Origin of the sequence: Flavobacterium seoulense (genome assembly GCF_000695795.1) — a bacterium.
In the GTDB taxonomy this organism is placed as follows: Bacteria; Bacteroidota; Bacteroidia; order Flavobacteriales; family Flavobacteriaceae; genus Flavobacterium; species Flavobacterium seoulense.
The window spans coordinates 1-57671 of sequence record NZ_JNCA01000003.1 but is presented as its reverse complement, the minus strand read 5'-3'; the positions used below and the strand labels follow the sequence as shown (position 1 = coordinate 57671).

Below are 57671 nucleotides of genomic sequence, written 5' to 3'. Positions count from 1 at the left end.
ATTAAGTGAAGCGCAGCAAAAAGCTTTTGATGAAATTCAAATTAGTTTTCAAGAGAAAGAAGTTTGTCTTTTGCACGGCGTTACTTCGAGTGGAAAAACCGAAATCTACATCAAACTTATTGAAGATTACTTAAAAACAGGAAAACAAGTTTTGTATTTATTGCCTGAAATTGCTTTGACAACGCAATTGGTTACGAGATTACAGGCGCATTTTGGTAATAAAGTTGCTGTTTTTCATTCGAAATATAATAATAATGAACGTGTAGAAGTTTGGAATCAGGTGCTGCAAAATTCAGAGAAAGCGCAAATAGTAATAGGAGCGAGGTCGGCTTTGTTTTTACCGTTTTCCAATTTAGGTTTTATCATTGTTGACGAAGAGCATGAGCAAACTTTTAAGCAGGTAGATCCGGCACCAAGATATCATGCGCGTGATGCTTCAATTGTTTTGGCTAGTTTTTTTCAGGCAAAAGTTTTGTTGGGTTCGGCTACGCCAAGTTTAGAATCTTATTATAATGCTACAACTGCCAAATATGGTTTGGTTGAAATTAAAGCACGTTACGGAAACGTAAAAATGCCTGAAATTGTCCTGGTCGATTTGAAAGACAAATATTTCCGAAAAAGGATGACCGGACATTTTAGTGATGTTTTGGTTGACGAAATTACCACAGCTTTGTCATTAGGAGAACAGGTAATTTTGTTTCAAAACAGAAGAGGTTACTCGCCATTATTAGAATGTATGACTTGCGGTCATGTGCCACAATGCCAGCAATGTGATGTGAGTTTGACGTATCACAAGCATAAAAATCAGTTGCGATGTCATTATTGCGGATATTCAATTGCAAAACCTACTAATTGTCATAGTTGTTCCAGTATTGATTTGTTGACCAAAGGTTTTGGAACAGAACAAATTCAGCAGGAATTAGTACAATTATTTCCCGAAGCAAAAATTGGTCGAATGGATCAGGATACCACGCGTGGGAAATTTGGTTTCGAAAAAATTATAGATAGTTTCAAAAATCGGGAAATCGATATAATGGTAGGAACACAAATGCTAGCCAAAGGACTGGATTTTGATAATGTGAGTCTGGTAGGAATCATGAATGCCGATAATATGCTGTATCATCCTGATTTTAGAGCTTTCGAAAGAAGTTTTCAAACCATGACCCAGGTAGCTGGACGTTCGGGACGATCAGAAAAACAAGGAAAAGTAATTATTCAAACCTATAACCCGGATCATAATACCATTCAGCAAGTAACTAATAATGATTATGCAGGAATGTATAAAGAACAACTGTATGATCGCCAGATTTATAAATACCCTCCTTACTTTAGAATTATAAAACTGACGTTAAAGCATCGTGATTTTGAAAAGCTTAAAGAAGGTTCTTTGTGGCTGTATCAGGTTTTGAGTCAGCATTTAGGTGTTCCGGTTCTTGGTCCGGAAGAGCCTGCGATTAACAGAATCAGAAATGAGTACATTAGAACTATAATGATTAAGAATCCGCAAAATGTGTCTATTATGGGTACAAAAAAAACTATCCAAAAAATATTGAATAGTTTTGATAATGTGGTGCAGTATAGAACGATAAAAGTTGCTCTAAATGTCGATTTTTATTAATTGTTAAGCGTAAGATAAGGCTTTGATTAAGTCTTCTTTTTTGTTTCTGCTCAAAGGGATTTTAGTAGTACCAATTTCAGCAAATTTGCTATTGAAACGTTCTACCTTATCTATATTAATAATATAGGACTTGTGTACACGTACAAATTTCTTTTTCGATAAATCGTTTTCAAAAGATTTCATTGTAGAAAGTACCAGATTGCTGTCGTCTTCAGTCACTACTCTTACATAGTCTCCAAAGGCTTCAATCCATTTGATTTTTGAAGTATACACTTTTAATTTTTTCAAATTACTTTTGATAAAAATGTGTTCTCCTTCTTCTTCTTTGGTGTCTTGTCTTAATAAATGTAAATCAATAGCTCTTTTTACTGATGCACTAAAACGATCTACAGCTATAGGTTTTTGCAGATAATCAGTGGCATCATAATCAAAAGCTTTTAAGGCATATTCGGCTTTAGAAGTAATGAATATAATTTGAGGTTTTGTCTTTAATCCGTCAAGGAAGTCAAAACCGCTAATCACTGGCATTTCAATATCAAGGAATATTAAATCTACGGTATTGACAGACATGCAACTTTTTGCTTCAATTGCATTGGAAAAATCACCTATTAAATGTAGATTAGGGTGATTATTTACTAACTTTGCGATGATCATTCGTTGTATCGAACTATCATCTACTACGACACAATTAAGTTTCATAATTTTGGAATTTTAAGATTTGGCTAAGTAAAAGTATTGTAAATTATTTATAAACCCTAATGTTTATCGGTTTTTTTAGTATTACAACGAATAAAGTTTGTTTTTGTTTTTTTATTCGGATAAAAAGATTACTTTTGCAGCCAATTTAACAAATAAATATTATTGTTTATGAATCATTATGAAACTGTTTTCATTTTAAATCCCGTTTTATCTGACGTTCAGGTAAAGGAAACAGTAAGCAAATTTGAAGATTTTCTTACTAGTAGAGGAGCAGAGATCGTAGCTAAAGAAGACTGGGGTCTTAAAAAAATGGCTTACGAAATCCAAAACAAAAAATCTGGTTTTTACCACTTGTTCGAATTTAAAGTATCAGGAGAAGTTTTACTTGCTTTTGAAACTGAATTCAGACGTGACGAAAGAGTTATGCGTTTCTTAACTGTAAGTCTTGACAAACATGCTATCTCTTGGGCTGAAAGAAGAAGAGCAAAACTTAAATCTCAAAAAGCTTAATTATCATGGCAACATTACAACAATCTGCTTCAGGAAAAAAAGACGGAGATATCAGATATCTTACTCCTTTAAATATCGAAACTAACAAAACTAAAAAGTATTGTCGTTTCAAAAAATCAGGGATCAAATACATCGATTATAAAGATGCTGATTTCTTATTGAAATTTGTTAACGAGCAAGGAAAAATTCTTCCTCGTCGTTTAACAGGTACTTCATTGAAATACCAAAGAAAAGTGTCTGTAGCTGTAAAAAGAGCTCGTCACTTAGCTTTAATGCCATACGTGGCCGATTTATTAAAATAATTAAAAAAACTCTAGTCGCTGGTTTCTGCTAAAACAGAACCTAACTTCTATAACAAAAGGACAACAACATGGAATTGATTTTAAAAAAAGACGTTCAAAATTTAGGTTTTAAAGACGATGTAGTAACTGTAAAAAACGGATACGGTCGTAATTACTTAATCCCACAAGGATTTGCTCAATTAGCTACTTCTTCTGCAAAGAAAGTATTAGCTGAAAACTTAAAGCAAAGAGCGCACAAAGAGGCTAAAGTTGTTGCAGATGCAAAAGCATTAGCAGAAACTTTAAAAGGTCTTGAAATTAAAATCTCTGCAAAAGCAGGTGGTGAAAAATTATTTGGTTCAATCACAAATATTGATATCGTTGAAGCTTTAGAAAAAGCGGGTCAATCAATCGATAGAAAATTTATCACTTCTGGAATCGTTAAACGTACTGGAAAATATTCAGCTACTGTAAGATTGCACAGAGATGTTATAGTTGATTTACCATACGAAATCGTTGCTGAAAAAGCATAATTTCAAAAAACTATAAATTTTAGAATCCCGATGAAAATCGGGATTTTTTTTTTAATCTGAATTTAGTTCAGATTCTTTTTTAATTAGGTACATCTTAAATAAATTCAGTGTAATGAAATATACAAGATTAACAAAAGAACAGTTTGAAGAATTGCATCCGGAATTTACTAACTTTCTGGCAACGCAATCTATTGATAAAGCAGAATGGGATAAAATTAAAGTAGAAAAACCGGAAGTTGCCGAACAGGAATTAGATGTTTTTTCTGATTTGATCTGGGAAGGTGTTTTGTCTAAGGCTGAATATTTAGAACATTTTTCAAAAAATCATATTTTCCTTTTTCAGGTATTTGATGCTCATGTAGAATCGATTGTTTTGAAATCATTAGTAGCTGATGTTGATTTTTTGACTAAAGAAGGATTACAATGGTTGAGTGATAATATGTTTACAGATACTATCGAAATGAAAACCGGAAAAAAGGTATTTACCGAAGAAAAAAATACCTCTGTTTTTCAGTTGATTCAGCAAGGTGCTTTTTTAAGCGACGGGCAATTATTTAAACAAATAAATTCGATTATAGCATCGTAATTTTTAATGATATTTCTTTTTAATTGGTTATTTTAGTAGGCTGTTTACAGAAACTAAAATGACCAATTTTTTATATATGGATGTTCTAAATACGATTCAAAATTTAAGAGAAGAACTCAATCTTCATAATTATAATTACTATGTGTTGGATAATGCTACCATATCTGATTATGAGTTTGATGTGAAATTAAAACAGCTTCAGGATTTAGAAAATGCTAATCCGGAATTTTTTGACGCTAACTCTCCAACACAAAGAGTAGGTGGAGCGGTTACTAAAAATTTTCAAACAGTAGCGCATACACATCGTATGTATTCTTTAGATAATTCTTATTCTAAAGAAGATTTGCTGGATTGGGAAAATCGTATTCAAAAAGTTTTAGGTAATGTTGATTTGCAATATACCTGCGAATTAAAATATGATGGAGCATCAATTAGTATTACCTATGAAAAAGGAAAATTAGTTCGCGCGGTCACTCGTGGTGATGGTTTTCAGGGAGATGATGTGACTACTAATGTTAAAACAATTCGTTCTATTCCTCTACATTTGAAAGGAGATAATTATCCTGAAAAATTTGATATTCGTGGAGAAATCATTTTGCCGTTTGCCGGTTTCGAAAAAATGAATCAGGAATTGATTGAAATAGGAGAAACGCCTTATTCTAATCCTAGAAATACGGCTTCGGGAAGTTTGAAATTACAGGATAGTGCTCTTGTTGCTAAACGACCTTTAGAATGCTTACTGTATTTTGTTACTGGAGAAAAATTACCTTTTACCTCTCAATTTGATGGTTTAATTGCTGCCAGAAATTGGGGTTTTAAAGTGCCAAATGAGGCAAAAGTTGCTAATAATTTACAAGAGGTTTTTGATTTCATAGATTTTTGGGATACACATCGTCATGATTTACCTTATGAAACCGATGGTGTTGTGGTAAAAGTGAATAATTTACATTACCAAGAAGAGTTAGGATATACGGCTAAATCACCACGTTGGGCAATGGCCTATAAGTTCAAGTCGGAGCAGGTTGCTACTGAGTTAGAATCTATTACTTATCAGGTAGGAAGAACTGGTTCTATAACTCCGGTGGCTAATTTAAAAGCAGTTCAGCTGGCGGGAACGATTGTAAAACGTGCTTCATTACATAATGCTGATCAGATTAAAAAATTAGATATTCGTGTTGGAGATACTGTTTTTGTTGAGAAAGGCGGCGAAATTATTCCTAAGATTATTGCGGTTGATTTAACAAAACGTCCTGAAAATTCTGTCCCAACGGAATATATTACGCATTGTCCTGAATGTCAAACGGAATTGATTCGAAATGAAGGCGAAGCCAATCATTATTGTCCTAATTTTTATGGCTGTCCTCCGCAGATTATTGGAAGAATTCAGCATTATATTTCGCGTAAAGCAATGGATATTGAAGGTTTAGGCGGAGAAACCGTAGCTTTACTTTATAATAACGGATTAGTTCATAATTATGCTGATTTGTATGAACTGAAAGTTGAAGATATCTTGCCTTTAGAACGAATGGCGCAAAAATCAGCGGAGAATTTGGTTAATGGTGTTGGAAATTCGAAAAAGATTCCTTTCGAAAGTGTATTGTTTGCACTTGGAATCCGATTTGTTGGAGAAACTGTGGCTAAAAAATTGGCGAAGCATTATAAAAATATTGATGCTTTGAGTCAGGCTAGTTTGATGGATTTGGTTTTAGTGGATGAAATTGGAGAACGAATTGCCAAAAGTGTAATTGATTTTTTCGAAAATGCCGAAAATAGAATTATTATTGAACGATTAAAGCAATATGGAGTTCAATTTGAAGTTATTGAAAAAGTAAACCTGAATGCGACAACAATATTGTCAGGAAAAACTTTTGTAGTTTCTGGTGTTTTTACACAATTTTCACGTGATGAATTAAAAAAAGCAATTGAAGATAATGGTGGAAAAGTAGGAAGTTCGATATCGGCTAAAACAGATTATGTAGTTGCCGGTGATAATATGGGACCAGCTAAACTTGAAAAAGCAAGTAAATTGAATATTCCTATTATTTCTGAAATTGATTTTATGGCTATGTTAAATCCAAATTAAGTTTTGTTTATTTGCTTCTATAATTTTTGCTTAAAAATAAGTGTTAAGAATTTAACAAAAAGTTTCAAATCATCGTTATACTTTTTTAGATTTGCCAGCTTTAGTGTGACTTAATTAATTAATTTTGTTTGTTTATAAGGATAACTTATGTTTTTAAATTACTTAAAAGGATTTTGGGTAAAGAAAATGCTAAAAAACAGCTTACTTAATGTAAAGAGTGGTTCGTTAGATGGTATTGTAAAAACAATTGGGATTGTTGTAGACGAAAGTCATTTTGCTGCTACTCAGTTATTAATTAATGAGTTTATAGCAAATGGAATTGCAAAAGAAGACATTGAGTTGTTAATTTATAAGAGCAAATCAAGCTTAGATTCTGGACTAAAAGTGATAAAATTAGAGTCGGGTCATTTGAACTGGAAAGCTCAAATTACAAATGAAGAAGTAAATAATTTTATTGCTAAAGATTTCAATTTATTGGTAAACTATTATGATATAGAAAAAGCAATTTTGCTTACAGTTACTAATGAGTCTAAGGCAAAGTTTAAGGTTGGTTTTTCAACAATAAACAAACGCTTAAATAATTTGATAATTACTACTGGTTTAGAAAACCATGCGGTATTTGTTGAAGAATTATTTAAATATTTAAAAATATTAAACAAAATATAAACTAAAAACATGCAATCATTAATAGGAACTGGTGTTGCTCTAGTGACTCCTTTCAAAGAAGATTTTTCAATTGACACTGAAGCATTAAAAAGAATTGTAAATTTTTCTGTGGATGGTGGAGTGGAATATCTGGTTATTTTAGGGACAACTGCAGAAAATGCAACGCTTACCAGTGACGAAAAAGAAGTAGTTATTCAAACGGTTATTGAGGCTAATAATGGTCGCTTGCCATTAGTGTTAGGTGTAGGTGGTAATAACACTTTGAAAGTGGTAGAGGAGTTGAAATCAAGAGATATGTCTCCTTATGCTGCCATTCTTTCCGTTTCTCCTTATTATAATAAACCATCACAAGAAGGAATTTATCAGCATTTTAAAGCAATTGCCGAGGCTTCTCCAGTGCCAGTAATTGTGTATAATGTTCCAGGCAGAACATCTAGTAATATGTTGCCTAAAACAGTGTTGCGTTTAGCTAATGATTTCGAAAATATTGTTGCAATTAAAGAAGCAGCAGGCGATATTGTTCAGGCAATGCAATTATTGAAAGACAAACCAAAAGATTTTCATGTGATTTCTGGTGATGATATGACGGCGCTAGCAACAGTATTAGCTGGAGGTTCTGGAGTGATTTCTGTTATTGCTCAGGGGTTTCCAAAAGAATTTTCAGAAATGATTCGTTTAGGATTGAACCGTAAAGTTGATGAAGCTTTCAAATCACAATATTTATTGTCAGATTGTATCGATATGATTTTCGAACAAGGAAATCCAGCGGGAATTAAACATGTATTTCAGGTTTTAGGAATTGCAGATAATACGGTACGTTTACCATTAGTAAGTGTTGATGAAGATTTGCAAAACAGAATCCACGAATTTGTACAAAAAATAGATAAATAGAGGCTTTTTGCAAGTATTTTTTTAAGCTAAGAAATATTTTGTAGTCGCTAAATTAATAACTAAATTTGCCACCGAAACTTCGGTATGATTTTTTATAGGCTGCTGTTAGTCTGTATTTAGAAAAATAAACAAAAAATGAAAAAAATTGTATCCTTATTGCTTCTAGTTGTTCTTTTTAGTTCATGTAATGAATATCAAAAAGCATTGAAAAGTGAAGATGTTTCGGTAAAATTTGCTATGGCAGATACTTTGTATGCACAGGCTAAATATTCTAAGGCACTTCGTCTTTTTGAACAAATAGCTCCGGAATTCAGAGGAAAACCACAGGCAGAAAAATTGTTTTACATGTATGCACAGTCATATTATAAAACAAAACAATATTATTTAGCAGCGTATCAATTTGAAAGTTTTGTATCTGGATATCCAAGAAGTGTGAAAATTCAGGAAGCTTCATTTTTAGGAGCTAAAAGTTATGCTATTTTGTCGCCAACATACAGTTTGGATCAGGCAGATACTTATAAAGCAATTGAAAAATTGCAGGCTTTTATTGATAGATTTCCAAATTCTGATTATTTAGCGGAAGCAAATAGTTTAACGAAGTCATTATCTGAAAAAATTGAATTAAAAGTATTCGAAAATGCTAAAAGTTACAATACAATCTCTGATTTCAAATCAGCGATAGTAGCTTTTGATAATTTTATAATTGATTATCCGGGAACTAAATTCAAGGAAGATGCCTTGTTTTATAAATTTGATTCAGCTTATAAATTAGGGATTAACAGTGTTCCTGATAAAATGCAGGATCGTTTGAATGTAGCTAAAACTTCGTATCAAAATTTGATTAAATTCAAATCAGATACAAAATATAAAGAAAAAGTAGACGAGATGTATGCTCGTGTTGAACAAGAATTACAAAAATATACTAAATAAAAAAGTCATGGATTTAAAAAAGACGAATGCTCCAGTAAATACAATAACGTATAATAAAACGCTTATTGAACAACCTACTGGAAATGTGTATGAAGCAATTACCATTATGGCTAAAAGAGCAAACCAAATCAATTCTGAAATCAAAAAAGAATTGACTGAAAAATTAGAAGAGTTTGCTACATATAATGATAGTCTTGAAGAAGTTTTCGAAAACAAAGAACAAATCGAGGTTTCTAAATTCTATGAAAAATTACCAAAACCACATGCATTAGCAGTTCAGGAATGGTTAGACGGTAAAATCTATCACAGAGAATCAAACAAATAAGATACTATGTCAGTTTTAAGCGGGAAAAAGATTTTGCTAGGTGTTTCTGGCGGAATTGCCGCCTATAAAACAGCGTCTTTAGTACGACTTTTTATAAAAGCAGGTGCACATGTCCAAGTGATAATGACACCTGCTTCTAAGGATTTTGTAACCCCACTTACATTATCTACCTTATCTAAAAATCCGGTTTATTCAACATTCTTCAATCAGGACGAAGAAGATGAAAAATGGAATAATCACGTAGAATTAGGTCTTTGGGCTGATTTAATGATTGTTGCGCCGGCAACTGCAAATACCTTGTCTAAAATGGCAAATGGTAGTTGCGATAATTTGCTTATTGCAACTTATTTATCAGCAAAATGCCCTGTTTATTTTGCACCTGCAATGGATTTAGATATGTACAAGCATCCTTCTACAATTGCTAGTTTTACTTCTTTAGAACAATTTGGAAATATTATTATTCCTGCCGAAAGCGGAGAATTAGCCAGCGGTTTGTCTGGTGAAGGAAGAATGGCTGAACCTGAAAATATTATTGCTTTTCTGGAAGCCGATTTAGAAAGTAAATTACCTTTAAAAGGCAAAAAAATCTTAATTACAGCTGGTCCAACTTATGAAGCTATCGATCCGGTGCGTTTTGTGGGGAATCATTCTTCAGGGAAAATGGGGTTTGATATCGCTCATAGCGCGGCTAATTTAGGAGCTTCGGTAATTTTGGTTTCAGGACCTACGCATTGCGTTGCTAATCATTCTTTAATACAACTTGTCAAAGTTATTTCGGCACAGGAAATGTATGATGTCTGTCATCAATATTATGCTGATATGGATGTTGTAGTTGCAGCAGCTGCCGTTGCCGATTATAAACCTAAAAATGTTGCTGAACAAAAAATAAAAAAATCAGATGATCAGTTTGTTATCGAATTAGAAAAAACAAAAGATATTCTGTTTTCGTTAGGAGCAGCAAAAAAACAACAATTTTTAATTGGTTTTGCTTTAGAAACTGAGAACGAAATTGAAAATGCTAAGGCTAAAATTCAGAAAAAAAACTTAGATTTGATTGTTTTAAATTCTTTACAGGATGAAGGTGCCGGTTTTCAAAAAACAACCAACAAAGTTACTTTTATCAATAAAGATTTTACAATCGAGCCGATGGAATTAAAATCTAAGGAAGCGGTTGCCGATGATATTTTAAATAAAGTAATAGCACATTTTTATGAATAAAATAGTTGTTTTCTTTTTGTTTTTAAGCTTTGGTTTTGTTCAGGCGCAGCAACTGAATTGTACCGTTACGGTAAATGCTCAAAAAATGGGTAATCCTAATCAGCAGATTTATAAAACATTAGAAACCTCTTTGAATGAATTTGTAAACAGAACCGACTGGACGGAACAAACTTACAAGCAACAGGAAAAAATTAACTGTTCGATGTATATTACTTTGATGTCACATAGTTCAGATCAATTTACAGCTACCATACAAGTGCAATCATCGCGTCCTGTTTTTAATTCATCTTACGAAACACCTGTTTTGAATATTAACGACAAGGATTTTAGTTTTACCTATACAGAGTTTGAAAATTTAGTTTTTAATGTCAATTCGTTTCAGTCTAATTTAATTTCTGTTATTTCCTTTTACACTTACATGATTATTGGAATGGATAAAGATACATTCGAATTCAAATCAGGTGATGCTAATTTTCAAATTGCGCAAATGATTGGAACAGTAGCGCAACAAAGTAACAATAAAGGCTGGAGCCAGCTTGACGGAAACCAGAATCGCTTTTTTTTAATTAACGATATGTTGTCGCCAACGTATACTGAAATTAGAAAAACAGTTTTTGATTATCATCAGGGTTTGGATTTAATGACTGAAAATTCAAAAGCAGCAAAAGAAAAAATAAAAACGTCTTTAATTTCTTTAAACAAATTATACAATTCAAAACCAAATGCGTATTTAACACGCGTGTTTTTTGATGCAAAATCAGATGAAGTTACATCTATATTCTCTGGAGGACCAAGTATAACAATCACAGATTTAGTAGAAAATCTAAATAAAATTTCGCCTATCAATTCAGGAAAATGGGCAATGTTGAAATATTAGTTATCTTTGATTTCTAAAATTGACTTCTCACAAACTACATAAATAATACGATTAATGATTACGGCACTATCTATAAAAAACTATGCTTTAATAGAAAAACTGACAATTGATTTTTCTAAAGGATTTTCGATTATTACAGGAGAAACCGGTGCGGGAAAATCAATTATTTTAGGAGCTTTAGGACTGGTTTTAGGAAAACGTGCCGATTTAACTTCGCTTAAAAATAAAGAAGAAAAATGTATTATCGAAGCCCAGTTTGATATTTCCAAATACAATTTAAAGGCTTTTTTTGAAGCCAATGATTTAGATTATGAAGAAGATACTATCATTAGAAGAGAAATTCTTCCGTCGGGAAAATCACGTGCTTTTATTAATGATAGTCCGGTAAATTTGCAGGAATTACAGGATTTAGGAGAGTTTTTGATTGATATTCATTCGCAGCAGCAAACCAGAGAACTTACAGATGAAAATGTACAGTTTGATATTATTGATGCGATTGCTGTAAATTCCGAAATTATTCTTAATTATCAGTCACTTCTTAAAAGTTATAAATCAGATAAAGCACAGTTAAATTCGCTTATAAAAAAACAAAGCGAATCTAATAAAGAACAGGAATACCATACTTTTTTATTGAACGAACTACTCACTGCACAATTAAAACAAGGAGAGCAGGAGGAGTTAGAAAGTGTTTTTGAGCAATTGAATAATGTTGAAATTATCAAAGAAGCTATTGATAAATCTTTGGCTATTGCCAATGAAGAGCAATTTGGTGTTTTAAATAATTTAAAAGAAATTAAAACTGCCATACAAAAAATTGCTCCTTTTGCTACAGAATACAATGAGTTGCTGGAACGAATTAATAGTTTAGCTATTGAATTTGATGATATTTCAGCAGAAATGAATCGTCATGCCGAAAAAATAACGCATGACCCAGAACAGTTAGAGCAAATTAGTCAAAAGTTACAGCTGATTTATAATTTGCAAAAAAAGCATCAGGTTAGCACTGTGGATGATTTGCTGGCAATTCAGGCTAAACTTGAAAACGAGGTTGTCGAATTAGGAAATATTGAAGAAGAAATTGCTATTTTGAATGTGAGAATTCAGGAAAAAGTAGCAGAATTAGATGTTTTAGCAACTACAATTCATGATAACAGAATTCAGTCAATTCCTGTTTTGTCTGAAAAAATGATAGCTATATTAGCGACTTTGGGAATGCCAAATACGCGTTTTAATATCGAAGTTACTCAAGGCGAAAGTTATTTTGCTAATGGAAAAGATGAATTACAGTTTTTGTTTTCGGCTAATAAAGGAACTGATTTTGGATTGCTTAAAAAAGTAGCTTCAGGAGGAGAAATGTCCCGAATTATGCTGGCTGTAAAAGCTATTTTGGCACAATATTCAAAATTACCAACTTTGATTTTTGATGAGATTGATACAGGAGTTTCGGGAGAAATTGCTATCAAAATGGGAGAAATTATGAAGGAAATGAGTAAGACCATGCAAATATTTGCTATTACACATTTACCACAAATTGCTGCTAAAGGAGATGCTCATTTTAAAGTATTTAAATCAACAGTTGCTGATGATACGCAATCAGAATTAAAGTTGTTATCTGATGAAGAACGTGTTGTAGAAATAGCCCAAATGTTATCAGGAACTATTGTTTCTGATTCGGCTCTAAATCATGCAAAAGCCTTGTTGAACTAAAAAAATCAGCTATATTTGCCATCCAAAATAATGGCTTTTTCTTGATAAAGTTGTTGTTAATAATAAAAAATAAAGTAAGAAATATAAAAGATATATTATGATCATTGAACCTAGAATGAGAGGATTTATTTGCTTGACAGCACACCCGGCTGGATGTGAGCAAAGTGTTAAAAATCAAATTGAGTATGTTAAATCAAAAGGAGCTATTGATGGTGCTAAAAAAGTATTGGTAATCGGTGCTTCTACAGGTTTTGGTTTGGCTTCAAGAATTTCAAGTGCTTTTGGTTCTGATGCAGCAACAATTGGAGTATTTTTTGAAAAACCACCATTGGCTGGAAAAACAGCTTCACCGGGTTGGTACAATTCTGCAGCTTTTGAAAAAGAAGCGCATAAAGCAGGTTTGTATGCAAAAAGTATCAATGGAGATGCTTTTTCGAATGAAGTAAAAAGAGAAACTCTGGATTTAATTAAAGCCGATTTAGGTCAGGTTGATTTAGTAATCTATAGTTTGGCTTCTCCTGTTCGTACAAATCCTAATACAGGTGTTACACACCGTTCTGTTTTAAAACCTATCGGAAATACTTTTACAAATAAAACTGTGGATTTCCACACAGGAAAAGTTTCTGAAGTTTCTATTGAGCCATGTTCTGGTGACGATATCGAAAATACAATTGCTGTAATGGGTGGTGAAGACTGGGCTATGTGGATTGATGCTTTAAAAGCTGAGAATTTATTGGCTCCGGGAGCAAATACAGTTGCTTATTCTTATATAGGGCCATCAGTTACTGAAGCGGTTTATAGAAAAGGAACTATTGGTCGTGCAAAAGATCATTTGGAAGCTACTGCTTTCGAAATTTCAGACAGTTTAGCTGATATTAACGGAAAAGCTTATGTTTCAGTAAATAAGGCTTTAGTTACTCAGGCAAGTTCTGCAATTCCGGTAATTCCATTGTATATTTCTTTATTGTACAAAATAATGAAAGCTGAAGGAATTCACGAAGGTTGTATTGAGCAAATCCAACGTTTATACCAACAAAGATTGTTTACAGGAGGAGAAGTTCCTGTGGATGAAAAAGGAAGAATCCGTATTGATGACTGGGAAATGCGTGATGATGTTCAGGCTCAGGTTGCTCAATTATGGGAGCAGGCTACTACTGAAAATTTAGCTGAAATAGGAGATTTAGAAGGATACAGAAAAGATTTCTACAATTTATTCGGTTTTGATTTAGCAGGAGTTGATTATAATGCTGAAGCTGACGAAATGGTTCAGGTAGAAAGTATCTCTTAATTTTATTTCGAAAAAAAAAGAATAATTTTATTGTAATGCGTCTTAATTTAAATGTATAAAAGCATTTAAAATTAAGGCGCATTATTGTTTAAAGGTTATCTTTGTTAAAATATTACATTTATATTGTATAATTAATACCGCTTTTAAGAATATGTATTTTTCTTTGATTATTCCCGTTTATAATCGTCCGGACGAAGTTGATGAACTTTTAGAGAGTTTATCAAAATTAGATTATAAAGAAGATTTTGAAATTGTAATTGTAGAAGATGGTTCTGCAATTAAATGCGAAGATGTTGTCAATCAGTATAAAAACAGATTATCAATTTCTTATTATTACAAAGAAAATTCAGGTCCTGGTGATTCCCGAAATTATGGAATGAAAGTGGCAAAAGGTGACTATTTTATCATTTTTGATTCTGATTGTATTATTCCAACTCAATATTTATCGGAAGTAGATAAGGCTTTAAAGGAGAATTATGTAGACTGTTTTGGTGGTCCTGATAAAGCTTTAGATAGTTTTTCGAATATTCAAAAAGCAATCAATTTTGCTATGACTTCTTTCTTAACTACTGGCGGAATTAGAGGTGGTTCGGAAAAAATAGATAAATTCCAGCCCAGAAGCTTTAATATGGGAATTTCCCGAAAAGCTTTTGAAGCTTCAAAAGGATTTGGGAATATTCATCCGGGGGAAGATCCTGATTTGTCCATTCGATTATGGAATTTAGGTTTTGAAACCAGACTTTTTTCTAAAGCCTATGTGTATCATAAAAGAAGAATTGACTGGGATAAATTTTCAATTCAGGTAAATAAATTTGGTAAAGCACGACCTATTTTGAATAGCTGGTATCCTAAATACAATAAGCTAACCTTCTTTTTTCCAACGTTTTTTGTTATTGGGTTAGCGCTTTCAGTTGCTCTGTTGATTTTTACGTATGATTTTTTAGCTAAATTGTACTGTGTTTACTTTTTTGTGATTTTTGTGGTTTCCAGTTACCAAAATAAAAGTATAAAAATAGGTTATCTTTCGGTAACAGCGGTTTGGAAACAGTTTTTAGGTTATGGTTTGGGCTTTTTAGAATCGTATATTAAAGTGATTATTTTGAAACAAAAGCCGCAGGAAGCTTTTCCGTACTTATTTTTTAAAGTGTAAATATGGCTAAAATTATAGGATTGACTGGCGGAATAGGAAGCGGTAAAACTACCATTGCTAATTATTTAGCCTCATTAAAAATTCCTGTTTATATTGCTGATGATGCGGGTAAAAAAGTCATGCAAAAACCTGAAATTATCGATGCTATTCGGGAGAAATTTGGAGATGGTATTATTGAAGAAAATCAATTAAACAGAGCCAAATTAGCCGAAATAGTTTTTAAAGATCCTGAGCAGCTTAAAATTCTTAATAGCATTGTGCACCCGGCGGTCAAAGAAGATTTTAAGGATTGGTTAAATAAACATCGTGATGCTGATTATGTTGTTTATGAATCGGCAATTTTATTTGAAAGTGGTAATTATAAAAACTTTGATGTAATTATGACTGTAACCGCGCCTTTAGAAACTAGAATTGCCAGGGTTTTACAAAGGGACAATACTAGCAGGGAACAAGTGTTAAACAGAATCAATTCACAATGGACAGATGAACAGCGTGTTGCAAAAAGTGATTTTGTTATTGAAAATATCGAAATTGGTTTGGCTAAGCAAAAAATCGACGAAATTCTTAAAATTTTATCGATAAATCAATAAGGATAGTAGGTGTTAATGTTTGGTTAATACATTATCAACTATAATGTTAAAATGTTAATTTTGTTTTGATGAATAAATTGTTTTTTAGATTTCTTGTTTTATTGATGAGTTTATCCTTAATAGGGATTATACTCGTTCAGGTGTATTGGTTCAATACTTCATTTAATAATAATGATGAACAATTTAAATATCATGTTACTCAGGTAATTGATAATGTTGCTGAAAAATTAGAAAAACAAGAAGAGTACAGTTTTTATGAAAAAATAAATCAGATAAAAGACAGTACGGGGAAACTTCCTCAAAAAGAAGATTTGTTAGAAATTTTATTTGTTCAAAGAAATACAAAAACAAATAAAACCATAATTTATAAAAATAGTATTAGCTCTGAAAAATACGATTTTAACGGATCGTTATTGGATAAAAAATTTAATTCAGATGGATTTAGAAGCTTTAGTTCTAAAAGACAAACTGAAGTATATAATAATAACAATGCTATAGATAATTCAACATTAAACAAGAGTTTAATACCAGATCAATCTTTTAAGAAGGAAGGAACTCTTGATGCTTTGAATAAATTTCAATTGCAAATTTCATACAAGGATTATGCATCGACATTATCTATAGAAGAAAGGATTTCGAAAGAAAAATTGCGAAGCCTTTTGAAGAAAGAATTAGAAGAGCATGGTGTTAAAACAAAATTTGAGTTTGCAATTCAAAATAATGGAACTGATACAAAAGTAAAATCAGATAATTATAATTTCGATAAGGAATCAACATATTCGGTCCCAATTCTTGCTGATAATGAAGGAAATGAAAAATATAGATTGTCAGTTGATTTTCCGAACAAGAAGAGATTTCTTTTCTCAGAATTAATAAGTATTACAATCTTATCGATAGTATTTACGTTGATTATTGTAATTGCTTACACAAGTGCATTAAGTCAGTTAATTCGTCAGCGTCAAATTTCGGAGATTAAGACTGATTTTATTAATAATATGACGCATGAGTTTAAAACGCCTATTGCAACAATAAATTTAGCGTTGGACGCCATAAAAAACCCTAAGATTATCGAAGATAAAGAAAAGGTTTTCAGGTATTTGCAGATGATTCGTGACGAAAACAAGCGAATGCATGCTCAGGTAGAAAATGTATTGCGAATTTCTAAACTAGAGAAAAAAGAATTAGACATAGAAAAAGGTTCAAGCAACGTTGAAGAAGTGATTTATGATGCTATCGAACATGTGAATTTAATTTTGCAGGATAGAGGAGGAGAAATCAACAATCATTTTGATGCAGCAAGAACTACTGTTTTAATCAACGAAGTGCATTTTACAAATGTTATTGTAAACATTTTAGAAAATGCAATTAAATATTCGCCAGAAGCGCCTAAGATTGATATTTATACTGAGAACATTAAAGATATGATTCTTATAAAAGTAAAAGATCAGGGATTAGGAATGAGTAAAGTGGCTCAAAAAAGAGTTTTTGAGAAATTTTATCGAGAGCACACCGGAGACTTACATAATGTAAAAGGACATGGTTTGGGTCTGGCTTATGTAAAGCGAATTGTTGAAGATCATAACGGTCAAGTTTATGTTGAAAGCGAAAAAGGAAAAGGAAGTACCTTCATTATAAAATTACCTCTAATAAATTAGTATATGGAAAATATAAATAAAAAAATTCTCTTAGTAGAAGACGACTTAAATTTTGGAGCTGTTCTTAAAGATTATTTAATGCTAAACGACTTTGATGTTACCTTAGCAAAAAATGGAATGGAAGGGTTTGAGAAATTTAAAAAAGATTCTTACGATTTATGTATTTTGGACGTTATGATGCCATATAAAGATGGTTATACATTAGCAAAAGAAATAAGAGAAAAAAATGCCGAAGTGCCAATTATCTTTCTTACTGCAAAGTCAATGAAGGAAGATGTATTAAAAGGATATAAGGCCGGAGCTGATGATTATTTGAATAAACCTTTTGATTCAGAAGTTTTACTAATGAAAATCAAAGCTATTATTCAAAGAAAAGCTTCTGATGTAAAAGCAGAGCAGGTTCCTTTCGAATTCACAATTGGTAAATTTCATTTGAATTCTAAATTACGTTTCTTAAGTTTTGCAGGTGAAGAACCGGTAAAATTATCTCCAAAAGAGAATGAATTGCTAAAAATGTTAATTCTTCATGAAAACGATTTAATGCCAAGAGAATTGGCTTTAACTAAAATTTGGAGAGATGATAACTATTTTACCTCAAGAAGTATGGACGTATACATCGCTAAATTGAGAAAATATTTAAAATTAGACGAAGATGTCGAAATTTTAAACATTCACGGAGAAGGTTTCCGTTTAGTGATTAAAAAATAATTAAGTACAAAAAAAGCTTCGATGAAAATCGAAGCTTTTTTTGTATAATATCATTCTTGAATTTAGAATGTCATTTTAATATAGTTTAGGATATTTCGTTGGACTTGCTTCAGAAAGTATAGCATATACTTTTTCGTAAACATCCTCTATTGATGGTTTTGAAAAATAATCACCATCTGTTCCATAAGAAGGGCGGTGTTCCTTAGCAGATAAGGTTTGCGGTTTGCTGTCTAAATATTTAAAAGCATCCTGTTTTTCAATAATTTGCTGTAAAATATAAGCAGAAGCTCCTCCAGGAACGTCTTCATCAATTACTAATAAACGATTTGTTTTCTGAACACTTTTTACAATATCATGATTTACATCTAATGGGAGTAATGATTGAATATCAATAATTTCGCAATCAATACCTGTTTCGGCTAATTCTTTTGCAGCCTGTTCTACTAATCGTAATGTAGAACCATAAGAAACTAAAGTGATATCAGTCCCTGTTCTAATAGTTTCTACAACACCAATAGGAGTTTTGAATTCTCCTAAATTTAATGGTGCTTTTTCTTTTAATCGGTATCCATTTAAGCATTCAATTACTAATGCAGGTTCGTCACAATCTAATAATGTATTGTAAAAACCGGCAGCTTTAGTCATGTTTCTTGGTACTAAAACATGAATTCCTCTTATAGCATTAATAATCATTCCCATTGGAGATCCCGAATGCCAGATACCTTCTAAACGGTGTCCGCGGGTTCTAATGATTAATGGTGCTTTTTGTTTCCCTACTGTTCTGTATTGTAAAGAAGCTAAATCGTCACTCATAATTTGGATCGCATAAAGCAAATAATCCAAATATTGAATTTCGGCAATAGGGCGTAATCCTCTTAAAGCAAGACCAATTCCCTGACCAATAATTGTGGCTTCACGAATACCTACATCGGCAACACGGGTTTCTCCGTATTTTTCCTGCATTCCTTCTAAACCTTGGTTTACATCACCAATGTTTCCGGAATCTTCCCCAAAAATTAATACATCAGGATGTTTAGTAAATAAGGCGTCAAAATTATCTCTGATAATCATTCGTCCATCAGTATCGTTTTTTACATCTTCAGCATAAGTAGGTAAAACTTCCTTAACTGAAAAAACATTATTCTTCGATTCTGAATAAAGATTATCACTAAAACGAGCTTGATTTATTTGGGTATATTTTTGTATCCAAAGTGATAATTCTTCAGCTCCATTTTCATTCACAACTAATCGTAGTGATTTTCGGGCAGTAACAAGAATTTCTTTTTTTAGAGGATCTTTAATCGCTTTTAAAGCATTCGAAAGTTTTAAAATGTGATCTTTATTTTTAGAAGAAGGACCAATTTTTTCTAATATCGAAATAAGGTCATTTTTTTCAGTAACAATAGGAGCTATAAAAGAATTCCATGCTGTTTTTTTAGCTTCTAAAACTTCTTTTTTGATATTAGCTTCAAGTTCATTCAGCTCTTCTGCAGAAGCGATATTTATGGCGATCATCCACAAACGCATTTGTCTTAAACAGTCAAATTCTCTTTCCCAGTTAAGACGTTCGGTACTTTTATATCTTTCGTGAGAACCAGAACTGGAATGACCTTGCGGCTGTGTTAATTCGGTAACATGAACTAAAACAGGAACATGTTCTTCTCTTGTAATTGCAGCTGCTTTTTCGTAAGTAGTAATTAAATCAGAATAATCCCAACCTTTTACAGTCATGATTTCGATTCCGTCATTGTTTTTATCACGTTGAAAACCAGATAATATTTCAGAAATATTTTCTTTAGTAGTTTGATGTCTGGCGTGAACTGAAATTCCGTATTCATCATCCCAGATACTAATTAACATTGGAACTTGTAATACACCTGCAGCATTGATTGTTTCAAAAAATAATCCTTCTGACGTACTGGCATTTCCAATTGTTCCCCAAGCAATTTCGTTTCCTTGATTTGAAAACTTTTTTTGGTTAGGGATATTGTTAATTTCACGATATACTTTAGAAGCCTGAGCTAAACCTAGAAGACGAGGCATTTGAGCTGCTGTAGGTGAAATATCAGAACTGGAATTTTTTTGCTTTGTCAGGTCTTTCCAGCTTCCATCATCATTTAAACTATGAGTAACAAAGTGACCTCCCATTTGTCTTCCAGCTGACATGGGTTCCTGTTTAATATCTGTATTTCCGTATAATCCGGCAAAAAAATTGGCAACAGTTAATTCGCCAATAGCCATCATAAAGGTTTGATCACGGTAATAACCTGAGCGAAAATCTCCATTTCTGAAAAATTTTGCCATAGCAATTTGAGGAACTTCTTTACCATCTCCAAAAATTCCAAATTTAGCTTTACCAGATAATACTTCTCTGCGTCCTAAAAGGCTACATTCCCGGCTTGTTACGGCTATCTTATAATCATTCAATACTTCAGTCTTGAAATCTTCAAATGTCAATGTAGTATTGTTTTGTTCCTTTATCATAATTGAAAGATTATAATTCAAGGTGCAAATTTACTTAAAAACTGCTTATTATCATAATTGATTATAATAAAAACGAGACATAAATTAATGTTTTTATTTAAAAAAACCATTCTTTTTTTGAATAAAAATAATTTCTTTAACAAATAACTGTTTATTTTTTAACCAAAAGAAGTAAGTTCTTTATTTAGAACCATTTTCGATTAAATAAATTCACTAGTATTTTAGGTGAAAATGTGATAATAAATCTAATTTTTTCATTGTATCTATTCTGGCTTATTTCCCATCCATTAGAGGAATAAACCGGGAAATAGAGTTCGAAATAATCAGTAACTAAATTGAATCGAATGCCACTATCGAAAACAAAATGAGCATCCTGATTTCTGTTCTTTAAAAAACCTGCATCGCCGTAAACTTCAATCCAGTTCCAAAGCGTAAATCCTCCATTAGCAGTGCTAATCCATTGATTTGCAAAAGGCGTATTCAGCTTTGATTTAAATCCGCCTTCGGCAATAATTAACTGCTGGCTGAAAAAACCGCTGTCTTCTGATCGTCCATAATAGCCATAATCAAACAAATAATCAGTAGGTCGATCCAGGGCAAAACTAAAAAAATCAGAAGAGGTTTTATTATACAAAAAGCTTCCTGTGTAGAATCTAAAATTAATCTGACGGTTATTTTCAAAGAGTTTTCTATATTCAATCTGAGCAGCAATTTTTCCAAATTTTCCGGCAAATTGCACATCGGTCATCAAATTGAAATGTTGGGTAACCTCGGTTTTTGTGTTGAAATATTTAGCACTAAAAACAGAATAATTTTCAGTCGAATTATCAGTAATAAAGTTACTCTTTTCGCGATCAACAAATAATTGACGTAGGTAAATAAGTTGTTTTCTGTTGTCTCTAAAATCGTTTTCTCTAATGCGTATTTGAATATTTGGATTCAATCTTGTGTAAGCTGCATCAGGAGCATAATGAAAATAAGAACCTGAAAAACTATATTTTACATTAAATAAGCGGCTATTTCGATAATTATCATTGATAGTAAATGAACCGGAACCTGATAAACTGCCTGTATTTGTAGAGTAAGCCGGATTGATATCAAAAATAAAAGGTTTATCTAAAATTGTTTTATTATGAAGGCGTATTCCTGTAATAAAACCATCGTACAAATTGTATTCTAATGTAGGAAGATATAAAAGCTGGTTGTAATAAGGATCTTCAAGATCCTTCATGAAGGCAAATTTAATAGGGCGGTTGTTCGGAAAAAAAGATTTTAAGGACTTCCAGTTGTTTCTCAAATTGTATTCGGGAACTTCATTTTTATAATTAAGAACAATTTTACTGGCATTATTTCTTTCGAAATTAAAAATACTGTCATTAGCAGGTTTAATCCATTTTTTAAATACAATTTCTCCATTGTTTATGCCGTAAACCGGAATTGGAACGTGAATTCCAGTTCTGCTTTTTACCGAAAACTGAATACTGTCTTTGGTTTTACTTACATTAGAAAATCGATAATCAATGATATCTCTGGAATTGATTATTGTTTTAAAAAACCAGTCAATATCTTTTGTGGTTTGTTGTTTTAGGTTGTTTTCAAAATCTAAAGCGCTAATTTGTCTGCCTTGATTTTGAGTATAAAATTCGTTGATACTTTTAGTAACTTCCTGATTTTCGAGATAACTGTTTAAAAAGCGCAAACTCAATCCGGCTCTGTATTTGCTCGCGATTTGTTCGTTGAATTTTATTAAAGTATTTTTTGGTGCTGCTAACGGCTGATCGAGATTTTTTCGGGCCATTAACATATAAAAATAACTGTATTGTTCGTTGAAATCTAAATTAGTCAGATGGAAACTTTTTAGTAATTTATAGGAAGAAGCATTACCTAACATTTTAGTGTCAGGATGATTTTCTTCCATATATTTCATCATGATATACACCTGAATTCCGTTGTGAACCCAGCTTTCGTTTCTATTATTTATAAAAAGACTGTTGTTAAGAAAAACACTCAGATAGGTTTTTAAAAATTTTATTTCATAAGTGAATTCATCTGAGAAAGGTCTTATTATCGAAGGCAATTGGTTTAATCCGTAAAATGGATTTTTTTCATAATCCGTTTGAGATATTACAATTTTTTTAAACGGATAATCTCCAATTAATTTTTTTGTAAAACGAACCACACGATCTATCGCTTTTGCCTGATCTTCGGGAGTTACTTTTTCACCATTTAAATTAGTTACGACTTCAAAACTGTCACTTTTAAAGCTAACGAAATTAGATTTTGGCTCTATATAAAGATTAAAATTAACTCTATTCTTTCCTGTTAATTTATATAAAGTAAAGTCTTCGTTAATTTCTTGTGTTGCATCTAAATCTGTAGTTAACGAAAATCCATTTGCTACTTTTATTTGAATGTCAAAATCACAAATTGCATTCGCAATATCATCTAGATTTTCGTTGCTTTGTTTTACAAATGCGTGATTTTCATAACGGGCAGGAGTAAGGAACCAGTCCTCCAGGTTTATATTTCCTAAATCATCATAACCCACTTTAGTAAATTTATTACTAGGGATCTTTACGGTATAATTTAACTTAAGATTGATTTTTTCAGCTGGAGCTAATTTCTTAGCCAATGTTACTATAACAAGATCCGGATTTTCATCAGTTCTTTTCCAGAAAATAAGAGAATGTTCATTGTTGTAAATACTTGCAATAGAAGTTTTTCCTCTGTCTTCTTCTTTAGCCAAATGAAATCCGCGATAAAATTCATCTGAAAAACGGAGTGCTAACGGTGTTTTAACACTCGAATAAGCATGGTTCCAGTCGTTTAAAACAATTTCCGAAATCGTATCTGTCGTTGTGTTGAAAAACTCAATTTCCTGTTTGATATTCAACACATGTGTTTTTGTGTCAATTTCAACCAAAAGTTGATTGCGATGCTGTGCCATACTACTACATAGCGAAGCTAAAAAAGCAACTAATGATAATATAATTTTTGTAGTAGTAGTCAATGTGATTTAGGTTTTTAAAAGGTAAAACAAGATACATTTTTTTGTCTTACATCGTACGGATATTGACATAAAAAAAAGCTGTAAAAACAGCTTTTCTAAAAATTGGGTTTTAAAGTATACTTTTTGTAGAAAGTATCTAAAACTTCTACAACTTCGTCTTCGTTATCAACAATCTTAATTAATTTTAAATCGTCTGGACTCACAGTTTGTTCTTGTTCTACAAGAACAGTTTTGACCCATTCCATTAACCCTGTCCAATAACTGCTTCCTACAAGTATGATAGGGAAACGGGCAATTTTTTTAGTTTGAATTAACGTGATAGCTTCAAACATTTCGTCTAAAGTTCCAAAACCTCCGGGCATTACCACAAAACCTTGTGAGTATTTGACAAACATTACTTTTCGAACAAAAAAGTAATCAAAATTCAGGTTTTTATCATGGTCGATATAAGGATTAAAATGTTGCTCGAAAGGCAATTCGATGTTCAAACCTACCGAAGTTCCTCCACCTAAATGTGCTCCTTTATTACCGGCTTCCATAATTCCGGGTCCGCCACCAGTAATAACACCATAACCCGCTTTACTGATTTTAAAAGCAATTTTTTCGGCAAGTTGGTAGTATTTGTCTTCAGGTTTTGTACGCGCTGATCCAAAAATAGAAACACAAGGACCAATACGTCCCATGTTTTCATAACCATTCACAAATTCCGACATGATTTTGAAAATTGCCCAACTGTCATTGGTCCTAATTTCATTCCATGTTTTTTGTTTTAAGCTATCTTGAATTATTTTTTCTTCGTCATTGTCAAAATCTTTAAATCTCATATTCTTCGGCGTTTTGTTATTACTTTTTTTAGGAACTTTAAAGTAGCTTTTTTACTAAAATAAGATTTTTTACTTACAAAATGCTTAAAATGAGTTTATATTTTTCATAAAATAATAATAAAATGGCTAGTAAAAAAGAATGTCAAATTTACTAACCATCACGATTTATTTTCTGATTGAGTTTACTTTTTGTAAATATCTAAAAGCCAGTTATAAAAACTGTCTTTCCACATACCAACAGAATGTCCTTCGTCATACGCTAATCCAAAACCATGATCTCCTTTAGAATAAACATGTAATTCTGATTTGTCAACTTCAGCTACAATAGCAGATAAAAACGGAAGCGCTCGTTTTAAAGTCCATTTTTTATCATCTCTGGCAATAGCCATAAAAAACGGAGGTAAAGTTGATTTGTCTTTTATGCTTTCAAGTAATTTTAATTTATCGCCCGCATAAATTAAACCTACAAAAGCTGGTTTCCAGGGCATTTTTTCGCTAACAGATGTAAAAGTCAGCCATTCTGATATAAATCCACCTGCTGAAAAACCAAGTACGCCTATTTTGTCTTTGTCAAATTTTAATTTATCGGCTAATCCTATCATTGTGATTACACTTGCATTTACATCCTTTTTAAGTTCTTCAAAATAGACTTTTTCCATCGGGATGATAAACTTACCATTTGCATCTTTTTTATTGGTTCTATATTTCACAACCATACAAGTAATTCCTTGTTGCGAAAGCCATAAAGCTAAATCAGTCCCTTCTTTATCGACCCAATTAGTGGTGAAACCACCTCCGGGAAAAATAATCGTTGCAATGTGTTTATTGTTTGCTTCTGCAGCCGGAAAAAGCATATAAGTTGGTTCCGAAATATTGCTAAAGACACGATTTTTTTGAGATAAAGAACCTTGTTTTACAACTGAATCCCCATAAGTTTCTTTTTGCTCGTGAACAATCGGATTATCTTTAATTCCGTTAGGAAATAATGGAGTTTCTTTAGGTAATTGTGCTAAAAGAATGTTTGTTTGTAGCAGAAATAATAAGAATAGAATAGTTTTGTTCATGGTTAGAATGGTTTTGGTTAATTGAAATTGGTTGTTTGCTTTGAAATAGAGTGTTTTTACAATAACTCAATCCAAATGTATTAAAAAAAGAGATTAGAAATAACTACTTTTATTTCAGAGGAATAAGTTTTCTGTTTTAGAAAAACAAAGAATTGATTTTATCGTTTTCGAAAGGAAATTCTATAAAATAATCTAATTGCCATTGCTGTGTTTTTTGGGCTTGCTTATTGGTAGTCTGATCCCAGCAAGGATAAACTCGTAAGGCGCGTTTACCTTCTTTTGAATCGGTTGAAAAGATACCTCTTTCGATAAGTATGGCTTTTGGGAATACAAAATAACCTAACTGATTTTCAGTTTTAGTTTGTATAATGACTAATTCAAAATCATCATTTATTTCGAAAGGAGCAATAGAACCATTAGGGATTCTTTTCCATAAAGTCACAAACTGACCAGTTTTAGTAGGAGTGATTTTAGCGGTTCTAAAAAGAACTTTTCTGTTATTTAGAACTAGTTGACATGCATTATAAATTATGCTTTCTTTTTCTAAAGAAACACTTTTGATTTCTATTCCTAATTTATTAAAAATAATTGAATTAGTTTCTAATAAAAAGTTAGGAATAGAAATCATAAAATGGTTTGTTATTGCGTTAATTCTTTCTTCAGGAACTTAGCTGTATAGCTTTTTTTATTGTTCATAATTTCCTCGGGAGTACCTTTTGCAACGACAGTTCCGCCGCCTTTTCCTCCTTCGGGACCAATGTCAATGATGTAATCAGCTAGTTTAATTACATCAAGATTGTGTTCGATAATTAAAATGGTATTTCCTTTATCAACTAATTTATTGATAACCCCCATTAATACACGAATATCTTCAAAATGCAATCCTGTTGTAGGTTCGTCAAGGATATAGAAAGTATTTCCGGTATCTTTTTTAGATAATTCTCCGGCTAATTTTATACGTTGTGCTTCGCCACCAGAAAGCGTTGTACTTTGTTGTCCCAGTGTGATATAACCCAAACCAACATCCTGAATGGTTTTTACTTTACGGTAAATTTTAGGAATATTTTCGAAAAAAGGAACGGCTTCATCCACCGTCATATCCAAAACATCTGAAATAGATTTTCCTTTATAGCGAATTTCCAGAGTTTCTCTGTTGAAACGTTTTCCCTGACAACTTTCGCATTCGACGTAAACATCAGGTAAAAAGTTCATTTCTATGGTACGAACTCCAGAACCCTGACAGGTTTCACAGCGTCCGCCTTTTACGTTAAAACTAAAACGTCCTGCTTTATAACCACGAATCATACTCTCCGAAGTCATTGTAAACAGGTTTCTGATTTCCGAAAAAACATCGGTATAAGTTGCTGGATTAGAACGTGGTGTTCTTCCAATTGGGCTTTGGTCAATATCAATAACTTTATCAATATGTTCTAAACCTTCAATTTTTTTGTAAGGCTGTGGTTTTTTGACACCGTTAAAATAATGAGCATTCAAAATAGGGTAGAGTGTCTCATTAATCAAAGTCGATTTTCCACTTCCTGAAACTCCTGTAACGCAAATCATTTTTCCCAAAGGAAATTCGACAGAAACATTTTTTAAATTATTTCCTGTAGCCCCGGTTAGTTTAAGTGTTTTTCCATTTCCTTCACGACGTTTTTTAGGAATATCAAACTTCATTTTACCATTGAGGTAATTTGCTGTAATGGTATTGGATTTCAGTGTTTCGGATGGAGTTCCAATGCTGATAATTTCGCCGCCATATTTCCCTGCTTTTGGTCCAATATCAATCACATAATCGGCAGTTTCAATCATGTCTTTGTCGTGTTCAACTACAATAACCGAATTTCCTATATCACGTAACTGTTCGAGAGAACGAATCAATTTTTCATTGTCTCTTTGGTGTAAACCAATACTTGGTTCGTCCAGAATATAAAGTACGCCCACTAATTGCGAACCAATTTGCGTTGCTAATCGGATACGTTGTGCTTCACCACCTGAAAGTGATTTTGAACTTCGGCTTAAAGCCAAATAATCTAAACCTACATTCATCAAAAAGTCTAATCGGTCCTTAATTTCTTTGATTACTTCAGAGGCGATACGTTTTTGTTTATCAGATAAATGTGAATTTAAGTCATGAAACCATTTCGTTAAATCAGAAATGTCCATGGCGCACAATTCGGCAATATTTTTTTCGTCTATTTTAAAGAAGAGAGCTTCTTTTTTTAAGCGTGAACCTTCGCAAACCGGACATTTTATTTCGTCCATGAAATCTTTAGCCCAACGTTTAATAGTTGTTGAACCGCTTTCATCGTGTTGGTTTTTGATGAAATTGGCAATTCCTTCAAAATCTATTTTGTAATCGCGGGCAACACCTAAATCTTTAGAATTGATAGTGAATTTTTCTTTTCCGCCATTCAAAATCATTTCCATTGCTTCTTCTGAAATGGTTTCTATCGAATCAGTAATTTTAAAATCAAACTTTTGCCCAATTATTTCCAATTGTTTAAAAATCCAGGAAGATTTGTATTCACCTAAAGGTAAAAATCCGCCAGCTTTTATGGATAATTTTGGATTAGGAATAATCTTTTTAACATTGATTTCATTGACAGTCCCAAGTCCGTTACAATGTTCGCAGGCTCCTTTTGGAGAATTGAAAGAAAACAAATTAGGTTCCGGATTTTGATAGGATATTCCGGTACTTGGACACATTAAATTTCGACTGAAATATCGCACTTCATTCGAATCCTGATCAAGAATCATCAATACATTTTCACCGTGATGCATCGCAGTATTGATACTTTCGCTCAGTCGTTTCTCGTTATCTGGAGATGCATCGACTACAATTCGATCTATGACAATTTCGATATCATGGGTTTTATAACGATCCAATTTCATTCCCGGAGTAATATCTAGAATATCGCCATTAACGCGGACTTTCAGGAAGCCTTGTTTAGTAATTTGCTGGAATAATTCGCCATAATGTCCTTTACGGGCGCGAATAACCGGAGCCAGAATGTTGATACGTTTGTTAGTGAAATCCTGAATAATCAAATCTTTGATTTGCTCATCCGAATAGGAAACCATTTTTTCGCCCGTATTATAACTATACGCATCAGCTCCACGTGCGTAAAGCAAACGCAGGAAATCATAAATTTCAGTAATGGTTCCCACGGTTGATCGTGGACTTTTAGAAGTTGTTTTTTGTTCGATGGCAATTACCGGAGACAATCCGTCAATTTTATCTACATCAGGACGTTCTAATCCGCCAAGGAACTGTCTTGCATAAGCCGAAAAAGTTTCGACATAACGTCGCTGACCTTCGGCATAAATAGTATCAAATGCCAAAGATGATTTCCCTGAACCCGAAAGACCTGTAATAACTACCAGTTTCTCTCTTGGAATAGAAATGTCTATATTTTTTAGATTATGAACTCGAGCGCCTAAAACTTCAATGGTATTGTCTTTTTCTAACATATTTTTTTTGCAAATTCCGAATACTCGCAAAGTTACTATTTGTTTCGCAGAGATTCGCAAAGTTAACACAGAGTATCTCAGAGAATTTATGTCAAAAGAAAAAAAAAGATCCTTTGGAATTATTCTTTGTGAATCTGCATGAAATTTTTACTCAATCGTCATCGACTTTAATTTGCTTCTGTAAGCTTCCAAAGCTTCCGATTTTGAGATAAAACCAAAGTATTTTTCGTCTTTGATAACGGGTAGAAAAGTTCTTTTAGTTTGTTCGAATTTATTCATTACAACTTCCATGCTATGAAATGGATAGATAAAATCGGATGGAGCGGTCATAATATCTTTAACTAAAGTATACTTTACTCTGTATTTGTTGAAAATAATTTCGCGAATATCATTAAAATGAATTACACCTAAAAGATGCTGTTCCTTATCGACTACTGCAAAAACTGACTGGCTGGAATGTGAAATTAAATCGACTAATTTTTCAAGATTTTCCTCAGGTGAAAGAGTTAAAAAATCAGTATGGATAATAGAGTTGGTGTTCAATGTCGAAAGCACATTGGTGTCTTTATTATTGGTGAAAACATGACCTTTTTGAGCGAGATTTTTAACATCCATCGAATGTTTTTCAAAGCGTTTAGAAATCGCAAAACTAATAGAAGCAACAATCATAAGTGGAACCATCAGGCTGTAACCGCCTGTGATTTCGGCAATAAGGAAAATGGCGGTTAAAGGAGCGTGAAATAAACCACTCAAAATTCCGGCCATTCCTACCATGGTAAAATTACTTACCGGTAAATGAGACAGTCCAATAAAATTGATGAATTTTGAAAAAACAAATCCAACATAAGATCCTACAAATAGAGAAGGAGCAAAATTTCCTCCGTTTCCTCCTGAACCTAAAGTGATTGAAGTAGCAAAAACTTTAAGCATCATAGTAGCAGCTACAAAAAGAAGTAAAACCCAGCGGTTATTTTTAAAACTTTCAAACAAGGTGTTTTCAAGAATTTCTTCAGGATGGCTTTCGGCTAAGATTTTGATACTTTCATATCCTTCCCCAAAAAGTTTTGGAAAAATAAAAATTAATACTGCCAGAATAGAAGCACCGAAGAGTGCTTTTTTGTAAGGAGTTAATTTAAGTCTGTGAAAAAAATGTTCTGTCCTTTGGAAATTTCGGGTGTAATAAATAGAAATAAAACCAGTTAAAACCCCAAGCAGCACGTAAAACGGAATATTATGATAATTAAAAAGCTGTTGTTGCTTGAAATTTAATAAAACCGTTTCGTCTAGGGTTATGGCTGATACAATAGCACCTGTAGCGGCAGAAATCATAATAGGAGTGAAAGCTGATATACTTACATCAACCAGTAAAAATTCTATAGCAAATAAAACTCCGGCAATAGGAGCGTTAAACGCAGCTCCAATTCCGGCAGAAACGCCACAACCTATTAGCAACGTTCGGTCTTTATAGCTTAGCTTGTATTTTTGAGCATAATTAGAACCAAAAGCCGCTCCTGTAACCACAATAGGACTTTCTAAACCCGCAGAACCTCCTAAACCTACCGTTAAGGAACTGGTGATAATATGAGCATACATTTGTTTCTCAGGAATGATACTGGCTTTTTTAGCAACAGCATACAAAATTTGAGAAGTTCCTTTTTCAATAGTGCCTCCCAAAACTTTTTTGATTACAAAAACGGTAAGTAAAAGTCCTGCTATAGGCAGAATACTATTGATGAAGCTCAGTTTTAGAATTCCATTAATGTAAGTAGCAAATTGAAAAACCCAGTGGGCGAATGATTTTAAAACAATTACAGCAAATGCAGCACTTATACCAACTAAAACACTGGATAGAAAAATAAATTGTTTCCCAGTCAAAATGGATTGTGCCCATACTATAATCGTGTCTAACTTAGAAATATATTTTTTGAACATTTTGCTATTTTAAAGGGTCAAAATTACTACTATTTTAAGCAAAAGATAAATTTTTAAGGGCTTCTTTTCGGCTTAAAGGCTTTAAGTTATTAACTAAAACAAAATTTTTCACGGCTTCCGGATTTGTTTTTGCATATTCGCGTAAAGCCCATCCAATTGCCTTTTGAATAAAAAATTCTGTAGACGATTGATGTTGAATAGAAAGTGCTTTTAATAATTCAAAATCGGTTTGTTTTTTATAGCCTAATTGAAACAAAATGGCACTTCGGTTGAGCCACAGATTATCCGAATTTGAAAAATTCTCTATGGTATTTTCTATTTCCAATGGATGTACTAATAAATATTCGCCTAAAATATATTTCGAAATGGTATCTACGCTGTCCCACCAGGAATTTGTAATAATGAGTTTTTCAATAAGTTTGATATCCTCCTTTTTATATTTTCCTTTGAGTTCCTTTATTAGAATTTCGATAGCGCAATAATGTAGTTCTCTTTGTTCTTTTTTATAAAGTTCTAAAACAATTGCTCTTGTATTTTCTGCAACTTCTTGTTGGTTTTGTTTCCAAATCATTTTAAAAAGCAATCTTCTTTCAGTTGTTTTTATGCCGTAAAAAGGAAATTTGTTTTTCATGTATTTAGACATAGCAAAAGCATTTTCCGCATTGCTGTTTTCTTGAAAAGCAGTTTCTAATTGTTTTATAAATGCCATTTTAAAGTGTTTTTAGTTTTGATAAACAATAAACCTGAATGGCTTCAAAAAAAATAGTGAATTCCTTTTCGAATTGAGGATAATATTCTTTTAATTCTTCTGAAGCAAAACGCATATTCGAATTATTATTTGTACGGCGATCCATCTGAGTCAAAATTTGATGAATTCCTTCAATAGTTTGATAACTCAATAACCAATTTTGTTTTTCCATATACGGAAGCATTCCTTTGGCTTTTTCGCTAAGTAAATCATGATGAGTATGCATGGATTGGTAAAAACGAGCAACATAGTCTCCGAGATTTTCATTCGAATAATTGTTCCAGTTTTTAGCCAGAAAATGATCGTAAAAAATATCTACAATTACACCGGCATAATGATGATAACGTTCGTGTAATCGTTTAGTACTGTCTCTAAAAACGGGATGAGCATCTGTAAAAGTATCAATGGCCCGATGTAGCAGAATTCCTTTTTGAATTTCGTCAGGAAAATTTTCAAATTGTTTTCCGCGAATGCCATCGGCCATAAAATTGCCAATTTTTATAAAATCATTGTCTCCGGAAAGATAGATGTGGGCTAAAAAGTTCATAGTTTAAAAATAGGGCTAAAATTTTTAACTACAAACAAAAAAGCGGAATGTTAACGTATTCCGTTTTTAAAATATTATTTTGATGATTATCTGTTGAAATTAGAATTAAATACAATTTCAACTTCATCTAGTTTTTCTTTATTAAGCGGTTTACTAATGTAATCTTTTACAATAAAATTATTATTGGCACGATCTAAATCGTTTGGATTCACAGACGATGTTAGCATTACAATACAACAAGTATTCTGGATAATGACCGGAAGCTTTGATATTTCTTCCAAAAAATCAAACCCCGACATAATAGGCATATTAATGTCCAGAAAAATAATTTGAGGAATATTTTCAGGAATGTGTAAATTTTCATGAAGATATTCAAGGGCTTTTGTAGCCATATCAAATTCAATTACACGCTTTGCAAAATTATATTTTTCTACGATTGTTCCGCAAATATAGCGGTCTATCTGGTTATCATCAACTGATAAAACAAGATCGTAGGGTCTGAATTGATTATTTGACATACTATAAAATTTTGAAAATCTATTTTAGTTATTGTTGGGTAATTTTACCAGAAAAGTGGTTCCTTCATTTTTTTTAGATGTTAATGATATGGAACCTTTTAGAACATCGACAGTTTCTTTTACGATATACAAGCCTAGTCCGGAACCTTTAGATTGGTCTGAAACGCGATAGAACATTTCGAAAATTTGATGGTAATTTTCCTGTTCAATCCCAATACCGTTGTCTTCTATCGAAATTTCAGCATCTTTAGAATTTATTTTGACTTTAATTTTCACATACGGATTTTCATTTTCTATTTTTTGGTAGCGAATGGCATTAGAAATTAAATTATTTAAAACCATTTGCACCCGATATTTATCAGAAATAAAAACGTCATTTCCTTCAGTTAAAATTTGAATATCAACAGCTCTGGTACCGTTCATATATGCCATTTGCTGATTTAATCCATTTAATAATTCATCAAAATTAATCATTTGAAGCTTGATTTCCTGACGGGAATTACGGCTGTAATTATGAATATCAGTAATAAAAGTATCTAATTTATCAGCACTTTCACGAAGCATAACCATGTGTTTTTTTGTTATTTCTTCATCGGTCATCATATCTGTAATATCTATGATTCCTTTCATTGAAAGTAATGGTGCTCTAAGATCATGAGAAACACTGTATGCAAATTTGTCGAGCTCAAGATTTGTTTTACGTAACAGGTTATTTTGTTCTTCGTTTTTTTGCAGTTTTCCTAAAGTGTAATTTTGTTGTATGTGCTTGTTAGCATATTCTTTTATATGATGCGCCCATAATCCGCAAAGGAAAAAAATAACTATTGCCAGTAATATGTGAATTAAAAAGGTTTGCAAATCCATATAATCCAGTTGCGAAAAAAAGATATCATCATTCCCCAGATATTGTAAATAACCAAATATAGCATGGTGAAGTACTACAATTATTGCAATAGGGATTTGAAGACGCCAGTTTTGATAAGTAATTAATATAGCACTGCCAATGAATGCAAAGAAATGCATTTCAAACATTCCGTGCATTTGGTAAATAAATTGTGCCATGAAAATACCTAATACAGCACTCAGGACGTATTGGTATAAATTAGATTTAGGAAGTAAAGTTTTAGTAACATAATAAGCAGACAATAGTGGTAAACTTATTATTAATGCTACTTTCCAGGTGTCATATACCATTGCTAAAAGCAAACCAATAACGAAAAAGGCAATTAAAAAATAATTGATAAATTGATCTGATTTCGTCTTAACATCTGCTTCAAATCCTTCTATATAAGCTAGATCAGCTTTTTCCGGAGTGGTAATATTTTCCATTAATTATTCTTTTTTACAAATTTTTGAAGATGGTAACGAACATCCGTAGGCAACATGTGCCTGATTGTTAAACTTAGGATTAGTGTTTTTATTTAATAAAGAATCAATAGCCATTTTTGCATAATCACTTTTTGTATCAGTGCAATAGCGACTTTTGTTATAATTTCCTTTAAAATAAATTTGCTGTTTTTGATCTAAAATTACGGCTTGGGGGGTAGAAATTACGCCGCATTTATCTGCTAAAGAGCTGTCAAAAGTAATAGGTAAATCTAAATCGAACTTCTCTTTTATGTCATCAGATGTATATTTTCTTTTTTGACATAAAACTACAATTCCAAAATCCATTTGATTATCATATTTTTTTACTAAAGATTTAAAATGTTTCATATTAAATCGTGAACAAGGACAATCTGGATTAAAAAAATGAATTAATATAGGCTTACCAACTTTTTGTTTAATATCATCATTGAGTGCTATAAATGTCCCATTAGGAACTTCTTTAAAAGTTTTAGGAACAGGTGTAGGCTGGCTGTATAAATACTCAGTACTCCAAAATGTCCAACCAACAATAGCAATTACTCCTGTTAACCATATCGTAATAAAATAGATACGTAATTTTTTAGTCATAATCACATTGTTTTTTATTTTAATCGGCAAAGATATTCTTTATTAGAAATTGACAAACTAAAAAACTATTAAATAAACTAATAAAAATAATAGTATTTTTCTTTGTAATGTTTATGATGCAAATTTTATTTTCAAATTGCTATATTTGGAAACAAAAAAAATCAGAATAATACTTTAAAAGAAATAGAATAAAAATGACATTAATAAAATCAATATCAGGAATTAGAGGAACTATTGGAGGGAAAGTAGGTGATAATCTTACTCCGGTTGATGCTGTAAAATTTGCTTCGGCTTATGGAACCTGGTTAAAAAACAGTCAGGATTCAGTTGTAAAAGAAACAAAACTAAAAGTAGTTGTAGGTCGTGATGCTCGTATTTCGGGACCAATGATTCATAATTTGGTTGTAAATACATTAATAGGTTTAGGAATTGATGTTATTGATTTAGGACTATCAACTACACCTACAGTTGAAGTTGCTGTTCCGTTAGAAAAAGCTAATGGTGGAATTATTTTAACAGCTTCTCACAATCCAAAACAATGGAATGCTTTGAAATTGCTTAACGAAAAAGGAGAGTTTTTAAATGGAGTAGAAGGCGAAAAAATTCTTCAAATTGCCGAAGCTGAAGCTTTTGAGTTTTCAGATGTAGATAGTTTAGGTGAAATTATCGAAAACGATGCTTACATGGATATTCATATTGATGAAGTATTGAATTTACCTTTAGTAGATGTTGATGCAGTTAAAGCTGCTAAATTTAAAGTGGTTGTTGATGGAGTGAATTCTTCAGGAGGTGTGATTATCCCGAAATTATTAGAACAAATGGGGGTTGAAGTTGTAAAATTATACTGCGAACCTAACGGCCATTTTCCTCATAACCCGGAACCTTTAAAAGAACATTTGACAGATATTTGCGAACTGGTTGTAAAAGAAAAAGCGCATTTAGGAGTGGTTGTTGATCCGGATGTAGACCGTTTGGCTTTTATTAGCGATGACGGAGAAATGTTTGGTGAAGAATATACATTGGTAGCTGTGGCTGATTATGTGCTGAGCAAAACATCAGGAAATACCGTTTCTAATATGTCATCTTCCCGTGCATTACGCGATGTGACAAATTCTCATAATGGAAGTTATGAAGCCAGTGCAGTAGGTGAGGTGAATGTAGTAGAATTGATGAAAAAGAACAATGCCATTATTGGTGGTGAAGGAAATGGCGGAATCATTTATCCTGAGTCTCATTATGGTCGTGATAGTCTGGTAGGAGTGGCTTTGTTCCTGACACATTTGGCAAACAAAAAGATTAGTGTTGCTGAATTGCGAGCTTCTTATCCGGAATATTATATGAGCAAAAATAAAATCGAATTGACTCCTCAAATTGATGTGGATGCGATTTTAGTTGCTATGACTGAAAAGTATAAAAACGAAGATATTACGACTATTGATGGAGTAAAGATTGATTTTGCTAACGAATGGGTACATTTAAGAAAATCAAATACAGAACCGATTATTCGTATTTATACCGAAGCGCCTTCGCAAGCACAAGCAGATGCTTTGGCATTACGTATTATAGATGAAATTAAAGCAGTTGCCGGAATTTAATTTTTCTAATAAAAAAATGGAAGCCCTTTCAAAATCAAATTTGAAAGGGCTTTTTTATTTAATCCCATTTATTGGTTGTCGAAGCGGCAAATTTTCCTCCTCCTGTAAAGAATAGAGCCAAACCACCAAAAATATACAAGCCTAATAATTCTAACTTCCAGCCACCATGTTCGCTTAATTCAAACAATTCTGAACTGTGTGCTAAAAATAGCGCAAACAAAGCTCCAAAAACGTATACTGCCGAAGCTAATCTTGTCCTGAATCCGATAAGGATTAATATAGGAGCTAAAACTTCTGTGATGTAAACTCCATACGAAAGAAAAGCGGGTAATCCTTTTTCAGTCAACATACCTCCAATTCCTGCAGTATGACCAAATTTTGCAATTCCGTGTAATAGCATTAATCCTCCTATTGGAAGACGAAGAATCAAAAGACCTAAATTGATGTTGTTATTCATAATTTTAATTTAGTATTAATAAAAAATATGATTCAAATATATTCAATATTTATAAAAAAAATAATAAGCTTTTTAAAAGTTGACTCTAAAACTTACATTCGGTGTAAAAGCTAGGGATCGGTTGCTTACTTCGATTGCTTTTTCGGTATTATCTGGATCTACTTTGTAATAGCGGTTGATGTAGTTTTTCTTATTGCTTAGGTTAATAACACCAGCGCGGAGACTTGCTTTTAATTTTGGAGTAAAATTAAAATTATAGCTAAATGAAGTATCAATACGCAGAAAATCATTTAAGTTCTGACTATTTGGAGCATCATAATTGACAAAGGTTCTATTACCATTTTGAACGGTTTCATCTCCTTCGATAGGTTTAGTATAGGGTAAGCCATTGTGCCAAATTCCTCCAACAGAAATCTTTAAATTCCTCACGATTTCATAATTAAAACCAAGGGTAACGGAATGGCGAATATCTACATTGTTAGGGAAAGTTGATGGCGTGAAACTCTCGAATTCATAATTATTATTGCTAAAAGTATAGCTTAACCACGTACTGTATTTCGTAGTGGTTTTGTTAATTAAAAATTCAATTCCAGTATCAGTATAACTTCCATTTGCATTTAGGTTTTGAAAATTATTGTAAAATCCCTGGTTGGAAGCTGTGATTCCATCTACAATTTTATAAAATCCTGTTACTTCAGCATTCCAGTTATTCTTTTGAAATTCAAGTCCAAGAGAAGCCTGCTTGCTCTTAGCAATTGGAATGTCTTTATTGTTGACGACTTGCCAGCGTCTTTTTTCGACACCCAGAAAATCATCTTCAAAATCGATAATTTGGGTGGTGGTTTGGTTTTTAAATTCGCCTTCAATTTTTAATGCTAATTGATTCGAAAATTCCTGCCTGAAATTAATTCTTGGCTCGAATAATACTTTTTCAAATTTTTGAAAATAATTCACACGCATTCCTATTCTTAGATAGGTTTTGTTTTTGTTGTATTCTGTTTCGGCAAATGCCGCATGATTTAATAAAACATCTTTTTTAGTACTGGAAAAAAACGGCGAACTTACTCTGGTCTGGTTAAGCATTCCTGTTTCGGTGAATTGATAGCCAGCTAAAAGTTTCATATTTTGATTAACATCGTAATATAAATTTAATTTAGTTCCGGTTTCTAAAACTTCATTGGCTTCTGTTAAAAGCTGATCTGTTGCTACACGATAATCAGTTGCATCAATATTATATCTTGAAAAATAAGTGCTTAATTGACTACTGAATTTATTAGTCCATTGTGCTTTCCAGTTACCACCATAACCTATGTTTTTTTGCGAAAGCGAACTTGCTTTAGATTGGTTTTGGTCACTATTATTGGTTTCAGCATAATTCAAAGCATTTGTAATCCCAATGAGATTCGCTCTAAACTGATGTTTGTCATTCAAATCAAATAAGATTTTAGCAGTGTAATCATAAAAATTGAAATCAGAATCAGTATTAGTTTCTAAATTATCTAATTTAATTTCCGAGTCCTGAAAACTTTTTTTGTAATATTTGGTATAAGTTGGCGTGTTGACAAAATCAGTAATCGAATGTCGAACAGAAAGATCTATTTCTAGATTTTTAGCTAATGGAATTTCGATATAAGCATCAGCGCTAATCAGGTTGATTCCGCCGCCAGCCGCAAGTTTATTTCTGATTTCGTTATTGGTACTCATATTTACCGTACTCGAAACACCATCGCTATATTCGGCACTTGTTCCATTTTTAGTAACCACAACTTTGTTAGTCAAATTAGGATTGTAAGCCGAAATTAATCCAAAAAAATGCCCTGAATGATACATTTTAATATTGTCCCAAAGCATTAAATTTTGATCGTTTGTTCCGCCGCGCACGTTGATATTTGCAATACTTTCGTTACTACTTTCCACACCTGGAAGCGTTTGAATGGACTGAAGAATATCGGGTTCAGTTAATCCGGGTAAAATGCCAAATTTTTTCGTGTTTAAAACCGTACTTCCGTCTATCGATTTTTGTAATCCAGAAGTTAAAAATACAGGAATTAATACCTGATTTAGTTCTTCTTTGGTAGGTTTTAGAAAGATATTTTTACAGTTTTGATCTCCCGAAAATAATTCTTTTACCAGGATTTCTTTGGTTTCATAACCCAAATACGAAATTATAACCGTGGCATCAATAGAAACATTCGTTAAATTAAAATTGCCATTACTTGAAGCAATAGTTTTTTCGAAGCTGTTTTTTATTCGAATAGAAGCGCTGGAAAGTATCGCTTTCGAATTTTCATCTAAAACTACTCCGCAAACAGCAACGTTTTTATTTAATTTAGAAATGGTGATGTAGCGTTCATTTAAGGCTTTAAAATCAAGCGGTACTTTTGAGTTCAAATATGCAATTGTTTCCTGAAGATTTAGTTCTTTAGCTGACTTTTCGATGCTAATTGTTGCAATATCTTCAACAGCATAGGAAAATTTGATATTGAATTGTTTTTCAATACTTTTAATAATAGTACTTAAAGGAATTTTAGTAGTATTTTGTTGTGCCTGACTATAATTTCCAATGACTATTAGCAAATAAATAATCCATTTATTGAGCTGCATATTTGTAGAATATTACGTTTTCTCCTTTGATACTATAACTCAGTTGTAACGGAATTGTAACGGCTTCTAAAGCTATTTTTTGATCAGTATGTGTAAAACTTCCTGTAAAAAGCTTAGATGTATCGATTTCTTTTGTTTCTATTTTAATATCGTATTGGCGTTCTAATTCGGCAATAACCTGATGTAAAGGAACACGGGTAAAACTGGATTCTTTTTGTAACCACGATGGATGTTGAGCATCAAAATCTTCTACGTTTTCGATTTGTTTATTGATTACCCTAAAGGTTTTTCCGGGTGGTAATTTTACTGTTTTTCCGTTATAGGTTACACTTACTAATCCTTCATAACAGCTTACTTCATAGAAATTATTGCGCTGTTTCACGTCAAAATGCGTTCCTAAAACTTGTACCACACCATCTGTAGTAGTTACACTAAAAGTTTTTCCTTTTTGCACCTGAAAATAAGCTTCTCCTTCAAGTGTTAAATCTCTTTTTTTGTTCCAATTTTTTTCATTGAAAACAACCTTAGAGGAAGCATTCAATATCACTTCAGAATTGTCCGGAAGCTGGAACGTTGTAGTTTGTGCAATTCCGGTTTCAAAAGATTGATTAGTATTGTAAAATAAGAAATAAGCCGACGTTAATGCAATCAGGAAAACAGCCGCTATTTTATAAAAAGCACTAAAGTTTAAGTTTCTTACTTTAGGTGATTTTTTAGTTAGTTTTCTGTTTTTTAAAGCAGCCAAAGCTTGTTGCGCATCTACTTTTGGAGTTGCTAAATGCGAGGCGTAATGAGCAATTTTTTCGATGCTCTTAAAATCTTTAGATTGTTTTAAATCTTCGATTTCGGGAGTCGAAAGTTCGCCATCAAGCCATTTTACTATTTCTTTTTCCTTTTCCATGATTTCTCGCTATAGGGATAAGACAACTGAACGGTTTTTTACCCTACCTTTCAGTTAATTAGATGTTTTCGATTTGTTCTTTTAAGATTTTTAAAGCTCCCGACATTCTTTTTTCGACTGCTTTTTGAGTAATACCTAATATTTCGGCAATTTCTCTGTATTTTTTTCCGTCAATTCGGTTCATTAAAAAAACTTCTCTTTGGGCTTCGCTCAATGATGCTATGGCATTTTGGAGTTTAATTTTAAATTCTTCTTCTTCTAAAATATATTCGGGACTTTGATTTGTCTGGTCGTGATAAGGCGTTTCTTTGGCGAAAGCCATTACCACTTTTTGATGCTTAATCGTATTAAGAAATAAATTATTTACTGTGGTAAACAAATAGGTTTTAACCTTAGAGAAATCAATTTGAGAACAATTTTCCCAGATTTTAGCAAAAGCTTCCTGAACAAGATCTAAAGCGGCATCGCTATCGCCTGATTTGTAATAGGCAAAATTAGTAGCCGATTGCACATTGTTTATGTAAAACTCGCTAAAATGAGATTCTTCGCAAAGATTTTTATTTTTCTCACTCATTACTGTTTTAGTGTTGGTTAGGGTTTTTGTAAAATTAGATTAAATTTCTTTACTCTGTATATTTTATCTAAAATCTGTTTTTTGTGTTTAGTTATAGTTTTTAAAATCAATTTGTTATCGTTTTTTTTTAATTTTTTAATTTTTTTTGGTAGGGTAAAAAAGATTTGGTTTGTCTTACTGATAGAAAATGCGAATAAATCGTCATTATAAACTATTACTAAAATATTTAAATTTGTAAGTTATGAAAACATTAAAATTGATTACAGGAATTGCATTGATGGGAATTTTTACATTAACATCGTGCCAGAGTGAAGTAGATGATGTACAGGGAGATAATCCTAATACGAATTCGGCTAATTCAACTACTGCCACTAACTTAAAACGGGTAGCTATGTATGATGGATCATTTGATGATTTTATTGATGATTCTTCATGCTCATCTATTGTGTTTCCTTATACTGCTAAGGTAAACGGAATAGATATTAATTTTTCAAGCCAATTGAATTATGATCAGGCTTTAGCTATTTTGGGTGAATTAAATACTAATGATGATTCAGTAGTATTACAATTTCCTTTAACTATTAAAATGAGCGATTATACCGAAGTTAGAGTAACCAGCCAGGCACAATATGATGCCATTGAAGATAGTTGTGAAGATGCTGAAGATAGTGGAAAAAACGCTATTTCGTCATTAAATATTAATTATCCAATTACTATTTTGACCTATGACGCGAGTTTAACTCAAACTGGAAATGTTGTAATTAAATCCGAAAAAGAACTTTATACGTACATGACTAATATTAGCAGTACCGAATATTTTTCAGTAAAATATCCTATTTCAGTTACTCTTGTTAACGGAACTACGCAACAAGTAAGCAGTGATGTCGAATTGAAAGCAAGTATTGATGCTGCTTTACGTGTAGAAGAAGCAATGGACGATGCCGAAGATAAAAAAGAAGATTTAGAAAAAATATTAGTAAATGGTACTTTTAAAGTAAACTCATTTATTAATGCAGGAGTTGATTTGGCTAATAATTATGTGAATACAACAATTGATTTTGCTAACGACTGGAAAATAAAATCAATGAATGCCTTGAGTACTATTGCAACAGGAACTTATAGTGTAACTTCGGATGTAGATGTTTATTTACAATTTGGATTTGCCGGAAGTACTAATTTCAGTTTGTTTAACAATGCCTGGAAAGTAACGAGTTTTAATAACTCAACCATTACTTTGCAAAGTAAAACCAATAGTGCTATAACATTGGTATTAAAACAAATCTAATTAAATACCGTTAGTTGCTTTTATAATTAATTTGTTTTTAATTTATACCAAATAAAAGTAGTTTTTAAAATTTAGAAAATGAAAAAATTAATTGCTGTAGTCACTTTAGCTTTTTTAGTATTAATCTCCTGTTCGAAAGACAGTACCGAAGAAGATGCTAACGGAGTCGTAAAAGCGAATAATAAAAGAGCATTAGGTACTTCGGCAAATGATTTACTGTCAGAAAATAAGTTTGATAGTATGTTGATTGAAGTAGTTTATGTGGAAGGTTTTGAACCTTCGACAACAGCAATTAATAATTTAGTTTCTTTTTTAAATAATAGAGTTAATAAATCAGCAGGAATTACGGTAGAAAAAAGAGCGATTCCGTCTCCGGGAAATGAAAGTTATTCAATAGCACAAATTATTGAAATAGAAGATGATAACAGAATTCATTATAATGAAGGAAGCCAAATTGCAGTCTGGGCATTTTTTGCCGATGCAAAATCATCTACAGATACTAATACTTCAGTAGTTTTAGGAACTGCCTATAGAAATACGTCATTTGTAATCTATGAAAATACGATTCAAAAAATGAGTAATAGTGCTTTTAAACCGAGCAGAACGGTTCTTGAATCAACAGTAATTACTCATGAGTTTGGACATATTCTTGGATTGACCAATATTGGAACTCCTTTAAAATCTGACCATGAAGATCCTGATCATAAAAGGCATTGTAAGGTAACAAGTTGCCTAATGTATTGGGAATCTGAATCAGGAAATGTACTCGGAGGAGTGGTTCCGCAACTTGATCCTCAATGTATTGCTGATCTTCGTGCCAACGGAGGAAAATAAAAATAAAAAAAGCTTAGTTTTAATCGACTAAGCTTTTTTTATTATGTTTCCATCTTCGATGCGTCCAGAAATAATATTCAGGAGCTTCATAGATTTGTTTTTCGACTTCTTTAATGTAACGGTGAATAATTTCGTAATTAGGTAATGATTTAGGATCATCGGTAATAGGAATTATGGTCGCTTCATAATAGCCTCTTTTTACTTTTCGTATTTTGGCAAACACCACATTAAGATTGTATTTTTTAGATAATAATTCAGGTCCAATGTGTGCCGGAGTTACAATTCCCATAAAGCTTTCCCAGTGTGCAATTTGAACTGTTTTTGGGGATTGATCGCTTGCAAGTCCATAAACTGATAAGATTCCTTTTCGATTATTATTAGCCATCAACGGAATGGTTTTATCAGTAGCAACTAATTCGGTATTGTATTTCGAGCGAATGTCTTTAATAAGTTTATCAAAATAACGGTTGGCAATTCGTTTATAAACCGCTACACCCTGATAAGAAAATTGTAAATTTAAAGAAAGCAGCCATTCCCAGTTGGCATAATGCGAAGCTAAAAGCATGATACTTTTGCCTTTTTCTTCATATTCTTTCATTAGTTCGATATTGGTAATCTTAAACCTTTTGTTCATTTCTTCGGGCGAAATGGTCATGGTTTTTGTCATTTCCATGAACAAATCACAAAAATGGTGATAGAATTTTTTTTCGATAACTAGACGTTCTTTGTCACTAAGATGCGGTAATGTCATTTTTAAATTGTTTTTTACTGTCGCCCTGCGGTAACGAATAATGTAATAAACAACGTAATAGATACAATCTGATAGCCAATAAAATATTCGAAAAGGTAAAATGGATATGAACCAAAGAAATGGATAGGAAATTATATAAGCTAAAAAGTGCATGCAATATTTTTTATGCAAATATAAACCAAAAATGGCTAACCATAATAAAGTGTGAAGACTTACTAATTGCTTCTGGAGGAATTGTTATATTTACCATTCACTATAAAAACTGTTTATGAATACCTTTTTGATAGCCATAATAATTGCTAATGTACTGTTTAGTTACAAAGGATTTAATGATTATTCTTTTTTTAGAAAATACGAATTCCATATAGGAAGCATCCGTTCAGGAGAGCAAATTCGTATGCTGACTTCGGCATTTCTTCATGCTGATTTTGGGCATTTGATCTTTAATATGATTACGCTTTATTTCTTTGCACCAGTGGTTAGTGCTTATTTGGGCGATGTATTGTTTATCGTTATTTATTTTGCCAGTTTGCTTTTTGGAAATTTGTTAACGCTTCTTTTGCATAAAAATGATTATGGTTATCGTGCCGTAGGAGCATCTGGAGCTGTAACCGGAATTTTATATTCGGCAATTTTATTACGGCCTGATATGATGCTGGGCATCTTTTTTATAATTCCAATGCCGGCTTATGTTTTTGGAATTTTGTATTTGCTTTATTCTATTTACGGAATGAAAGCAAAAAACGATGGTATAGGTCATACAGCACATTTTGGCGGGGCAATAGGCGGCTATTTAATTACGTTATTAGTTTATCCGGATTTAATTTTCTTGCAGCCATTGATGGTCAGTTTGTTAACAATTCCTATCATTCTTCTTTTTATTTTAATAAAGTTAAAGAAGATTTAATGGCACAACTTTTGAATATTGTCTAGAAATTTTAAAAACTATAAAAATTATACAAATGAAAAGAGTAATAGTATTTTTGTCAGTAATGTTTATGACTTTGTCTTATGGACAGGAAATTAAACAAGTTCCACAAATTAGTGTTTCCGGCGAAGGAAAAGTAAAAGTAATTCCAGATCAGGCAACTATTTCGGCTACGGTAGAAACAAAAGGTAATGTTGCTAAAGATGTTAAAAAACAAAACGACGATAAAATTGATGCCGTTTTAAAGTTGCTTAAAAAAATGAATTTGGCACCAGCCGATTACCGTACACAACGAGTAAATTTAAATCCACAGTATGATTATGAGAAAAAGAAAACTACTTATAATGCTACACAAACTATCGAAATTATCGTTAGAGATTTAAATAAATATGATGAGTTGATGGAAGGCTTAGTAAATCAGGGAATTAACAGAATTGATAACGTGGTTTTCCAATCGTCTAAATTAGCGCAACACGAATCAGAAGCCAGAAAATTAGCAATGAAAGATGCTAAACAAAAAGCAGAAGATTATGTTTCTGTTTTAGGACAAAAAGTCAAAAATGCTATAACAATATCTGATAATACTCAAAGTTACAATCCGCAACCGGTTTATGCAAGATTTAAAACGATGGCTATGGAAAGTGATGCAGTAGGAGCCAGCAATGAAACTTTAGCTGTTGGAGAAATAACGATTACAGCTAATGTAAGTGTGAATTTTATTTTAGAATAAAACTCAAAAAAATACATAAATAAAAGCCAGTAAATTTATTTTTACTGGCTTTTTCATTTGTTTTATACTTGGAAATTAATTTCCTAATCTAAAATCACTTACACTATTTTGAACTAAACTTAGATCTTCAAAATAACTTAACGAACCTTTGTCAACAGGACATTGGTTACTGATTCCAACCCAAATTTCAGCTGGATAATTATTTTTATACAAACGCACCATGTGCCATTCTTTTTTGTCATAAGAATAATAACTAGCAACGGTTTTAGTATCCGAAGAAATTTTCATGTAAACCGATGGCGTAGTGATAACATCATGATTATTATCGTCTGATGTACCAATGGTACGAACCGTTACCACACGTTTTTTTCCTCTTTCATCTTGTTCGAAACATAATTTTTGCCAGAAATTATCATGTACATAAATGTATAAAACACCTGCATTATATAAACCTTCGGGAGTGAATTGCGGAGTTACTTTTGAAATTAATGTAAAAGGTTTTTTGTTATCAATTTTTGATAATAGAATAGGAGCAGTATTATTTGATAATTTTTCATTAGGATCCGAAAAATAATCTTTTTTAGCTCCCGCTTTAAAAGTAATTTTATTAGAGGCATCTACTGTTGTTAATGTATCGGCGCCATTAATTGATTTTGTAAAATGAATGCCTGAAATTCTAATATCGCAGTCAGTTCCGTTTACACGTGCCGAATCTACTGCTGTTGTTTTAGTTTCGCTTGTGGTTTCTGGTGAAGTTTCAGCTGTTTTGTTTTTATTTTCGCAGTTAGCAAAAAGAGCAATTAATAATAAGGTGCTTATGCCATTCATTTTTGTTCTCATAAATAGTATTGTTTTTATAATTAAATTTATTTTAATCGGTTAAAAAAGATATTTTAGCCATACAAACGTATAAGAATTATCATCCTGTTACAATACCTAAAATTAACCATTTATTCCTATGATTATTTCCAATAAAGATATTTTGCAAGAATTAACAGCAACATTATTAGATCAAAATTTTGTCGCTGAGCAACAGGAAAATATTGAAATCTACAAACAAATGGTAGCTTCTTATGTAGGAATTGATCAATGTGTGGCTGTGCTTTCTGATTTTCAGGCTAATTGCAGCTATATTTATTCAGGAAGTTTCGGGAAAATATTTGGTTTAGCAACAGAAAATACTGTTATTGATTCTGCTTTTGAAGAAGCAATTTTTAGCAAAATTCATCCGGATGATATTATTGAAAGGCATGTTTTAGAATTGAATTATTTTCAATTTCTAAAAGACATTGATCAAAACGAACGCAGTAAATACAGTACTTTTAGCCGAATTCGTGTTCGAAATGAAGATGACAATTATTCGTATATCAATCACCGGACAATTTATGTTAAAAGTCTTCCTAACGGTAGCGTTTGGTTAGCGCTTTGTTTGTATGCTCCCGCAACCGATTCAGCTCCCGGTACGGGAATTGAAGGAAAAATTATGGATGTGCAAACAGGCGAAATTATCGCTCAGGAAAAATACAATACCAGTAATAAAAACCTTTTAAGCCAACGAGAATTAGAGATTTTAACTTTGGTAGCCAAAGGAATGGCAAGCAAACAAATTGCCGAAAAACTCCATATTGCAGTACATACAGTTTACAGACACAGGCAAAATATTATAACTAAAATGAAAGTGGCTAATACTGCCGAAGCCGTGAAAACAGCAGTTGTAATGGGAATTATTACATTATAATTTATTATATATGTAAAAGTTGCTAAAGGAATCTATTACTGCTATTTTTTTGGTAGATAATGATTCCATAGGTATATTTGTTTTTAGGGATAGCTGTTAAGGCAACAACAGTATAAAATAGTAAGATGTTTTTTTAGGAAATGGATAAAAGATTACAACTTAAAGTTATAATTAAAAAATGTGAAGAAAAGTTCGGAAGAGGAAATTCTGAAAGCTGGAAGCATAACGATTATATCGACTTTAGTAAATCCATTTTGGAGAAAACCAAAATAAGTATTAGTCATAATACTTTGAAACGGATTTTTGGTAAATTAACAACTGATGAATTTTACCTTCCACAAAAAGCCACTTTTGATGCACTGATTGATTATTCAGGTTTTGATGTTTCAGAAGAATTTAATGATAATTCTTTTCCAGAAAATCAGTCTTCTGAGAGTTCAGCAATACCTTTTAAAGCAGACATAAAAAAGAAATCTAATCTAATTTTAGCTGTAATTTTATTTTTGTCGGTAATAATTGCATCTTATTTATTTTTCAAAAAATCTGATTTTAATGCAGATGATGTCAGTTTAAAACTTACAGCTTCTGAAGGAATTCTTCCTAAAACCTGTTTTTTTTCTGTTGATGTTGCCAATGTTTCGGATAGCACTTTTATCGATTTTGGCGACAAAACATCTTTAATTTATTTAAAGGAAAACGAAAAAACACTCTCACATACTTATTTTATTCCGGGCGTTTTTGATGTTAGTATTACCAATAAAACGAAAGGATATAAAAAAGCAAGAGTGTTTGTGACTACCAATTATGAAAAATGGTATGCCTTATGTTTTCAAAGACAGCGTCTTATTCCTAAAAGCTATTATGCTTTTTTGGCAAATAAAAACCAGGATAGTTTATTTACGATCACAAACCGGGAATTACAAATACACAATATAGATACAATACAACCGTTTTTTGTTCGTTTGTGTAATTATACACCGCTTAAGAAAACTGCCGATAATTTTGTTTTTGAAACTACTTTTAAGAAAGAGATACAAAAAGAAGAAGTGTCTTGTGATGGTTTGGTTTTTAAAGTTTCGGGTGCCGAAAATGATATTCGCTTCCATTTTGTGAACTCAGGTTGTACTTCAAGAGTTGCAAATATAGTGAGTGATAAAATCATAAACGGAACTGATCATAATTTGTCTCCTTTTGTGGTAGATTTCAAAAAATGGAATACTATTAAACTTATCAATAATAACAAAAAACTCACTTTGTTTGTCAACGAAAAGCTTATTTACGAAACGACTTATACGGCTTCATTAGGAGACTTAAGAGGGCTTTTTGTTGAATTTGAAAACAACGGATTTATAAAAAAATGCGATTTAAGCTCGCTTGACGGAAAAAAATATTATTCGTTTTAAAAATCCATAATCGTCTAAATTTCAGTGTTACTATCACGTACATAATTTTGGACGGACTTTGAGCAGTCCAAAAAGGCTTTAAAAAAAAGCAGCTAACTATATTTGAATTAAGGAATAGGAAAATCATTTTCCAGAACTTAAAAATCTTAATCAAATCAAATGTAGTTATGAATTTTAAACCATCATTTACTCTTTTCAAAAAACAAAATTCGGTCAGTTATTTAACGTTTCTATTTTTTTTCTGTGTTGGATTTGTTACAGTCTTTGCTCAGTCTAAAACCGATCAATTAGAGATAGTTTCTCAAGCAACAAAATCAGGATTTCCATTAATTCAAAATGGAAAAGTTCCTTCGATACTTATTGATAAATCTGATGCTGAAGTGGTAAATCTTGTTGCCAAAGCTGTTGCAGCTGATTTTAAATTGATTAGTGGAACTGAATCCAAAATTATACATCAGATTCAAAATGATGATTATTTGATTATCGCTGGAACTATTGGAAAATCAAAAGTTATTGATGAGTTGATTAAAGCTGGAAAAATAGATGTTAGTGCTGTTCAAAATAAATGGGAATCGTATTGTATTTCAACAGTTAATGCACCGATGTCTGGTGTAAAACAAGCCTTAATCATAGCAGGTAGCGATAGAAGAGGAACTGCTTATGGTTTATTCGAAATTTCTAAAAAATCAGGTGTTTCTCCTTGGGTTTACTGGGCTGATGTGAAACCAAAACAGCAAAAAGAGTTGTATGTTTTACCAGGAAGATTTGTTTCAAAAGAACCCTCTGTTAAATATAGAGGAATTTTTATCAATGATGAAGATTGGGGTTTACATCCTTGGGCAGCTAAAAATATGGATACTGATATTAAAGATATTGGTCCAAAAACTTATGCTAAGGTTTTCGAATTATTACTTCGATTAAAAGCTAATTTAATCTGGCCTGCGATGCATGATTCTACTAAAGCTTTTTGGTTTTACAAACAAAATCCCGTTGTTGCTGATCGATATGCAATTGTAATAGGATCGACACATTGTGATATGATGTTACGCAGTAATACTTTTGAATGGCAGCATAATTTTGAAAATGAATATGGTCGAAAACCAGGAGAATACCGTTATGATACCAATAAATCTGAAGTTTATCAATATTGGGAAGATCGTGTAAATGAAGCTAAAAATTATGAATCTATGTACACGGTAGGAATGCGTGGTGTGCGTGATGGCGAAATTACAGGACCTACAACTAAAGAGGGTAAAATAAATTTGGTCGAAAATATTATTGGTGACCAAAGAAGCCTTTTTACGAAGTATTTTGGAGCTCCAACAAATGCTTTGCAAATATTTTGTCCGTATAAAGAAGTTTTAGATTTGTATAAAGGAGGCTTGAAAGTACCGGATGATGTGACTTTGGTTTGGACAGATGATAACTTTGGATACATTCGTCAATTGTCAAATACCGAAGAGCAAAAAAGAAGTGGTTCCAGCGGAATTTACTATCATCTTTCGTACTTAGGCGGACCTCATGATTACACTTGGTTGTCTACAAATTCTCCTTCTTTGGTATCTTATGAAATGACAAAAGCCTATCAATTTGGAGCCGATAAATTTTGGGTTGTGAATGTAGGAGATATCAAACCAGCCGAATTAGAAACTCAGTTTTTTCTAGACATGGCTTGGGATGCCAAAAAATGGACACCTGAAAATGCTATTCAATACGTTCAACATTGGGCAACAGAAACATTTGGTGCTGCATTTGCTAATGAAATTGCTGCGATTAAAAATCAGTATTATCAATTAGCTCAAGATGGAAAACCAGAACACATGGGAATGTTACATTTTGATGCTGAAGCTAAAAATAAGCGATTAGCGGCTTATGTTGATTTGGTAACGAAAGTAGACAAACTTAAAAAACGTATTCCGGAATACCTTAAAAGTGCTTATTTTGAATTAATTGAATATCCTGCGAAAGGAGCAGCATTAATGAATCAGAAATTCTTTTATGCCCAAATGAGTTTAGAAGTTGCTGAGACCAATAAAAAATTAGCTTTAGATTATTCGCAAAAAGCAAAAAATGCTTTGGAACAAATTATTAGTCTAACACATCATTACAATAAAGAAATAGAAAATGGGAAATGGGATGGCATTATTACTCACGCTCCAAGAAATTTGGAAACTTATGCGATGCCTAAAATTGCAAATCCAGAGATTTTAAGTGATTCGTTACGTAATCCGCAGCCATTTGACAGAAGATATATAGAAAAAGTAATTACTACAATTGAAGCTGCAAATTCAGATAATTTAATTTCTTTAAATGCTTCTAGTTATAAAAATAAGCTAGATATTGCTTCAGAAAAAATTATTACTGTTGACGGATTAGGATTAAACGGTGAAAGTATATCTCGTTTTCCGTTTACAGGAAAGTCATTTAAAAATGACGAATATACTAAAGCTCCTTATGTTGAATATATTGTAAATTTAAAAGCTGGAGAATATGATTTATCACTTAAAAGTCTTCCAACAAAAACAATTAATAACGAACGTAAATTGAATTTTGCAGTTGTTATCAATCAGCAAGTTCCACAATTTGTCGATGCTGATACATCTAAGAAAGATAAAAACTGGACTTTAAGTGTGGTGAGAGGATATGTTGATAAAAAAATTAAATTTAACATTGATAAAGAAGGTCAAACAACAATTCGTATTTATTTGCAAGATACAGGATTGGCTTTAAGCCAAATTGATATTAACAAATTATAAAAAGTTACAGAATGAAGTTCAAAAATAATTTTAAAAAAAACATTGTACTCTTTTGCTGTTTTATTGGTTTTATGGCTTTTAGCCAAAATGAACAGTCTAAATTTTGGTCATCTTCAAAAGAAGCTTTGAAAGAAATGGAACAAATTAAGAAATTGATTAAAGCTCCTGTATTCAAAAATAAAGAATATTTAGTAACTGATTTTGGAGCAAAAGGCGATGGAGTAACTAAAAATACCGAAGCTTTTAAAAAAGCTATTGAAACTTGTAATAAAGCTGGAGGAGGAAAAGTAATAGTTACTACAGGAAACTTTCTCACAGGTCCTATCTATCTAAAAAGCAATGTGAACTTAGTTGTAAGCGAAGGTGCAACGATTACTTTTTCACGAGATACTAAAGATTATCCAATTGTTTTGACACGCTGGGAAGGTATGGACTGTATGAACTATTCACCACAAATTTATGCTTATGGTGAAAAAAATATTGCCATCACAGGGAGCGGAACAATCAATGGAAATGCAGATAAAAATAACTGGTGGCCGTGGAAAGGGCGTACCTCTTATGGATGGAAAAAAGGAGATCCTAATCAGTTTATAGCCAGAGATAGTCTGCATGTTTTAATGAAACAAAAGGCAGACCCAAGGAAACGAATTTTTGGTGATGGTCATTATTTAAGACCCTATATGATTCAGCCTTATAACTGCAAAAATATTTTGATTTCTGAAGTAAAACTGATTGATTCTCCTATGTGGTTTGCCAGCCCTGTAATGTGCGAAAATGTGATTTTTGAAAAAGTGCAATTTATATCTCATGGTCCCAATACTGATGGCTGTGATCCGGATGCCTGCAAAAATGTGTTAATAAAGGATTGTTATTTTGATACCGGAGATGATTGTATTGCTATCAAATCAGGTCGTGATGAAGACGGAAGAGGAAATAAAAAGCCAGCCGAAAATCATATCATTGAAGGCTGTATTATGAAAGATGGTCATGGCGGAATTGTAATAGGTAGCGAAATTGCCGGAGGAGCTAAAAATATTTATGCTGTTAACTGTAAAATGGATAGTAAAAATCTTGACAGAGTGCTTCGTGTTAAAACGTCATCTTCAAGAGGAGGAATTATTGAAAATATATTTTTAAAAGATATTCAGGTGGGAAGTTATGGAGAATCGGCGATTCATTTCAATATGTTTTATGAAAATCCGGGAGATTTTATACCTACAATTCGCAATATTTGGGTAGAAAACTTAAATGTCGAAAAAGGTGGCGATTATGCTATTTGGGTTAATGCCTACGAAGCATCTCCAATTGAAAATTTAAAAGTGGTTAATTGTAATTTTAATGGTATCAAAACGCCATTGAAAATTGACCATGTAAAAAACATGCAATTAGAAAATGTTGTTATTAACGGAGAACTTTTTAAGTACAACCTTGATAAGAAAAAATAAAAATCCAACTTTAAACTTTTATCTAATTAACTCAACCAATTAAAATATATTTAATCAAATTATGAAAAATAAAACTTCGATTTTAGCTGTTATGCTGATGATTTTTATCAGTAACCTGATAATGGCACAAATTAAACCAAACAGCTTGTTTAATGATCACATGGTATTACAGCGTGAAGTTCCAATTCCGGTTTGGGGAACGGCATCAATAAACGAATCGGTAACGGTTTCGCTTAATGGTAAGTCGGTTGCCGTAAAGGCTGATGGTAATGGTAACTGGATGATAAAACTTCCAAAACAAAAAGCAGGAGGGCCTTACAAAATGGAAATTTCCGGTAAGAACCGTATTATCTACAATGATGTATATGTGGGCGATGTATGGTTGTGCAGCGGACAGTCCAATATGCACATGACAGTTGCTAAAGAAACCCGTTACTGGTGTGGAGTAACTAACGAAGCCGAAGAAGTTGCTAATGCCAAATTTCCGCTTATTCGTTTTTTTGATGTAGAATATACACCTTCACAAACTGTAAAAACGAATGCTGTAGCAAAATGGGAAGTGTGTTCGCCAGAAACTATTGGGCATCAATCTGCTGTAGCTTATTTTTTTGCTCGTGAAATTTATCAGAAATATAAAATTCCGGTAGGTTTACTTACTTCATCTTACGGTGCCAGCACGGCCGAGACCTGGATTAGCAAAGAAGCATTAGAAGCACAACCTAACCTAAAACCTCTTTTGGATGCTTATGCTGCTAAAATGGATAAGTTTGTTGCTGATAGTACGGTGATAATGTCTAAATACCGAACCGATTTAGCAAAGTTCAAAGGTGATTTAGCGGTTTCACAGGCAGCAGCGGGTGATGTTAATGCCAAAGTACGTAAAGCTCCTGGTAATCCGAATCCGGCTAACGATCAGCACAATCCATTTGTATGTTATAACGGTATGATTGCTCCTCTGGCTCCTTATGCTATAAAAGGAGCATTGTGGTACCAAGGCGAGTCGAATGGTCCTTCGGCTAAACTCTATCGTGAAATTATGGAAACACTTATCGCTAATTGGCGTTCTAAATTCCAAGTGGGTGATTTTCCATTTTTATACGTTCAGTTGGCTAACTATGGTAAGCCGATGCAAAAACCGGTTGAAGATGGATCTATGATGACTGTTCGCGAAGCTCAATTACAAAATCTATCTGTAAAAAATACCGGAATGGTAGTCGCTATCGAAAATGCTGGCGATGAACCTGGAAATATTCATCCGAAAAATAAACAAGCTATTGGATATCGATTAGGTTTAATTGCCAGAACCAAGGCTTATGGCGAAAAAATAAATTATTCAGGTCCTGTGTATAAAAGCTACAAGCTGAATAATAATACAGTTGAATTAAGTTTTGATCATGTAGGCAAAGGATTGGTGGCTAAAGATAATAAGCTGACAGGTTTTGCTATTTGCGGCGAAGATAAAAAGTGGGTAACGGCAAACGCTGAAATTAAAGGCGAAAAAATTATCGTATCCAGTCCCGAAGTAACAAAACCTGTTGCAGTTCGTTATTGCTGGGGAACTAATCCTCCTGCCAGTTTGATGAACAAAGATGGTCTTTGGACATCTCATTTCAGAACAGATAATTGGTAAAAGCAGGAATCCATTGAGCGTATATAACTTTATAAATAGATCAAACACTTTCTTAATCTGAATTTTGTTTTAAAAAATTATTTTGAAACAAATAATAATGAATTAATGAACTAAGGTTCTAAATATTTTTTTAATGAAACAATTTTTAAAAATTAAGCATTTCAACTTTGCTTTGCTATTGCTTTGTGCTTTAAATTCAATAGCCCAATCCAATGCAAAAAAACAAATTCAATATCTTTCAGGTACCGATGCTACGCATACCAAAAACTGGGATTTCTTTTGTACAGGAGGTCGTAATAGTGGCAAATGGACAACTATCCAAGTCCCTTCTAACTGGGAACAACAAGGATTTGGTAATTATAACTTTGGTAGAGATAATGTAAATTACGGAAAGAATTTTCAGTTTGCTGACGAAAAAGGCTTGTATAAATTACAATTTACTGTACCTGCTGATTGGAAAAACAAAGAAATAAATATTGTTTTTGAAGGTTCTATGACTGATACCGATGTTAAGATTAATGGAAAATCAGCAGGAGGGATTCATCAGGGAGCTTTTTATCGTTTTAAATATAATATTAGTGATAAATTACAATATGGAGTCTCTAATTTATTAGAAGTAACAGTTAGTAAAATGTCGGCTGATAAATCAATCAATGGCGCTGAACGTTTAGCCGATTATTGGATTTTTGGAGGTATTTACCGTCCAGTTTATTTGGAAGCCGTTCCAAAAGAAAATATTTCATGGACATCTATTGATGCAAAAGCTGATGGAAGTTTCAATATGAATGTGCATTTGAACAAAGCTGTTTCCAGTGCTGAAATTGTTACCGAAATAATTGATACTAAAGGAAAAATAATTGAAACGAATGTTACAAAAACAACAAACGATTCTGTTATTGCTGTCAAAACAAAAGTGCAAAAACCATTGTTATGGAATGCCGAAACGCCCAATTTATACAAACTTAGAGTACATCTTAAAAAAGGAAATAATACGATTTATACCACCGAGGATAAATTTGGTTTCAGAACTATCGAAGTAAGAAAGTTGGACGGAGTTTATATTAATGGTGTAAAAGTAAAAATGAAAGGCATCAACCGTCATGTGATGTGGCCGGAATATGGTCGTGCTACTTATCCTGAAGCTGATTTATTAGACGTAAAATTGATAAAAGGGATGAATATGAACGCTGTTCGTTGTTCGCATTATCCTCCGGATAAAAATTTTCTGCGTGTTTGCGACTCTCTTGGACTTTATGTAATAAATGAATTAGCAGGCTGGCAAAAAGCATACAGTACTCAAGCTGGAACTCCTCTGGTAAAAGAAATGGTAATTAGAGATACTAACCATCCATCAATTATCTTTTGGAGTAATGGAAACGAAGGCGGACATAATTTTGACTTCGATGATGATTTTGCAAAATATGATTTATCAAACAGAACCGTAATTCATGCACATCACAAACCAGGAAATGCAATTAACGGTATCGATTGTAATCACTATGAAGGTTATGAAAGTACTAAGGAATTAGTGAGCGAAAAGAGTGAAAACATCCATATGCCAACTGAATTTCTTCACGCTATGCATGATGGAGGAGCTGCAGCTGCTTTGGCAGATTATTGGGAATTACAATGGAATGGAAAACATGGTGGTGGAGGTTTCATCTGGAGCTTTGCCGATGAAGGAATTACGCGTACTGATTTCAATAATATGGTTGATGTTAATGCCAATAATGCCGCTGATGGAGTTGTTGGTCCGCATCGTCAAAAAGAAGCGAGTTATAATGCAATCAAAGAAATATATTCTCCAGTTAGAATTACGTTAAAAGAGTTACCTGAAAATTTCAAAGGCGAAATCCCAGTAGAAAATCGTTATCATTTTACCAATTTTAAGGAATGTAGTTTTAGTTATGAACTAATTAACTTTCGAAGTGTGAATGACATGCAGTCGGGATATGTTGTAAATCAACAAGGAACTATTAAATCTCCTGATATTAACCCAACGGCCAAAGGAAATTTACAGTTAAGTTTGCCAAAAGACTGGAAGAATAATGATGCGCTGGCGGTTACAGCTTATGATTCTGATAAGAATGAAATTTACCGTTGGGTCTGGAAAATTAAGTCGAATAAAACTTTAATAGCAACTTTGCTGACTGTATCTGTATCTAAAAAAGATGAGGTTTCAGCTAAAGAAGAAAATAATATACTTACTGTGAAAGGTGGTGAAATTGCCGTAAGTTTCGATACTAAAACTGGGATGATTACCAAATTAGAGAATGATAAGAGTCCGAAATTGCCTTTTGAAAATGGTCCTGTTTTGGTCAGCGGAAATGCAACGGTAACGAATATTAAGCATTTCAAAGAAGGGGATACTTATATTGTAGAATTTAATTACAGTGGCGATTTATCTTATGTGCGTTGGAAAATGCATACTAACGGATGGCTGGAAATGAATTATAAATATACCTTAAATGGTAGTTATCCTTTTGCAGGAATTAGTTTTAATTATCCGCAAGGATTGGTAAACAGTGTAAAATGGCTAGGTCAGGGACCAGGTCGTGTCTGGAAAAACCGCATGCAGGGAGTAACTACAAATGTTTATCAAAACATCAATAATAATACCGAAACAGGAAGTACACCATGGATTTATCCTGAGTTCAAAGGTTATTATTCAGATATTGTATGGATGGAATTTAGTACACAAATGGGAAGATTTACCATTGCTTCTCCAGACAAAGATTTGTTTGTAAGATTATTTGATTTTTATGGAATCAATGCCGATAGTAAAACACCAGTATTGCCTACAGGAGATATTTCGTTTCTGGATGCTATTCCGCCTATAGGTTCTAAAGCCGCCGTTAGTAATAATGCTGTTAAAGGTCTTGGACCATCAAGTGATTTGAATAAAATTAATGAAGCTAAAGAACGTACTCTTCATTTCTTTTTTGGTACACCGAAGTAAAGAAGAGAAATTCTCAAACAGAGAACAATATTCATCGGTTAATAAATAATTTAATAAAAATAGGCTGTCTGAAAATTATTTTTGGACAGCCTATTTCTATTTAAAAATATCTAAATTCCTTTATTTTTTTAGCGTATTTTACATTCATCATTTAATTTACTAAATAGATAAAGTTTTTAAATGCTATAAATACTTTATTAAAATAGTTT

At 32.4% G+C, this 57671-nt stretch carries 48 protein-coding genes (1 of these 48 running past the window's edge); 29 read left to right on the top strand and 19 right to left on the bottom strand.

Annotated features, from left to right (window positions below; genetic code table 11):
- A protein-coding gene (priA, locus tag FEM21_RS02175; protein WP_035657253.1) for a replication restart helicase PriA crosses the window boundary here: on the top strand, positions 1 to 1618 show its 3' portion. It extends 836 nt beyond the left edge of the window; 1618 of the gene's 2454 nt are visible here — the last part of the coding sequence; its start codon lies beyond the left edge, outside the window; the stop codon is at positions 1616 to 1618.
- 3 nt (positions 1619 to 1621) lie between these two features.
- Here priA and FEM21_RS02170 read toward each other — a convergent pair whose 3' ends face one another.
- Positions 1622 to 2317: a LytR/AlgR family response regulator transcription factor gene (locus tag FEM21_RS02170; protein ID WP_035657250.1), complete on the bottom strand. Its 696-nt coding sequence runs from the start codon at positions 2315 to 2317 to the stop codon at positions 1622 to 1624.
- A gap of 168 nt (positions 2318 to 2485) precedes the next feature.
- Between FEM21_RS02170 and rpsF the strand changes: the two genes are divergently transcribed.
- From rpsF to FEM21_RS02085, 17 genes are all read left to right on the top strand, one after another.
- Positions 2486 to 2827 carry a 30S ribosomal protein S6 gene (gene rpsF, locus FEM21_RS02165; RefSeq protein ID WP_035657247.1) on the top strand — a complete coding sequence of 114 codons (342 nt, stop codon included), beginning with the start codon at positions 2486 to 2488 and terminating at the stop codon, positions 2825 to 2827.
- 5 nt (positions 2828 to 2832) lie between these two features.
- Complete coding sequence (gene rpsR, locus FEM21_RS02160; protein ID WP_007138295.1) at positions 2833 to 3129, top strand: 30S ribosomal protein S18; 297 nt, start codon at positions 2833 to 2835, stop codon at positions 3127 to 3129.
- A gap of 68 nt (positions 3130 to 3197) precedes the next feature.
- On the top strand, positions 3198 to 3641 hold the full coding sequence (gene rplI, locus FEM21_RS02155) for a 50S ribosomal protein L9 (protein WP_035657245.1): 444 nt from the start codon (positions 3198 to 3200) through the stop codon (positions 3639 to 3641).
- Positions 3642 to 3753: 112 nt separating this feature from the next.
- Positions 3754 to 4227 (top strand): DUF6495 family protein, encoded by a 474-nt coding sequence (locus FEM21_RS02150; RefSeq protein WP_035657241.1) that lies wholly within the window; start codon positions 3754 to 3756, stop codon positions 4225 to 4227.
- A 76-nt stretch (positions 4228 to 4303) separates the two neighbouring features.
- Complete coding sequence (ligA, locus tag FEM21_RS02145) at positions 4304 to 6310, top strand: NAD-dependent DNA ligase LigA (RefSeq protein WP_035657239.1); 2007 nt, start codon at positions 4304 to 4306, stop codon at positions 6308 to 6310.
- Positions 6311 to 6457: 147 nt separating this feature from the next.
- Positions 6458 to 6976, top strand: coding sequence for a DUF6913 domain-containing protein (locus FEM21_RS02140; RefSeq protein ID WP_035657237.1), 519 nt, complete (start codon positions 6458 to 6460; stop codon positions 6974 to 6976).
- A gap of 9 nt (positions 6977 to 6985) precedes the next feature.
- Entirely contained in the window at positions 6986 to 7867 is an 882-nt protein-coding gene (gene dapA / locus FEM21_RS02135) for a 4-hydroxy-tetrahydrodipicolinate synthase (RefSeq protein WP_035657236.1), read from the top strand.
- A 135-nt stretch (positions 7868 to 8002) separates the two neighbouring features.
- Positions 8003 to 8797, top strand: coding sequence for an outer membrane protein assembly factor BamD (locus FEM21_RS02130; protein WP_035657233.1), 795 nt, complete (start codon positions 8003 to 8005; stop codon positions 8795 to 8797).
- 7 nt (positions 8798 to 8804) lie between these two features.
- Entirely contained in the window at positions 8805 to 9122 is a 318-nt protein-coding gene (locus FEM21_RS02125; RefSeq protein WP_035657230.1) for a DNA-directed RNA polymerase subunit omega, read from the top strand.
- Positions 9123 to 9128: 6 nt separating this feature from the next.
- The gene (coaBC, locus tag FEM21_RS02120; protein ID WP_035657227.1) at positions 9129 to 10340 is read left to right on the top strand and encodes a bifunctional phosphopantothenoylcysteine decarboxylase/phosphopantothenate--cysteine ligase CoaBC; all 1212 of its coding nucleotides are present in this window, start codon (positions 9129 to 9131) and stop codon (positions 10338 to 10340) included.
- The gene (gene porD / locus FEM21_RS02115) at positions 10333 to 11217 is read left to right on the top strand and encodes a type IX secretion system protein PorD (RefSeq protein ID WP_035657225.1); all 885 of its coding nucleotides are present in this window, start codon (positions 10333 to 10335) and stop codon (positions 11215 to 11217) included. The genes coaBC and porD overlap by 8 nt, the downstream gene beginning before the upstream one ends.
- Before the next feature lie 54 nt (positions 11218 to 11271).
- The gene (gene recN, locus FEM21_RS02110; protein ID WP_035657223.1) at positions 11272 to 12924 is read left to right on the top strand and encodes a DNA repair protein RecN; all 1653 of its coding nucleotides are present in this window, start codon (positions 11272 to 11274) and stop codon (positions 12922 to 12924) included.
- A 97-nt stretch (positions 12925 to 13021) separates the two neighbouring features.
- The gene (fabV, locus tag FEM21_RS02105; protein ID WP_035657220.1) at positions 13022 to 14212 is read left to right on the top strand and encodes an enoyl-ACP reductase FabV; all 1191 of its coding nucleotides are present in this window, start codon (positions 13022 to 13024) and stop codon (positions 14210 to 14212) included.
- A gap of 151 nt (positions 14213 to 14363) precedes the next feature.
- A complete protein-coding gene (locus tag FEM21_RS02100; protein ID WP_035657219.1) occupies positions 14364 to 15362 on the top strand; it encodes a glycosyltransferase in 999 nt (332 codons plus the stop codon).
- 2 nt (positions 15363 to 15364) lie between these two features.
- Positions 15365 to 15952: a dephospho-CoA kinase gene (gene coaE, locus FEM21_RS02095; protein WP_035657217.1), complete on the top strand. Its 588-nt coding sequence runs from the start codon at positions 15365 to 15367 to the stop codon at positions 15950 to 15952.
- A gap of 68 nt (positions 15953 to 16020) precedes the next feature.
- Entirely contained in the window at positions 16021 to 17607 is a 1587-nt protein-coding gene (locus FEM21_RS02090; protein ID WP_035657216.1) for a sensor histidine kinase, read from the top strand.
- Between the two features lie 3 nt (positions 17608 to 17610).
- Complete coding sequence (locus FEM21_RS02085) at positions 17611 to 18315, top strand: response regulator transcription factor (protein ID WP_035657213.1); 705 nt, start codon at positions 17611 to 17613, stop codon at positions 18313 to 18315.
- Positions 18316 to 18390: 75 nt separating this feature from the next.
- On the opposite strand, the gene FEM21_RS02080 is transcribed toward FEM21_RS02085, so the two are convergent.
- The 12 genes from FEM21_RS02080 to FEM21_RS02025 all read right to left on the bottom strand — a co-directional run bounded on the left by FEM21_RS02080 (position 18391) and on the right by FEM21_RS02025 (position 34872).
- The gene (locus FEM21_RS02080; RefSeq protein WP_035657211.1) at positions 18391 to 20799 is read right to left on the bottom strand and encodes an alpha-ketoacid dehydrogenase subunit alpha/beta; all 2409 of its coding nucleotides are present in this window, start codon (positions 20797 to 20799) and stop codon (positions 18391 to 18393) included.
- Positions 20800 to 20983: 184 nt separating this feature from the next.
- Positions 20984 to 23746, bottom strand: coding sequence for an aminopeptidase N (locus FEM21_RS02075; protein ID WP_035657209.1), 2763 nt, complete (start codon positions 23744 to 23746; stop codon positions 20984 to 20986).
- 158 nt (positions 23747 to 23904) lie between these two features.
- On the bottom strand, positions 23905 to 24633 hold the full coding sequence (locus tag FEM21_RS02070) for an LOG family protein (RefSeq protein WP_035657206.1): 729 nt from the start codon (positions 24631 to 24633) through the stop codon (positions 23905 to 23907).
- 182 nt (positions 24634 to 24815) lie between these two features.
- On the bottom strand, positions 24816 to 25697 hold the full coding sequence (locus FEM21_RS02065; RefSeq protein WP_035657204.1) for an alpha/beta hydrolase: 882 nt from the start codon (positions 25695 to 25697) through the stop codon (positions 24816 to 24818).
- 136 nt (positions 25698 to 25833) lie between these two features.
- Positions 25834 to 26325 carry a MepB family protein gene (locus FEM21_RS02060; RefSeq protein WP_035657203.1) on the bottom strand — a complete coding sequence of 164 codons (492 nt, stop codon included), beginning with the start codon at positions 26323 to 26325 and terminating at the stop codon, positions 25834 to 25836.
- A gap of 11 nt (positions 26326 to 26336) precedes the next feature.
- Entirely contained in the window at positions 26337 to 29171 is a 2835-nt protein-coding gene (uvrA, locus tag FEM21_RS02055; RefSeq protein WP_035657200.1) for an excinuclease ABC subunit UvrA, read from the bottom strand.
- A 147-nt stretch (positions 29172 to 29318) separates the two neighbouring features.
- Positions 29319 to 31103 carry a chloride channel protein gene (locus FEM21_RS02050; RefSeq protein ID WP_035657199.1) on the bottom strand — a complete coding sequence of 595 codons (1785 nt, stop codon included), beginning with the start codon at positions 31101 to 31103 and terminating at the stop codon, positions 29319 to 29321.
- A 34-nt stretch (positions 31104 to 31137) separates the two neighbouring features.
- A complete protein-coding gene (locus FEM21_RS02045) occupies positions 31138 to 31812 on the bottom strand; it encodes a DNA alkylation repair protein (RefSeq protein WP_035657197.1) in 675 nt (224 codons plus the stop codon).
- A gap of 1 nt (position 31813) precedes the next feature.
- Positions 31814 to 32398: an acyl carrier protein phosphodiesterase gene (locus FEM21_RS02040; protein WP_035657194.1), complete on the bottom strand. Its 585-nt coding sequence runs from the start codon at positions 32396 to 32398 to the stop codon at positions 31814 to 31816.
- 86 nt (positions 32399 to 32484) lie between these two features.
- Positions 32485 to 32916 carry a response regulator gene (locus FEM21_RS02035; RefSeq protein ID WP_035657192.1) on the bottom strand — a complete coding sequence of 144 codons (432 nt, stop codon included), beginning with the start codon at positions 32914 to 32916 and terminating at the stop codon, positions 32485 to 32487.
- 24 nt (positions 32917 to 32940) lie between these two features.
- Positions 32941 to 34245 (bottom strand): sensor histidine kinase, encoded by a 1305-nt coding sequence (locus FEM21_RS02030; RefSeq protein ID WP_035657190.1) that lies wholly within the window; start codon positions 34243 to 34245, stop codon positions 32941 to 32943.
- Positions 34246 to 34248: 3 nt separating this feature from the next.
- On the bottom strand, positions 34249 to 34872 hold the full coding sequence (locus FEM21_RS02025) for a TlpA family protein disulfide reductase (protein WP_035657188.1): 624 nt from the start codon (positions 34870 to 34872) through the stop codon (positions 34249 to 34251).
- A 194-nt stretch (positions 34873 to 35066) separates the two neighbouring features.
- Between FEM21_RS02025 and glmM the strand changes: the two genes are divergently transcribed.
- Positions 35067 to 36467 carry a phosphoglucosamine mutase gene (glmM, locus tag FEM21_RS02020; protein ID WP_035657186.1) on the top strand — a complete coding sequence of 467 codons (1401 nt, stop codon included), beginning with the start codon at positions 35067 to 35069 and terminating at the stop codon, positions 36465 to 36467.
- A 58-nt stretch (positions 36468 to 36525) separates the two neighbouring features.
- Here glmM and FEM21_RS02015 read toward each other — a convergent pair whose 3' ends face one another.
- The 4 genes from FEM21_RS02015 to FEM21_RS02000 form a co-directional block, all read right to left on the bottom strand.
- Positions 36526 to 36924 carry a DoxX family protein gene (locus tag FEM21_RS02015; protein WP_035657184.1) on the bottom strand — a complete coding sequence of 133 codons (399 nt, stop codon included), beginning with the start codon at positions 36922 to 36924 and terminating at the stop codon, positions 36526 to 36528.
- A 72-nt stretch (positions 36925 to 36996) separates the two neighbouring features.
- Positions 36997 to 39528 carry a TonB-dependent receptor gene (locus tag FEM21_RS02010; RefSeq protein ID WP_035657182.1) on the bottom strand — a complete coding sequence of 844 codons (2532 nt, stop codon included), beginning with the start codon at positions 39526 to 39528 and terminating at the stop codon, positions 36997 to 36999.
- Complete coding sequence (locus tag FEM21_RS02005; protein ID WP_035657180.1) at positions 39515 to 40429, bottom strand: FecR family protein; 915 nt, start codon at positions 40427 to 40429, stop codon at positions 39515 to 39517. Before FEM21_RS02005 ends, FEM21_RS02010 begins: the two co-directional genes overlap by 14 nt.
- A gap of 58 nt (positions 40430 to 40487) precedes the next feature.
- Positions 40488 to 41003 (bottom strand): RNA polymerase sigma factor, encoded by a 516-nt coding sequence (locus tag FEM21_RS02000; protein WP_035657179.1) that lies wholly within the window; start codon positions 41001 to 41003, stop codon positions 40488 to 40490.
- 241 nt (positions 41004 to 41244) lie between these two features.
- On the opposite strand from FEM21_RS02000, the gene FEM21_RS01995 reads away from it, so the two are divergent.
- Both FEM21_RS01995 and FEM21_RS01990 read left to right on the top strand, forming a co-directional pair.
- Complete coding sequence (locus tag FEM21_RS01995) at positions 41245 to 42288, top strand: hypothetical protein (protein ID WP_035657176.1); 1044 nt, start codon at positions 41245 to 41247, stop codon at positions 42286 to 42288.
- Between the two features lie 78 nt (positions 42289 to 42366).
- Positions 42367 to 43122, top strand: coding sequence for a hypothetical protein (locus tag FEM21_RS01990; protein ID WP_035657174.1), 756 nt, complete (start codon positions 42367 to 42369; stop codon positions 43120 to 43122).
- A 19-nt stretch (positions 43123 to 43141) separates the two neighbouring features.
- Here FEM21_RS01990 and FEM21_RS01985 read toward each other — a convergent pair whose 3' ends face one another.
- Positions 43142 to 44026, bottom strand: coding sequence for a lysophospholipid acyltransferase family protein (locus FEM21_RS01985; protein ID WP_035657171.1), 885 nt, complete (start codon positions 44024 to 44026; stop codon positions 43142 to 43144).
- Between the two features lie 115 nt (positions 44027 to 44141).
- Between FEM21_RS01985 and FEM21_RS01980 the strand changes: the two genes are divergently transcribed.
- Positions 44142 to 44780 carry a rhomboid family intramembrane serine protease gene (locus tag FEM21_RS01980; protein ID WP_035657168.1) on the top strand — a complete coding sequence of 213 codons (639 nt, stop codon included), beginning with the start codon at positions 44142 to 44144 and terminating at the stop codon, positions 44778 to 44780.
- A gap of 55 nt (positions 44781 to 44835) precedes the next feature.
- Positions 44836 to 45531, top strand: coding sequence for an SIMPL domain-containing protein (locus FEM21_RS01975; RefSeq protein WP_035657166.1), 696 nt, complete (start codon positions 44836 to 44838; stop codon positions 45529 to 45531).
- A gap of 75 nt (positions 45532 to 45606) precedes the next feature.
- On the opposite strand, the gene FEM21_RS01970 is transcribed toward FEM21_RS01975, so the two are convergent.
- Entirely contained in the window at positions 45607 to 46371 is a 765-nt protein-coding gene (locus FEM21_RS01970; protein ID WP_035657163.1) for a DUF1349 domain-containing protein, read from the bottom strand.
- 118 nt (positions 46372 to 46489) lie between these two features.
- Between FEM21_RS01970 and FEM21_RS01965 the strand changes: the two genes are divergently transcribed.
- From FEM21_RS01965 to FEM21_RS01940, 6 genes are all read left to right on the top strand, one after another.
- Complete coding sequence (locus FEM21_RS01965; protein ID WP_035657160.1) at positions 46490 to 47269, top strand: response regulator transcription factor; 780 nt, start codon at positions 46490 to 46492, stop codon at positions 47267 to 47269.
- Positions 47270 to 47409: 140 nt separating this feature from the next.
- Positions 47410 to 48672: a hypothetical protein gene (locus FEM21_RS01960; RefSeq protein WP_035657159.1), complete on the top strand. Its 1263-nt coding sequence runs from the start codon at positions 47410 to 47412 to the stop codon at positions 48670 to 48672.
- A 167-nt stretch (positions 48673 to 48839) separates the two neighbouring features.
- Positions 48840 to 51428, top strand: a complete 2589-nt coding sequence (locus FEM21_RS01955; protein WP_051627454.1) for a glycosyl hydrolase 115 family protein — start codon at positions 48840 to 48842, stop codon at positions 51426 to 51428.
- An 11-nt stretch (positions 51429 to 51439) separates the two neighbouring features.
- Positions 51440 to 52873, top strand: coding sequence for a glycoside hydrolase family 28 protein (locus tag FEM21_RS01950; protein WP_035657158.1), 1434 nt, complete (start codon positions 51440 to 51442; stop codon positions 52871 to 52873).
- A gap of 61 nt (positions 52874 to 52934) precedes the next feature.
- A complete protein-coding gene (locus FEM21_RS01945) occupies positions 52935 to 54503 on the top strand; it encodes a sialate O-acetylesterase (RefSeq protein WP_035657156.1) in 1569 nt (522 codons plus the stop codon).
- 133 nt (positions 54504 to 54636) lie between these two features.
- Complete coding sequence (locus tag FEM21_RS01940) at positions 54637 to 57462, top strand: glycoside hydrolase family 2 (protein WP_035657154.1); 2826 nt, start codon at positions 54637 to 54639, stop codon at positions 57460 to 57462.
- The last annotated feature ends 209 nt before the right edge of the window (positions 57463 to 57671 follow it).

What these genes read in the sequence shown, in the direction of transcription:
- FEM21_RS02000 (WP_035657179.1), bottom strand. Translation starts at nt 41,003, where the DNA reads ATGAGTGAGAAAAATAAAAATCTTTGCGAAGAATCTCATTTTAGCGAG.
- coaE (WP_035657217.1), top strand. Translation starts at nt 15,365, where the DNA reads ATGGCTAAAATTATAGGATTGACTGGCGGAATAGGAAGCGGTAAAACT.
- FEM21_RS01955 (WP_051627454.1), top strand. Translation starts at nt 48,840, where the DNA reads ATGAATTTTAAACCATCATTTACTCTTTTCAAAAAACAAAATTCGGTC.
- FEM21_RS02130 (WP_035657233.1), top strand. Translation starts at nt 8,003, where the DNA reads ATGAAAAAAATTGTATCCTTATTGCTTCTAGTTGTTCTTTTTAGTTCA.
- FEM21_RS01975 (WP_035657166.1), top strand. Translation starts at nt 44,836, where the DNA reads ATGAAAAGAGTAATAGTATTTTTGTCAGTAATGTTTATGACTTTGTCT.
- FEM21_RS02085 (WP_035657213.1), top strand. Translation starts at nt 17,611, where the DNA reads ATGGAAAATATAAATAAAAAAATTCTCTTAGTAGAAGACGACTTAAAT.
- FEM21_RS01985 (WP_035657171.1), bottom strand. Translation starts at nt 44,026, where the DNA reads ATGCACTTTTTAGCTTATATAATTTCCTATCCATTTCTTTGGTTCATA.
- ligA (WP_035657239.1), top strand. Translation starts at nt 4,304, where the DNA reads ATGGATGTTCTAAATACGATTCAAAATTTAAGAGAAGAACTCAATCTT.
- FEM21_RS02060 (WP_035657203.1), bottom strand. Translation starts at nt 26,325, where the DNA reads ATGATTTCTATTCCTAACTTTTTATTAGAAACTAATTCAATTATTTTT.
- fabV (WP_035657220.1), top strand. Translation starts at nt 13,022, where the DNA reads ATGATCATTGAACCTAGAATGAGAGGATTTATTTGCTTGACAGCACAC.
- FEM21_RS01965 (WP_035657160.1), top strand. Translation starts at nt 46,490, where the DNA reads ATGATTATTTCCAATAAAGATATTTTGCAAGAATTAACAGCAACATTA.
- FEM21_RS02140 (WP_035657237.1), top strand. Translation starts at nt 6,458, where the DNA reads ATGTTTTTAAATTACTTAAAAGGATTTTGGGTAAAGAAAATGCTAAAA.
- FEM21_RS01970 (WP_035657163.1), bottom strand. Translation starts at nt 46,371, where the DNA reads ATGAGAACAAAAATGAATGGCATAAGCACCTTATTATTAATTGCTCTT.
- uvrA (WP_035657200.1), bottom strand. Translation starts at nt 29,171, where the DNA reads ATGTTAGAAAAAGACAATACCATTGAAGTTTTAGGCGCTCGAGTTCAT.
- FEM21_RS02005 (WP_035657180.1), bottom strand. Translation starts at nt 40,429, where the DNA reads ATGGAAAAGGAAAAAGAAATAGTAAAATGGCTTGATGGCGAACTTTCG.
- FEM21_RS02075 (WP_035657209.1), bottom strand. Translation starts at nt 23,746, where the DNA reads ATGGCACAGCATCGCAATCAACTTTTGGTTGAAATTGACACAAAAACA.
- FEM21_RS01950 (WP_035657158.1), top strand. Translation starts at nt 51,440, where the DNA reads ATGAAGTTCAAAAATAATTTTAAAAAAAACATTGTACTCTTTTGCTGT.
- FEM21_RS02070 (WP_035657206.1), bottom strand. Translation starts at nt 24,633, where the DNA reads ATGAGATTTAAAGATTTTGACAATGACGAAGAAAAAATAATTCAAGAT.
- FEM21_RS01990 (WP_035657174.1), top strand. Translation starts at nt 42,367, where the DNA reads ATGAAAAAATTAATTGCTGTAGTCACTTTAGCTTTTTTAGTATTAATC.
- FEM21_RS02100 (WP_035657219.1), top strand. Translation starts at nt 14,364, where the DNA reads ATGTATTTTTCTTTGATTATTCCCGTTTATAATCGTCCGGACGAAGTT.
- porD (WP_035657225.1), top strand. Translation starts at nt 10,333, where the DNA reads ATGAATAAAATAGTTGTTTTCTTTTTGTTTTTAAGCTTTGGTTTTGTT.
- coaBC (WP_035657227.1), top strand. Translation starts at nt 9,129, where the DNA reads ATGTCAGTTTTAAGCGGGAAAAAGATTTTGCTAGGTGTTTCTGGCGGA.
- FEM21_RS02065 (WP_035657204.1), bottom strand. Translation starts at nt 25,697, where the DNA reads ATGAACAAAACTATTCTATTCTTATTATTTCTGCTACAAACAAACATT.
- FEM21_RS02040 (WP_035657194.1), bottom strand. Translation starts at nt 32,398, where the DNA reads ATGAACTTTTTAGCCCACATCTATCTTTCCGGAGACAATGATTTTATA.
- FEM21_RS01995 (WP_035657176.1), top strand. Translation starts at nt 41,245, where the DNA reads ATGAAAACATTAAAATTGATTACAGGAATTGCATTGATGGGAATTTTT.
- FEM21_RS02030 (WP_035657190.1), bottom strand. Translation starts at nt 34,245, where the DNA reads ATGGAAAATATTACCACTCCGGAAAAAGCTGATCTAGCTTATATAGAA.
- glmM (WP_035657186.1), top strand. Translation starts at nt 35,067, where the DNA reads ATGACATTAATAAAATCAATATCAGGAATTAGAGGAACTATTGGAGGG.
- rpsR (WP_007138295.1), top strand. Translation starts at nt 2,833, where the DNA reads ATGGCAACATTACAACAATCTGCTTCAGGAAAAAAAGACGGAGATATC.
- FEM21_RS02090 (WP_035657216.1), top strand. Translation starts at nt 16,021, where the DNA reads ATGAATAAATTGTTTTTTAGATTTCTTGTTTTATTGATGAGTTTATCC.
- FEM21_RS01945 (WP_035657156.1), top strand. Translation starts at nt 52,935, where the DNA reads ATGAAAAATAAAACTTCGATTTTAGCTGTTATGCTGATGATTTTTATC.
- FEM21_RS02150 (WP_035657241.1), top strand. Translation starts at nt 3,754, where the DNA reads ATGAAATATACAAGATTAACAAAAGAACAGTTTGAAGAATTGCATCCG.
- FEM21_RS02050 (WP_035657199.1), bottom strand. Translation starts at nt 31,103, where the DNA reads ATGTTCAAAAAATATATTTCTAAGTTAGACACGATTATAGTATGGGCA.
- FEM21_RS02035 (WP_035657192.1), bottom strand. Translation starts at nt 32,916, where the DNA reads ATGTCAAATAATCAATTCAGACCCTACGATCTTGTTTTATCAGTTGAT.
- dapA (WP_035657236.1), top strand. Translation starts at nt 6,986, where the DNA reads ATGCAATCATTAATAGGAACTGGTGTTGCTCTAGTGACTCCTTTCAAA.
- FEM21_RS02010 (WP_035657182.1), bottom strand. Translation starts at nt 39,528, where the DNA reads ATGCAGCTCAATAAATGGATTATTTATTTGCTAATAGTCATTGGAAAT.
- FEM21_RS01940 (WP_035657154.1), top strand. Translation starts at nt 54,637, where the DNA reads ATGAAACAATTTTTAAAAATTAAGCATTTCAACTTTGCTTTGCTATTG.
- FEM21_RS02015 (WP_035657184.1), bottom strand. Translation starts at nt 36,924, where the DNA reads ATGAATAACAACATCAATTTAGGTCTTTTGATTCTTCGTCTTCCAATA.
- FEM21_RS01960 (WP_035657159.1), top strand. Translation starts at nt 47,410, where the DNA reads ATGGATAAAAGATTACAACTTAAAGTTATAATTAAAAAATGTGAAGAA.
- rpsF (WP_035657247.1), top strand. Translation starts at nt 2,486, where the DNA reads ATGAATCATTATGAAACTGTTTTCATTTTAAATCCCGTTTTATCTGAC.
- FEM21_RS02045 (WP_035657197.1), bottom strand. Translation starts at nt 31,812, where the DNA reads ATGGCATTTATAAAACAATTAGAAACTGCTTTTCAAGAAAACAGCAAT.
- FEM21_RS02170 (WP_035657250.1), bottom strand. Translation starts at nt 2,317, where the DNA reads ATGAAACTTAATTGTGTCGTAGTAGATGATAGTTCGATACAACGAATG.
- FEM21_RS02125 (WP_035657230.1), top strand. Translation starts at nt 8,805, where the DNA reads ATGGATTTAAAAAAGACGAATGCTCCAGTAAATACAATAACGTATAAT.
- FEM21_RS02080 (WP_035657211.1), bottom strand. Translation starts at nt 20,799, where the DNA reads ATGATAAAGGAACAAAACAATACTACATTGACATTTGAAGATTTCAAG.
- FEM21_RS01980 (WP_035657168.1), top strand. Translation starts at nt 44,142, where the DNA reads ATGAATACCTTTTTGATAGCCATAATAATTGCTAATGTACTGTTTAGT.
- rplI (WP_035657245.1), top strand. Translation starts at nt 3,198, where the DNA reads ATGGAATTGATTTTAAAAAAAGACGTTCAAAATTTAGGTTTTAAAGAC.
- FEM21_RS02025 (WP_035657188.1), bottom strand. Translation starts at nt 34,872, where the DNA reads ATGACTAAAAAATTACGTATCTATTTTATTACGATATGGTTAACAGGA.
- recN (WP_035657223.1), top strand. Translation starts at nt 11,272, where the DNA reads ATGATTACGGCACTATCTATAAAAAACTATGCTTTAATAGAAAAACTG.